This window comes from Streptomyces sp. MP131-18, from assembly GCF_001984575.1.
Classification (GTDB): domain Bacteria; phylum Actinomycetota; class Actinomycetes; order Streptomycetales; family Streptomycetaceae; genus Streptomyces; species Streptomyces johnsoniae.
Map to the genome: position 1 here is coordinate 5029882 of NZ_LZNS01000001.1, position 49174 is coordinate 5079055.

Sequence of the window (49174 nt, forward strand, 5' to 3'; positions counted from 1 at the left end):
CGCGCTACGGGAGATTCCGGGCCATCACGATGCGCTGGACCTGGTTCGTGCCCTCGTAGATCTGCGTGATCTTCGCGTCCCGCATCATCCGCTCCACCGGGTAGTCCCGCGTGTAGCCGTAGCCGCCGAGGAGTTGGACCGCGTCGGTGGTGATCTCCATCGCCGCGTCCGAGGCGTAGCACTTCGCCGCCGCGCCGAAGAACGTCAGGTCGCCGTCGTTCCGCTGGGACTTGGCCGCCGCCGTGTAGGTCAGCTCGCGGGCCGCCGCGAGTTTCATCGCCATGTCGGCCAGCATGAACTGCACGCCCTGGAAGTCGCCCACCGGCTTGCCGAACTGCTTGCGCTCCCGCACGTACTCCTTGGCGTAGTCGAGCGCGCCCTGCGCGATGCCGAGGGCCTGGGCGGCGATGGTGATGCGCGTGTGGTCCAGGGTGCGCATCGCCGTGGCGAAGCCGGTGCCTTCCTCGCCGAGCATGCGGCCGGCCGGGATGCGCACGTTGTCGAGGTACACCTCGCGCGTCGGGGAGCCCTTGATGCCGAGCTTCTTCTCCGGCGCCCCGAACGACACGCCCTCGTCGTCCTTTTCCACCACGAACGCCGAGATCCCGCCGCGCGTCCGCTTCTCGGGGTCGGTGACGGCCATCACCGTGTAGTACTGGCTGACGCCCGCGTTGGTGATCCACCGTTTCACGCCGTTGAGCACGTAGTGGTCGCCGTCCCGTACCGCGCGCGTCTTCATGCCACCGGCGTCGGAGCCCGCGTCCGGCTCGGACAGGCAGTACGAGAACATCGCGTCGCCCTTGGCCAGCGGCGTCAGGTACGTGGCCTGCAACTCCGGTGAGCCGGACAGCATCACGGGCAGCGAGCCGAGCTTGTTGACCGCGGGGATGAGCGAGGAGGAGGCGCACACCCGGGCGACCTCCTCGATCACGATGACCGTCGCCAGCGCGTCCGCGCCCGCCCCGCCGTACTCCTCGGGGACGTGAACGGCGTGCAGGTCGTTGCCGACCAGTGCGTCCAGGGCCTCCTGCGGGAAACGGCCCTCCTCGTCCACCTCGGCCGCGTGCGGGGCGATCTTCGCCTCGGCCAGTGCGCGGACCGATGCGCGGAGCATGTCGTGCTCCTCCGCCGGGCGGTAGAGGTCGAAGTCTGCGGCTCCTGCCACGTGTCTCACTCCCTGCAAGCGACGCTGCTAACGACTGTTAAGTAACATGTAATCCTAGGGCCGCGGTACGGGGACGGGTACGGGCACGGGTACGTGAGCTTCCCGACAGCCTTCGGACTATGCTCGTCCACATGTCCCCGAAGATCACCGTGATCGGTCTCGGATATCTCGGCGCGACCCACGCCGCCGCCATGGCGGAGCTGGGATTCGAGGTGCTGGGCCTCGACATCGTCCCCGAGAAGACGCAGGCGCTCGCCCGTGGCGAGACGCCGATCTACGAGCCGGGGCTTGAGGACCTGCTCCGCCGGCACGTCGCCGGTCTGCCCGGCTCCTCCGGGCGCCTGTCGTTCACCACCTCCTTCGCCGAGATCGCCGAGTTCGGCGACGTGCACTTCATCTGCGTCAATACCCCGCAGAAGCCAGGCGAGTACGCCTGCGACATGAGTTACGTCGACAGCGCCGTGGACGCGCTCGCGCCGCATCTGACCCGGCCGGCGCTCGTCGTCGGCAAGTCCACCGTGCCGGTGGGCAGCGCCGCCCGGCTCGCGCGGCGGGTCGCCGAGCTCGCCCCGGCGGGCGAGGCGGCCGAGCTGGCGTGGAACCCGGAGTTCCTGCGCGAGGGTTTCGCCGTCGAGGACACGCTGCGGCCGGACCGCATCGTCGCCGGAGTGCACGGCGCGCAGGGAATGCACGGCGGAACGGGGACCGGGGCCGGAACGGGGACCGGGGCCGGTGAGCGGGCCGAGGCGCTGCTGCGCGAGATCTACGCGCGGCCGCTCGCCGAGGGCACCCCGTTCATCCTCACCGACCTGCCGACCGCCGAGCTGGTGAAGACGGCGGCGAACGCGTTCCTCTCGACGAAGATCTCGTTCATCAACGCCATGGCGGAGGTCTGCGAGACCGCCGGTGGCGACGTGGTGAAACTGGCGGAGGCGCTGGGGCACGACGACCGTATCGGGCGGAAGTTCCTGCGGGCCGGGATCGGCTTCGGCGGCGGCTGCCTGCCCAAGGACATCCGCGCCTTCATGGCCCGCGCCGGCGAGCTGGGGGCCGCGGAGGCGTTGTCGTTCCTGCGGGAGATCGACGCGATCAACATGCGGCGCCGCGTGTTCATGGTCGAGCTGACCCGGGAGACGCTGGGCGGCTCCCTGCTCGGCAAGCGCATCGCCGTCCTCGGGGCCGCGTTCAAGCCGGACTCCGACGACGTCCGTGACTCGCCGGCGCTCAATATCGCCGGGCAGCTCCACCTCCAGGGCGCCGAGGTCACCGTGTACGACCCGAAGGCCATGGACAATGCGCGGCGGATCTTCCCGACCCTCCGCTACGCCGCGGACGTGGTCGACGCGGCGCAGGGGGCGCACGCCGTGCTGCACCTGACCGAGTGGCGCGAGTTCCGCGAGATCGACCCGGCGGCCCTGGCGGAGGTCGTGTCCGAACGGCACGTTCTGGACGGCCGCAACACGCTCGACCCGGCGCTGTGGCGCAAGGCGAACTGGACGTACCGCGCGCTGGGCCGCCCGACGGCATAGGCGGCCACTTCGGTTTGGTCCGGTCGGTTCCGGCAATCGTTCTCCCATGCCGGACAGCTCAGGAACCGAAGGCAAACGGACCGCGGCGGGCACGGGCGACGCCGAAGGCGGCACCGAACTCAAGCGGGTGATCGGCCCCGGGCTGCTCCTGCTGTTCATCGTCGGCGACATCCTCGGGACCGGCGTCTACGCGCTCACCGGCAAGGTGGCCGCCGAGGTCGGCGGCGCCGTGTGGCTGCCGTTCCTGCTGGCCTTCGTCGTGGCCATGCTGACCGCGACCAGCTATCTGGAACTGGTCACCAAGTACCCCAGGGCGGGCGGTGCCGCCGCATACACCAACCGGGCGTTCGGCATCCACTTCCTGACGTTCATCGTCACCTTCGCGGTCATGTGCTCAGGGCTGACGTCCGCGTCGAGCGCGTCGAAGGCGTTCGCCGCGAACCTGCTGTCCGCCCTCGACGTCGACGGCGACCACGCCCGCGCCACCATGATCATCGCGCTCGCGTTCATGGCGGGCATCAGCCTGATCAACCTCCGCGGCGTCGGCGAGAGCGTCAAGACGAACGTCGTTCTCACCATCGTCGAGGTGACCGGTCTCATGATCGTCATCGCGATCGGCGCGTGGGCGGTCCTCCAGGGCGACGGCGAGTTCTCGCGGGTCGGGGAGTTCGACACCACCGGCGGCGAAACGGCCTTCGGCGCCGTCACCGCGGCGACCGCGCTGGCGTTCTTCGCCATGGTCGGCTTCGAGGACTCGGTGAACATGGCCGAGGAGACCAAGGACCCGGTGCGCATCTTCCCGCGCATGATGCTCATCGGCCTCACCATCACCGGCGTGGTCTACGTGCTCGTCGCCATCGCGAGCGTCACCCTGGTGGCGCCGAGCGACCTGGGCGAGGGCGAGACGCCGCTGCTGAAGGTCGTCGAGGCGGGCGCGCCCGGCTTCCCGCTCGACCTCTTCGCGTGGATCACCATGTTCGCGGTGTCGAACTCCGCCCTGATCAACATGCTGATGGCCAGCCGCCTGCTGTACGGCATGTCCAGGGAACGCGCCCTGCCCGCGCCGCTCGGCCGCATCCTCCCGCGCCGCAGGACGCCGTGGGTCGCCATCACGTTCACCACGCTGCTCGCGTTCCTCCTCATCGGCTACGCCGACCTCGGTGCGCTGGGCGGCACCACCTCGCTCCTGCTGCTCTGCGTGTTCGCAGTCGTCAACGTTGCGGTGCTCGTGCTGCGGCGTGACCGGGTCGAGCACCGGCACTTCCGCGCCCCGACCGCGCTGCCCGTCATCGGCGCGGTGCTGTGCGTCTATCTCGCGGGCCCGCTGGCCGGGCGGCCGGCCGACGACTACCGGATCGCGGGCTGGCTCATGCTCATCGGGCTCGCGCTGTGGGCCTGCGTCTGGCTGGCGAACCGGATGCTCGGGCGCCGCCGGAATGCGGACCGGAGTGCGGACTGAGGCCCGCCGAGATCTGTCCGTGACCTTGCCAGCGGAACGGTTTCCCCCCTAGAGTCCGCCGGTGTAACAGCCTTGGGAGCGCTCCCCTCACTGTTTCGCACCATGGGAGGAGCAGCATGACATCGCGTATGCGCGCCGGAGCGACCGCGCTGGCCGTCGCCGCCGGAACCCTGACCGCCGTGGCCACCGCCACCCCCGCCGCACAGGCGGACGTTCAAATCTGCGAACCATTCGGCACCTCGGTCGTCGGCCAGTACGTGGCGCAGAACAACCGCTGGGGCAGCAGCGCGACCCAGTGCATCAACGTGACCGGCTCCGGCTTCCAGATCACGCAGGCGGACGGCAGCGCCCCGACCAATGGCGCGCCCAAGTCCTACCCCTCGATGTTCAACGGCTGTCACTACACGAACTGCTCGCCGAACACGAACCTGCCCGCCCAGATCAACTCGATCAACAGCGCGCAGAGCAGCATCGCGTACAACTACGGCGCGAGCAACGCGGTGTACAACGCCTCGTACGACATCTGGCTCGACCCGACGCCGAAGACGGACGGCGTGAACCAGACCGAGATCATGATCTGGTTCAACCGCGTCGGACCGATCCAGCCCATCGGCTCGCAGGTCGGGACGGCCGATGTCGGCGGGCGCAACTGGGAGGTGTGGACGGGCAGCAACGGCTCGAACGACGTCATCTCGTTCGTCGCGCCCTCGGCGATCAGCAGCTGGAGCTTCGACGTGAAGGACTTCATCGACGAGACCGTCAGCCGCGGGATGGCGGGCAACGACTGGTACCTGACCAGCATCCAGGCCGGGTTCGAGCCGTGGGAGGGCGGCGCGGGGCTCGGCGTCGACTCGTTCTCGGCGACCGTGAACTGAGGCCCCGCCGGACGGGCGGCGCGCGGCCACGGAAAACGGGATGCCCGTGGTCGCGCGTCCGCCCCACAATGACGCATGCTGATCGACCACTGGCCGCTTCTCGGACTCCGTGTGACCACTCCGCGCCTGGAACTGCGCCTGCCCGATCCCGAGGAACTGGCCGCGCTCGCCGACCTCGCGGCGGAGGGACTGCACCCGCCGGAGGAGATGCCGTTCCTGGTGCCGTGGACGGATCAGCCCCCGGCCGAACGGGCCCGCTCCGTCCTCCAGCACCACTGGCTGCGCCGGGCCGACTGGACTCCGGAGAACTGGGCGCTGCACCTGGCCGTCTTCGCCGAGGGCCGCGCGGTCGGCCTCCAGGACGTGTCCGCGGAGCACTTCGCGGTGCTGCGGCAGGTCGGCACCGGTTCGTGGCTGGGCCGGCGGTATCAGGGGCTCGGCATCGGCACGGAGATGCGGGCCGCGGTGCTGCACCTGGCGTTCGCCGGGCTCGGCGCGGTCGAGGCGGTCTCGGGGGCGTTCGACCACAACGCGGCGTCGCTCCGGGTCTCGGAGAAGCTCGGGTACGAGCGGGACGGGGTGCAGCGCTTCGCGATCCGCGGCCGTCCGGCGACGGAGATCCGCCTGCGCCTGCCGCGCGAGCGGTGGGCGGCGGCGGCCCGCGCGCTGGAGGTGCCCGTGACGGTCAGCGGCCTCGAACCCTGCCTGCCCCTCTTCGGCGCGGCGGCCGGGCCGACGGCCGGGCCGGCGGCTTGACGGGCGCGGCCTGACCGCCGGGGTACTCCGTGCGGGGTAGCGGCCGACTCCGCCGGGCGGATGCCGTGCGCCGCGGCGCTCCGTAGCGTCCAACCGGTCGTGGCCACGGGGGCCGCGGCGAGGACCGAAGAAGCGGAGCCGCCATGCCCGACCGCCCCTTGTCCCGTTCACGCCCTCTGCCCGCGGTGCGCCGCCGCACGCTGCTGGCCGCCGGCCTCCCGGCCGCCGCGGCGGCCCTCCTCGCCCCCGCCGGCCCGGCCCGCGGCGCCCCGCCGGGGTCCGTCATCGGCGAGGAACGGGTCGGCGAGCGCCTGCTCGACCTCACCCTCGACTCCCCGGCCCTCGGCTTCCCCGCGAAGGTCCGCCTGCTCACCCCCGACGGCTGGTGGGACAGGGGAACGCACCGCCGCTGGCCCGTTCTGTACGTGCTGCACGGCGGGTTCGAGCCGTTGACCTACCGCATGTGGACCCTGGAGACCGATATCCAGGAGATCCAGGAGCTGCGCGACGTCCTCGTGGTGATGCCCGAGGCAGGCCGCGTCGGCTTCTACACCGACTGGTGGAACGGCGGGGCCGGCGGCCCGCCCGCGTGGGAGACGTTCCACCTGGACGAGCTGCGCCCGCTGCTCGAACGGGACTACGGCGCCGGCCGGGCCCGCGCCGCCGCCGGCCTTTCGATGGGCGGATTCGGCGCCGTGTCCTACGCGGCGCGGCGGCCCGGCATGTTCCGGGCGGCGGCGAGCTTCAGCGGCCCCGTTCACCTGCTGCACCCGGACTTCGTCGAGTCGACGTGGCCGCAGCTGGAGGAGGGCCACGGCGGCAGCCTGGCGGCGCTGTGGGGCGACCCGCGGGAGCAGGGCGACGTGTGGCGCGCGCACGATCCGTTCGCGCTCGCGCCGCGGCTGCGGCACACGGCCGTGTTCCTCTCCAGCGGCGACGGGCACCCGGGGGCGCTCGATCCGGACAGCCCGTTCGACCCCGCGGAGGTCGTCATCCGCACGCTGAACCGTTCCCTGCACGACCGGCTGCGCGCCCTCGGCGTGCCGGTCACCGCCGACTTCCACCCCGGCACGCACCACCCGGCGTACGGCGAACGGGGTCTGCACACCGCCCTGCCACTGCTGCTCAGCGGGCTGCGCTGACGACTACGCGATCGCGGGTTGGTGCGGCCGGCCGGTGATCACGGCGGTGACGCGGGTGCCGCGCGGCAGCGCGGGCGCGGTGTCGTAGATGCAGTGCAGCATCTTGGCCACGTAGCGCGGCTCGACGGCCAGGCCGTGGCGTTCCTCGAAGGCGCGGGCGAACGCGGTGAGCGCGGCCGGCAGCCGGGCGTAGCCGCCGGCGTGGTGCGTGTGACTGATGTGCCAGTTGGGGAACGTCCGGCCCCAGCCGGAACGGTGCAGGCGCGTGACCTCGTCCTCCAGGTACCCGGCGGCGCCCTTCAGGACCGCGACGCCCCAGGCCCGCGCGCCCGCCGGGAGCGCCGCGGCTATCCCGGCGAGCGTGCCGCCGGTGCCGACCGGGCAGCAGACGAGGTCGCGCGGCCCGAGGCCGGGCAGCTCCGCGACCAGCGCCGCGGTGCCGTGCGCGGCCAGGGCGTTGGAGCCGCCCTCGGGAAGCACGTAAGCGCGCCCCCAGCGCCGTTCGAGGCGGCGGCGGGTCGCCGGATCGTCCAGCGTGCGGAGCGTGTCGCGGTAGGCACGGCGGTCGGTGAACGCCAGCTCCATGCCGTTCCGTTCGGCCTCGGCCAGTGACCAGTTCCGCGGGGCGTCGGCCAGCTCGTCCCCCCGGATGACGCCGACGCTGGCCACCCCGCAGGCCGCCGCTGCGGCGGCGACCGCATGGACGTGGTGCGACCAGGCGCCGCCGAACGTCAGCAGGCGCGTATGACCCCCGTCGAGGGCTGCCTTCAGATTGGGCACCAGCTTGCGCCACTTGTTCCCGGAGACGCGCGGGTCGATGAGGTCGTCCCGCTTCAGCCGCAGCTCGACACCGGCCCGGGCCAGCTCCGGGTCGGACACCGGCACGAGCGGGGACGGGAGCGCCGCGGGAAGCACCATCGGTACGAGTGTACGAACGGCTCCGGGCGGGCGCGGCGTGGCGCGGTAGGCGCCGCACCTCCGCTGGGGCGCCGCACCCTCGCACTGCCGGCCCCCTGTTCCGCCGGTGCGCCTGCGGACGCTCGCCCGGGCGGTCAGCAGACCGCCGCTTCCGGGAAGGTCTGGCAGTAGGTGAGCGGATTGGCGTACTCGTTCACCGCGACCACACTGCCGTGCCGGTCGAACGTGAAGTGCAGCACGTAGACGTTCCGGTACGCGTCCCCTTCGCGGGTGGTGAAGTCCCCGTTCGCCTGCACGAAGGACGAGCCGCCCCCGGCGGCGACGGTGATCTGCTCGTCGACGAAGTCGATCGTCTCCATCATCCCGAACAGGCCGGTGAGGTAGCCGGTGACCGCCTCCTTGCCCTCGAAGACCGCGTCCGGCTCCTGGTTTCCGGAGAAGGTGATCGGCTGCGTCACCGTGACGTCCGCCCTCATCCGGTCGCCGAGTGCTGCCAGGTCCTGCCGTTCCAGTGCGTCGAGATACTGCCGCGTCCACCGTTCGGTCAGCCGTTCCGACGCCTTCCCGCCGAGCGCCTGGGCGGCCTGTGACATCGCGGGCATCCCGGGATCGGACGGGCCGGTGTCGGCGGTGGCCGCCGCGGTCAGGGAAAACGTCGCGGCCACCGCCGCCAGCGCGGCGATGACTCAGGTGCGGTTCCTGCGCATGGATGCCCCTCGGGAATCGGATCGTGGGTTGACCGGTTGACGGGTTGACGATGTCAACCAGTGATTGGGGCCACCCTAGGCCGAGGGGTTGACAGCGTCAACTCGGGCTCACGATTGCCCCCTTCCGCACTACGCTGAAGCCGGTGAGCACCACGCGAGAGAGACTGATCCACGCGGCCACCCAGCTCGTCGACGAGGGCGGCCCGGCCGCGGTCACGCTCCGCGAGGTGGGGCGGCGTGCCGATGTGTCCCACAACGCCCCGTACAAGCACTTCGCCGACAAGCAGGACCTGCTCGCCTCGGTGGCCGCCGCCGAGCTGCACGAACTGGCGGCCCAACTCGGGGCCGCGGCCCGCGGCTGTGACTCGGGCAGGTCCGCCGTGGAGGCCATGGCCGTCGCCTACCTGGTGTGGGCCCAGCGCCATCCCGCGCGTTTCAAGCTCATCTTCGGCCCGTGGAACCACCCCCACGACGAGCTCGGCCGCGCCGCCGCCGCGGCCACCGCCGCGATGAACGCACCCGTCGTCGCGGCGCACCGCGAGGGCGCCTTCGCGGGCACCCCCCAACAGACCGCCGCCCTGCTGCGCGCCCTGTGCCACGGCGCGGTCGACCTGTCCCTCTCCGGTCATCTCCGGAAGGACCCGGAGACGCCGACCCCGCGCGAGCTCGTCACGCTCCTGGTGCGCTCCCTCGCCCGGCACCCGACGTGACGGCTTCCGGCCACTCCACCGCGCACGCTGATCAGGCCGTGACCAGTACGCGGGCGGGGCGGCCGGTGGCTCGCCGCCGATGAACCGGGCTCAGGCCGCGTACTGGTGGGTGGGGTAGGTCAGGTAGCCCGCGTCGCCGCCCTCGTAGTACGTGGCCTCGTCGGCGGGGGCGATCGGGAGTCCGCCGCGCAGCCGTTCGACCAGGTCGGGGTTGGCGAGGAAGGCGCGGCCGAAGCTGATGAGGTCGGCGCCGAGACCGAGCCAGTGGTCCGCGTCGTCCCGCCCGGTCTGCTTGGGCCCCATCGGCAGCGTCGGGTTCATGACGAGGGTGCCCGGCCACGTCCGCCGCAGGGCGACCAGCAGGTCTTCGTCGGCGGTGCCTTCGAGGTGAACGTAGGCCAGGTCGAGGGCGGCCAGCTCGGTCAGCAGCGCGGTGTAGAGCTGGGGAACGTCGGTCTCGCGGACGCCCCAGAACTCGCCGCCCGGGGAGAGCCGGATGCCGGTCCTGGCCCCGCCGACGGCTTCGACGACGGCGGCGGTGGCCTCGACGGCGAACCTGATCCGGTTGGCGACCTGGCCGCCGTAGCGGTCCGTGCGCAGGTTGGCGTTGGAGGAGAGGAACTGGGAGATCAGGTAGCCGTTCGCGCCGTGCAGTTCCACGCCGTCGAACCCGGCGTCGATGGCGCGGCGCGCGGCCTCGGCGTACGACCGCGCGTGCTCGGGCACTTCGGCGGTGTCCAGGGCGCGCGGCATCGGGGCCGGCTGGGGCCCGGTCGGGGTGAACACGTCGCCGACGGCGGGGACGGCCGAAGGCCCGACAGGCTGCCGGCCGGTGGTGTCGGGGTGCGAGACCCGGCCGCCGTGCATGATCTGGGCGAAGATCCGTCCGCCGTTGGCGTGCACGGCCTCGGTCACGGGCCGCCACGCGGCGACCTGCTCGTCGGTGTGCAGTCCGGGCGTGCCTGGGTTGGACTGCCCGATCTCGCTCGGCTGCACGCCCTCGCTCACGATCAGCCCGGCCGTGGCCCGCTGGGCGTAGTAGGCCGCCATGGACGGCGTCGCCAGACCGCCGGCGGCGGCCCTGACCCGGGTCATCGGGGCCATGACCACCCGGTTGGGCAGCGTCAGGCCGCCGAACCGGTAGCTGGTGAAAAGGGTCGTCACGAGGGGCTCCTTCGCGGTCCGCGGCGCCCGGATGTCGGGCACGCCGCTAAGCTAAAACCTCACATTGACGTCAGAGGCAAGTTGCTGTGGCGCAGGACACAACCGGGAGGTCTCGTGCGGATCGGCGAGCTCGCGTCACGGGCCGGAGTCAGCGTCCGGTCCGTGCGCTACTACGAGGAGCAGGGGCTGCTCAGCAGCACCCGCAGCCCCAGCGGGCAGCGGCACTACACGGACAGCGCGGTCGAACGGGTCGCGTTCATCCAGCGGATGTACGCCGCGGGCCTGTCCAGCCGCACCATCATCGAGCTGCTGCCCTGCGTCGACGCGCCCAGCGCGGAGAACTCCGACTCCGCGCTGGAGCGGATGGCGCAGGAGCGCGACCGGCTCACCGCACACATCGCCGAGCTCGTGCGGACCAGAGACGCGCTCGACGGGCTGATGGCCACCGCCCTCGCGTACCGGGAGCACCTGGGAAAGCCCTGCCCGGTCGGCCGATGAGGCCCGCGCGGAGCCCGGTCGGCCCCGGCCGGGGACTCATCGGCCGACCGGGCCGTTCAGTCGGGCCCGCCTGACCTCCCATTTCGTGATGATCCGCTTGTAGTCTTCCCGGCAGGCGCAATGGCCGTTGCGCGCAGAACGAAGTGGGGAAAGCGTGGAGTCTCTTCGCCCGGGTGATCCGTCCCGCGTCGGCCCGTACCGTGTCCTGGGCCGCCTCGGGGCCGGCGGCATGGGCCAGGTCTTCCTTGGGCGATCGCCCAACGGCCGCACCGCCGCGGTCAAGCTCATCCACGCCGAACTGGCGGAAGACCCGGAATTCCGGCGCCGTTTCCGGCGCGAGGTCGCCACCGCGGAACGGGTCAGCGGGAGTTGGACCGCCCCGGTCCTCGGCAGCGACACCGAGTCCGCGGTGCCCTGGATCGCCACCGGTTACATCCCCGGGCCCTCGCTCCACGAGGTGGTCGCCGCCGCCCACGGCCCGCTGCCGGAGGAGTCGCTGTGGACCCTGGCCGCCGGACTCGCCCAGGCGCTCCGGGACATCCACCGCGTCGGCCTGGTGCACCGCGACCTCAAACCGTCGAACGTGCTGATCACCCTGGAGGGCCCGAAGGTCATCGACTTCGGCATCGCCCGCGCGGTGGACGCCAGCCTGGTCACGCGCACCGGTTCGATGATCGGTTCGCCGGGCTACATGCCGCCCGAGCAGATCCGGGGCGAGGAAGTCACCGGCGCGGTCGACGTGTTCGCCCTGGGCGCCGTGCTCGCCTTCGCCGCCACCGGCACCTCACCGTTCGTCGCCGGAGAGCCCGCGGTGCACACCGTGCTGTACCGCGTGCTGCACGAAGATCCCGAACTCGGGCCGGACGCCGGTCCTCTGGCCGGGTCCCTGCGCTCACTCGTCCTGCGGTGCCTCGCGAAGGACCCGGCCGCGCGGCCCACCGTCGAGGAGCTGGCCGAGGCCGCCACCGCCCGGTCGGCGGGCACGGCCGGGCCGGACGGCGAACTGTGGCTGCCGCCCGCGCTGACCGCGCGACTCGGGCGGCAGGCGGCGAGCCTCCTCGATCTGGACGGCCCGGTCCCCACCCAGGTGGGCGGGGCCGCGGCACCGCCGCCGCCCGCCTCCCCGCCGCCCGCCGGACTCCCCACCGTCACCGCGGTCCCGCCCCCGCCGCCGAGTCAGGCCCCGGCCCCGGCCCCGGCCCAGGCCCCGGGCGCCGCGGCCAGGCGGGCCCTCGCGGTGGGCGCCGTGGCGGTGGCCGTCGCGCTCGTCGCCTCCCTGGTCGTGCTGCTGACCCGGGAATCGGGTACGGAGAACGATCCGGAGGCCGGCGAGGCGCCGACGGACGGGACCTCCGCGCCGCGGGACACGGCACCCGATGACGGCGAACAGACCCCCGCCGACGACCAGGGCGGGGCCGACGCGCAGGCACCCCTGTACGACCTGCTGCCACCCGAGATCCAGGAATCGGGCGAGGTCACGGTGCGTTCGGGAACGTACTCCCTGCCCCTCATGTCCCCGGAGTCCGCCGACGAGTTGACCGGATTCGAACCGGACCTCACCGCCGCCCTCGGCGAACGGCTCGGCATCGAATTCCGCTTCCAGCGCGTCGACTACGGCACCCTTCTCGGCTACCTGGCCAACAGCCCCGACCCCAGCGGCATCATCGCCATGACCGCGATGCCCAGCGACGCCACCTCGCAGACAGAATCCGCGAACCTCGAATTCATCCCCTACTTCGAGGAGAGCCACGTTCTGATGGTTCCCGCCGGAGCCGCGGGCGGCGTCGGCGGTTTCGACGATCTGTGCGGCCGGACGGTCGCCACGTGGAGTTCGCTTGAGGCCGAGGACGCGATAGCCCGGCACAGCGCCGACTGCACCACCCCCGTCGACGTCTCCCGGCACGGGACGGCCGAGGCCCTGGCGGAAGCCGTCCGCACCGGCGAGGCCGACGCCCTGTACGTCAGCCACTCCGCCGCGATCGGCCCCCTCCAGGACGCCGCCGGCGACGAACTGGTCATCACCGGCGACCGGTTGGACCCCGAGCCGGTCGGCTTCGCGGTGACCCTCGCCGACCCGCCCCTGCGCGACGCCCTCCGGCAGGCGCTCCAGGAAATGATCGACGACGGCACGTACGGCGCGCTCCTCGACCAGTGGGGCATGGCCGGCATGGCCGTCGAAACGGCGGAGGTCACCACCGGCGGAGCGTGAGCGGGCCGGAAAAACAATCAGGGCAACCGCGCGGCGCACGTAGGCTTTCGCACGCGCGCGGTCGACGGGGAGCGCGTCGCGCCCGTGCTCGACGAGGGGCTTGATGAACGGAGCGTAGTGCCGTGTCGCAAGGTCATGAGGAAGAAGTCCTGGCCCGCATCAGCAAAGGGCTCGTCTACACCGAATCGGAAGCAGCCTTCCAGGCCCCTCGACGCCGCACCGAGCAGATCTTCGAGTACAACCACACACCACCGGGCGAAACGGAAAAGCGGCGGTCGCTGCTCGTTGCCATATTCGGCGCGGTCGGCGAACGCACGGTGCTGCTGCCTCCGTTTCACGCCGGGTTCGGAAGCAATGTCCACATCGGTGACGACTTCTTCGGGAACGTGAACCTCACATTCGTCGATGACGTGGACATCCGCATAGGCAATGGCGTCATGATCGCGCCCAGCGTGACCCTCACCACGACCGGACACCCGGTGCACCCCGCGCGGCGCGTGGACTTCGGGCGGTTCTCGGAACCCATCGTGATCGAGGACAAGGTCTGGATCGGCAGCAACGTGGTCGTTCTCCCCGGCGTCCGCATCGGCTACGGATCGGTCATCGGCGCCGGCAGCGTCGTCAGCCGCGATATTCCCCCCATGACCGTCGCGGTCGGAGTCCCGTGCCGCCCGGTCCGCCCCATCACGGACGAGGACCTGGCTGAACGGTGAGACCGCTGCACCTGCTGGACCGGGCGGCGTTCACACCCCGGCCGCACGCGCCTTCTCGTACACTCCGGCGGCGACGTCCTTCAACTCCTCGGCGTCGCGCGTGCCCTGCTGGAGGTCGATGAGGATTTCCTCGAAGCCGATCCCGGCGTGCGCGACCAGGTCTTCGACGATCTGCTCGGCGTCGCCCTGGAAAAGGGCGCGGTCGCGGCCCTCGTACGGCTTGGGGGTGTACCTGGCGTTCGCCCGCAGCACCGTCCGGATCGGCCTGGTGCGCCCGCGTTCGGCCGCCAGTTCCCGAAGTTCGCGCCACTGTGCGGCAGTCTGCTCGGCGCCCATGGCCAGCGGCAGCCAGCCGTCGGCGTGGTCGACGAGCCTGCGCTGGGCCTGCTTGTTCCCCGCGGCCAGCAGGATCGGGACCGGCCGGGCGGGCTTGGGGCCGACCACGGCCGACGCGATCCGGGTTATCTCGCCCTCGAAGGTCACCGGGTCCGGCCCCCACACCGCCCGGCATACCTTGATCACCTCGTCCAGCACCTTGCCGCGCTCCTCGAAGGGCCGGACGCCCGCGGCCGCGTACTCGTCGAGGGACCACCCCGAGCCGAAGCCCGCGACCACCCGGCCGCCGCTCGCCGCGTCCAGCGTGGCGAGGGACCTGGCGAGCTGGAACGGCCCATGCAGCGGCGCCACCAGGACGGACGTGCCCAGCCGGACCCGCTCGGTGACCGCGGCCGCCAGGGACAGCGTGACCAGCGGCTCGGCCACGGAACGGTAGTCGTCGGGCCAGGGCACATCGGGAATGCCGAACAGGCCCTGGGTCGCGGGTTCGGGGAAGAGGGCCCGTTCGTAGGCCCACAGGCTCTCGTATCCGATCCGCTCGGCAGCGCGTGCCACGTCGGGCACGTCCCTGCCGACGTCGTACTGATGGTTCTGCGGGAGGCCGAGTCCGAGTGCGGTTGTCATGACGTGAGCTCCTCGAAGAGGGGGGCGAATGTGGTGGCGCGGGTACGTCGGGCGGGTCGCCTGCCGGGCACAGGGCCGGGCGGAACGGTTGCCGGTCTTGCCCTTCCGTGAGCGCTATCGCTGTCCGACCGGGCGGATGACGAGTTCGTTGACGTCGACGTCGGGCGGTTGTCCGATGGCGTAGGAGACGGCTGCTGCGATCGCGTCGGCGGAGATGGGCGATTCCCGGAAGGCGTGTATGGCTTCTCGGGTGTCCGGGTCGGTGATCGAGTCGGCGATCTCGGACTCGACGATCCCCGGAGAGACCGTGGTGACGCGGATGCCGGGGTCGAGTTCCAGGCGCAGGCCCTCGGTGATGGCCCAGGCGGCGTACTTGGTGGCGCAGTAGACGGCGCCCGTGGGCATGACCTCATGGGCTCCGACGGAGGCGATGGTGACGAAGTGGCCGGCGCCGTGGCGCTGGAAGTGGGGCAATGCCGCAGCGATGCCGTGCAGCAGGCCGCGGATGTTGACGTCGATCGTGTGATTCCACTCGTCGGTCAGTAACGAGTCCAGCCGCGACAGGGGGCCGACCCCGGCGTTGTTGATGAGGACGTCGATCCGGCTGTGCCGTTCCACAGCGCTGTCGACGAAGGTGGTGACATTTTTCGGGTCGGTGACGTCGAGGCGGTGCGTGTCAGCGCTGCCGCCCGTGTCCCGAATCGCTTCGGCCAGCGCGGTGAGGCGATCAGTACGGCGGGCGCCGAGGACGACGTGGTGCCCCTGGCCGGCGAGCCGCAGTGCGGTGGCATGCCCGATGCCACTGCTCGCTCCGGTGATGAGCACCACTTTCGAGTCGGCCATTGAGATCAACCCCTATAGGTGGTTTGTGCGTTGTCGGAACGTCGTGTCTCACGCCGCCCTCGGCGTCGAGGGCTGGAGGTGCCGCCATGTTTGTGACGCGTCACCTACATGACACGGACCATACATGACGTGTCACGTACCCTGCTAGACTGCCCGGGTGGCTATGACGAACGACGATCCGTGGCTGAGCGACGATGAGCAGTACATGTGGCGGCAATGGATGGGCCTCGACGCGGAGCTTCTGGCAACGCTCAACCGCGAGATGCAGGCCGACGCCGGGCTGTCCAGCCCGGACTACCAAGTGCTCGTCGTGCTGACCGACTCCGTCGAAGGGCGCATTCGGGTATCCGACCTGGCGGCAGCGTTGCAGTGGGAGCGCAGTCGGGTGTCCCACCACGTCGCGCGGATGGAGAAACGGGGTCTGGTGTCCCGACTTGGGTGCGTGGACGACGGCCGTGGCGCCTTCGTCCGCATCACCGAGACGGGGCGGACGGCCATCGAGCGTGCCGCGCCCGGCCACGTACGCGCCGTACGGCGCCTGGTGTTCGACGCGCTCACCGCGAATGAGGTGGCTCAGCTCGGCGAGATCTTCCACCGGCTACGGTCTCGCGCCGGTCTGTCAGCCGAATGAAGCACGGGCACGGCCGGTCTTTCTGACCTGATGACCCCGGGGCGGCCTTGGTGAGAGGTGACCTCCGCGGCAGCGGTCCCGGGGTGTGCCTGACGAGCGCCCCGGTGCGCGGCCCACGATGCGGCGGCCTCCGCCCAGGCCGCTCAGGTGGTGCGCCGTTTCGCGCGGTAGGCGCGCATCTTTGAACGTGCGCCGCACAGCTGCATCGAACACCAGCGGCGCCGCCCCGCCGGGCTGTGGTCGTAGTACGCCCAGCGGCAGTTCTCCGCCTCGCACGCCTTGAGCCGCCGCCAGGTGCCGTCGGCCTCGGCGGCGGCGATCGTCGCCGCGAGCCGGGCGGTCAGCGCCCGCGCACCGGTCAGCCCGGCCGCGGGGTGCAGCGTGGCGTTGCCCGTGGCGCCGTCGACGTGGAGCGTCAGCGGAGCGTCGGCGAGCAGGTCTGTCAGGTCGGCGGCCGAACGGGGCGGCATCGCGCGCCCGGTGTGCGCGGCGCACGCGGCGCGCAGCGCCTCGCGCAGGCGCACGACGGCGGGCATGTCGTCCGCGGTCAGCGCGACGTCCGCGGCGCGCATCAGCACTTCGAGCCCGTCCGGCGTGGCCAGCGCGTCGCGTCCGGCTGTCACGTCGAAGGTGTTGACCAGCGTCTCGACGAGGACGAGCCCGCTCGGCGTCGTTCGCTCTCCCACGCTTGCAACGTTACTGGCAAGCCGCCATCATGAGGTAACCGTTACCCGAAGGACTCGGATAGGGGTAACGCCGCTCGGAGGAAGAGGTGCGTCATGGCTGTCGCCACGATGGGAGTAACCGTTCTCGACTGTCGTAGTCCCCGGGAGCTGGCCGAGTTCTACGCGGCCGTGCTGGACTGGCGGATCGAGGGCGAGGGGGAGTGGATCGAGCTGATCGGGCCGCACGGGCGGCAGCTCGCGTTCCAGGAGTCCCCCGGCCACCGGCCGCCGCAGTGGCCGGGCACCGAGATGCCGCAGCAGTTCCACCTGGACCTCGATGTCCCGCGGGAGCGGCTGGACGCGGCGGAGGCCGAGGTGCTGCGTCTGGGCGCGAGGCTCCTCGAAGGCGACGACGGCGGCCGACGCGACTGGCGGGTCTACGCCGACCCGGCCGGGCACCCGTTCTGTCTCTGCGTCCACTGAAGCCCGCCCGCCGCACGCCCCGCCGGGGGTAAGGCGGGGCGAACGGCGAGCCTCCCGGTCCGTGCGCTCCGTCCCGCGTGGGCCCCTGCCGCATCGTGCGCCGACGCGGGCCCGGCGGAACGGGGGGCGCAAGACCCGGAATTCCTGCCCCGTTTCCGCCGGGAGGTCGCCGACGTCCGGTCGGCCGGGGCCGGTGATCGGCACGTTCAGGCGATGGGTGCCGCGCATGCGCCGGAACAGGCCGTGAAGGTCCGTCCCGGATGCCGGTGGTGCCGGTGCGGGACTCCAAGGTGCGGGGTGGGGCGATACTCGCGTTCGGGCCCCGGCCCGGGTCCGGCTTCGTGACGGCGGTCAAGGACGGTCGGCTGCCCGGCTGACCGGCCAGGTCAGACTTTGATGACGGTGACCCGCCCGCCGCACAGTGCGGTGAGATCCTCCGGGTCGGAGGTGAGTGCGGTGACGGGCCCCGGCGCCGCGAGGGCGGTGGCGCAAAGGATCGCGTCGATGGCGTACTTGTGACCGTGCAGCCCGGCGCCGGCGAGCAGGGCCGCGGCGTGGCGGGCGATGGGCTCGCTGACCGGCTCGACAATGATGCGCGACAGGGTCCATTCCAGGGCCGGTCGGTTGGTCCTGGGATGGACCACTTCCACCAGCGTGGCCGCGCTGGTGACCACGCGCATGTCGTCGGCCTGCGCCACAGCGAGCCACCCGGTCACCTCGCGATCGCGCAGGACCGCTTTGCTCAGTCCTTCGCTGTCGACGACGAGGGTGCCCCCCGAGGTGGGGAGGGAAGGCGTCACGCGGCGTTCGTCCCGGTCTGCGTCTGCTGTCGGCGGGCGTCCTGGAGCCGGTCCCTCAGGGACTGGATCTCCTCTTCCGTGATGGGGCCGTGCTCGGCCTCCGCGACGGAGATGAGCTCGTCGAGATTGTCGCGTTCGATCTGGCGGGCCACGGCTGCCGCAACGTAGGCGGACAGGCCGGAGGGGCCGCTGCGGGCGCGGGCGGCCTCCGCGATGTTGCGTGGCATGGTGATCGAGTACTTATTGGTGGGCTCATTCATGCCACTGACGCTACCTGAAATGCCACCAGTCCGGAACGGGCTCACTCGCGGCCGACCGTCACCTCTTCGTCGTTCTTCAGCTGTGCCATCAGCTGCTCCACCTGGCCGTCGTCCCACAGCACCGCCGAGCCCGCCGAGGTCTCGTAGCCGGGGTCGGCGACCGGAACGTTCATGCGTTCGGCGCCGCGCATGCCCCAGAAGAGGCCGCGCAGGTCCCACAGGCTCATATCCTCGTCCACGATGAGCGAGTCGAGGCTCGCGTTCATCGTCGGGAACAGCCGGAACGGGTTCAGCAGCGTGGACGGTGACGCGGCCTGGTCGGCGAGGGTCCCGAGGAACTCCTGCTGGTTCTGCGTGCGGCCGAGGTCGCCCATCGCCTCCTGATAGCGCTGCCGGTTGAACGCCAGGGACTCCGCGCCGTCGAGGCGCTGGCAGCCCGCCTCGAAGTCGGCACCGGAGTTGTCGTCCTGGATCGGCTCGTCGAAGCACATCTCGACGCCGCCGAGCGCGTCCACCACGTTCGCGAAGCCGCCGAAGCCGATCTCCGCGTAGTGGTCGATGCGCAGGCCGGTGTTGTGCTCGATGGTCCGCACCAGCAGTTCGGGGCCCTCGATCGAGTAGGCGGCGTTCAGCTTCTGCTCCTGGGCCGGGATGCGGTTGCCGGAGACGGAGCCGGTGAACTCCGGGATCGTCACCCAGGAGTCGCGCGGGAAGCTGACCATGGTGTTCCCGTTGTCGCCGACGTGCAGCAGCATGATCGTGTCCGTGCGCTGGCCCTCGGTGCTGCCGGTGTGCAGCTCCTGCTGCTCCTCCTCGCTCAGGCCCTCGCGGCTGTCGGAGCCGACTATGAGGTAGTTCGTCCCCTTGCCCGCCGTCGGGCGGTCCTCGACCGAGGCGAGGTCGACCTCGCGGCGCAGCTTGCTGTCGGCCCAGAAGTACGTGGCGACGGACGTGACCAGCAGCACGACCACCAGGCCGAGCGCGGTGAACCCGATGCGGCGGCGCCAGTTGCGCGTCCGCGGGGGACGCGGGTCGTCGCGGAAGCCGTCGTCGGCGTACGGGTCCCGCGGCGGGCCGGGCGGGGGCTGAGCGGTGCGGCTCGCGGCGCCTCGGTAGACCTGGCCGTCGCTGTACCCGGAGTCGTAGACCGGCCCCCGGGCCGGCTCCGCCTGCTGCGGATGGCGCGGCTGCGGCTGTCTCGGTACATGCGGCATCACGCGGGCGCTCTCGGGGCGCGCGCTGCCGCTGCCCCGTCCGTAGCGGTCCCGGGTTCGGGGCTGGTCGTCGTCGGTCCACCCGTCGGGCCAGTCGCTCATAACATGCCAGTCTGCCTGCCGCGCGTGATCGACTGGGTCGCGGGGCGGGGAATGTGGCAGACCTGATGCATTCCGGCGGCGCGCGTGACCGGCGCTTACGCTGTCTTTATGGCCGAACTTCCCGAACCGTCCGGACTTCCGGGCAAGCCCACCACCGCGTCGCGCACCACGCTGTCGCACATCATGACGCAGAACGAGGTGAACCTGCTCGGCACCGTGCACGGCGGCGTGATCATGAAGCTCGTCGACGACGCGGCGGGCGCCGTCGCGGGGCGGCACTCGGAGGGTCCGGCCGTCACCGCCTCCATGGACGAGATGGTCTTCCTGGAACCGGTCAACGTGGGCGACCTCGTCCACGTCCACGCCCAGGTCAACTGGACCGGCAGGACCTCCATGGAGATCGGGGTCAAGGTGCTCGCCGAGCGCTGGAACGAGTCGACGCCCGCGACCCGCGTCGCCACCGCGTACCTCGTCTTCGCCGCGGTCGACGAGAACGGCAAGCCGCGGCGCGTGCCGCCCGTCGTGCCCGGCAACGACCGCGACCGCCGGCGCTTCCAGGAGGCGCAGATCCGCCGCACGCACCGGCTGGCCAGGCGGCGGGAGATCACGGAGTCGCGGCAGCGGCCCCTGTGATCAGGCCGTTCTACCGGCGTGCCGGGCGCGCCACTCGCGGACGATGCGCTCGGTGTCGAAGGGCGCCATGTTCAGCGGGGGGCCGTCCGGCGGGTGCCGGATCGCCTCGCGGATCCTGTCGTTGACGTCCTCGATGATCCGCCGCGCCTCGTCCGCGCTGCGCGCCGACTTCGCCGCCGCGAGCGCCTCCTCGGCCTCCCTGCGCAGCGCCAGGCTGGGCGGCAGGAAGGACAGCTGCTCGCGGGCCATCTTCTCCCGCACCCACCACAGATCGTCGTAGGGCTGGTCGAGGCCGCTCAGCGGCTTGCCCGCGCCCGGCAGGTCCGCGAAGTCGCCGCGCTGCTCCGCTTCGCGGATCTGCCGGTCGACCCAGGACTCGGTGGAGATGCCGGGCGGCTTGCGTTCTGTCATGGCGGGACCCCCGTTCGGGCGGTGGCACGGCGGCGCGACGAGCGCCCCTCCATGGTATGCGGCGGCCCTTCGGGCCCCAGCGCCTCTTACAGCCGGGCGATGTTGGCGTGGCGCTGGCGTGGGGCGCGGCGTGCCGGGGCGATGCCGGTCAGCAGGACCAGCCGTGCCGCGCGGTGCCGTTGCCCGGTGTACGGGGCGAGCAGCTCCAGCATGCGCGCGTCGTCGGCGCCGTCCTCGCCGCCGAGCGCGAAGCCGATGATGCGCGGCAGGTGCAGGTCGCCGACGGTGATCGCGTCCGGGGCGCCGATGGCGCGTTGCAGTGCCTCGGCCGCCGTCCACGGGCCGATGCCGGGGATCGCCTGCAACCGGGCCATGGCGGCGGGGAGTTCCATGGTCGCCGCCTCCTCCATGCGGCGCGCCGCCCGCACCGCGCGCACCACGGCGGCGGACCGTTTGCCGTCCACGCCCGCGCGGTGCCAGTCCCAGGAGGGGATGCGGGCGAACGTCCGCGGGTCCGGCATGACGTACATGCCGAGACCGGCGCCGGGACCCGGCGCGGGCTCGCCGAACCACTTCAGCAGCCGCCGCCAGGAGCGGTAGGCGTCCTCCGTGGTGACCCGCTGCTCCAGCACGGACGGGATCAGCGATTCGAGCACGAGGCCGGTCCTGATCAGCCGCACCCCGCGGTGGCGCCGCAGCGCGGCGGCGACCAGCCGGTGGTGGGCCACGAACGCGCCGGGGTCGTCCTCGGCGCCCAGCAGCGCAGGCAGCCGACTCAGCAGCCAGTCGGCGCCGGGGCCCCAGGCCGTCGCCCCGACGCGTGCGCCCGGCACCAGCCGCAGCGTCGCCGGGCCGAGCGGGGTGCGGGTCGCGCGCCACACCGTTCCGTCGCGCTCCGCGCGGAACGCCGGGTCGTACGGCCCGCGCCGCAGCACGAGCAGGCTGCGGCGCAGGTCGTACGGCTCCGGCGGGGTCCACGTGCGGTCGGGCATGACGGGCAGGCTACGCGCAGGCCGGCCGGGCGGCCGTCACCCGCCCCCGCCGGACGCCTCAGCGCCCCTGGAGGCGGGCGGCGGTGCTGCGCACGGTGCCCAGGTCGCCGTACAGCTCGTCGCCCGGGCAGTCGGTGGCGTAGCCGTCGCGGTGGCCGGAGATGTTCTTCATCCTGACCGTCGTGCCCGCCGCGTACTTGCCGCCGCCCGAGGTGCGGTTGCGGGTGCCCTGCGGGTTGCCGTCGTGCAGCCCGAGCTTCCACGCCGTCAGCAGGGACAGCGCGTCGCGCACGTCGCGCCCCGGGTCCTTGGAGGAGTAGGTGCCGAGCACGGCCACGCCCATGCTGTTGTGGTTGAAGCCGTAGGTGTGGGCGCCCTGCACCGGCTCGGCGACGCCACCGGCCCTGCCCTCGTAGATCTTGCCGCACTTGTCGACGAAGAAGTTGTAGCCGACGTCCCGCCAGCCCTGGCTCTGCACGTGGTAGCGGTAGATGCCGCGCAGGACCGAGGGCACCTCGGAGCAGGTGTAGCTGTTGCTGCCGGCCGTGTGGTGCACGAACGCGGTCTTCACGCTGTTCGTGTACACGAACCCGCTTTCCCGCAGGCCCTCGTCCGCGCCCCAGCCGGAACGGATGGTGATGGGCGGGCGCGGGCCCTCGTGCTTCCCGGCCGCCGCCGCGCCGGAGCCGCCGGCGCGCGCCTCGGCGCCCGCGTCGGGGCCGGTGCCCGCGTCGGTGCCGGGGCCGGTCGCGGGCAGGGTTTCCCCGCTGCCCTCCCGCTGGCCCGGGTCGACGAGTTCGAGCCGCAGGCCCGCGGGCAGCGCGGGCGCCGGCTCGCCGTCGTGGGGCACGACGCGCACGCGCACCCCGTCGGAGGCGCCGACCCACAGCGGGGCGGTGCCGCCGCGCACCCCGGCGTCCCCGGCCTCGGCCGAGCCGGGGTCGGGCGCGTGCGCGGACTGCGGGTCCAGGTCGGTCCAGGCGGACCAGTCGCCGGTGTCCGCCGCGCGCGTGCGCACCTGCACCACGCCGGGCAGTCCGGCCGCCGGGTCGTCCCAGATGACGCCGAGCAGGGAGAACGGTTCGGTGTCCGTCGCGGGCAGGCCCTGGGTACCGGCCGGCTCCGCGGTCTCCGGCGTCCCGGCCGGGTCGCCCCCGGCGCGGGTTCCGACGTCGAGCGGCTGGAGCGCGAGTGACTGAACGCCGCCGGCCCGGGCCGCTGCCTGCGACCGGTGCCCGTCCTGCGGCGGGCTCGCCGTCAGGGCGGCGGCGCCGGCGGGGAACAGCAGAGGAACGACGAGTGCCGCGGCGCAGGCGGCGCCCAGCGTGGAAGCGGAAACGGATGCAATGACAGAAGAAGGGAGAAAAGAACGCATATCCGGATCTTGGGCATAGCACATCACATCTGTCTATTCGTGGAGTGACCGCATGGTGACTTCGGGTGACGTGCGCGCGGGTGGTGTCCGCCGAGGGCGGCGGCCGGGGCCGGGCCGCGCGGGCGTACGCTTTCGCGGATGAACATTCACGACCGCATCCCGGCTGACCTGCTGCGTTCCACGCTCGCCGCGGACGCCACGCGCCCGCTGGTCACGTTCTACGACGACGCCACCGGCGAACGCGTCGAGTTCTCCGCCGCGACCCTGGCCAACTGGGTGGCGAAGACGGCCAATCTCCTCCAGGACGAACTCGCGGCCCAGCCCGGCGACCGCGTCGCCCTGCTCCTGCCCGCGCACTGGCAGACGGCCGTGTGGGTGCTGGCCTGCTCCGCCGTGGGCGTGGTCGCCGACCTCGGCGGCGATCCGGCCGCCGCCGACGCCGTCGTCAGCGGCCCCGACCGGCTGGCCGAGGCGCGCGCCTGCGGCGGCGAGCGCGTCGCGCTGGCCCTGCGCCCCCTCGGCAGCCGATTCCCGCAGCCGCCCGAGGGGTTCACCGACTACGCGGTGGCCGTGCCCGGCCAGCCGGACACGTTCGCCGCCTACGACCCGCCGGGTCCCGCGCACCCCGCGCTGGCCGTCGACGACCTCGAACTCACCGGCGGGCAGGTCGTCGAACGCGCCCGCGCCGACGCGTCCCAGCGCGGGCTCGCGCCGGGCAGCCGCGTGATGTCGCTTGCCGGGTATGACAGTTGGCGCGGCGTCTCCGCCGGGCTGCTGGCCCCGCTCGCGGCCGGCGGCTCCGTGGTGCTGTGCCGGAACGCCGAAGGGCTCGACGCGGCGGCCCTCGCCGCGCGCCGCGAGAGTGAGCGCGTCACCCACTTCGCCGACTGACGGTGGCCGCTGCCGCCCTGCGCCCACAGGATCGTCACCATGAGGGTGCCGCGACAGCTCTCCCGCGTCGCCGACGGTCACCGGTTCGTCGACCCGCCGGGCAGCCGGCGGCCGCTTCCGGCGACGCCCGGCCGCCGCTGGCCGCGCCGGCTGGCGCTCGCCGCCGCCGCGCTGGTCCTGGTGGTGGCCGGGACCGGCTGGGCGATCCTGCACCGCGCGGGAGCGGACGCCCCCGCGCCCGCCGTCCCCGCGGACGGCTCGGCGGACGGCTCGGTGCGGGAGGGGCGGCCACATCCCGGTCCGGAATTGCGATAACGCGCGGGAAGAGCACGGCGGTCGGCGGTGCGAACGCCGTTCCCCGCGCGCGTCGCCCTGCTCCCACACCGCGGGGAAGCCCTCGGCGCATTACGGAGTTTGCTCGATAAGGCCATGTGAGAGTAAAGAGCAAGACGACAAAAAACCCCAAAAAGGGGAAGTAGCCGGAGGTTTGCCCTCGCTGTAAAGGGTGGAATGCGTCACCGCAAGCGCGGGCCGTGGAACCTGGCGGCTAGGGTGAGCCGTCTGATCCTCTAGTACGCACACGGAGGGCGCACGGTTACGTGGAAGCGCAGGGACGCGGGGGCGCGGGCGGTATCGATCCCGCGGATCAGTGGGTGTTCAATCCGGACACCGGCAACTACGAGCTGCGGCTGCCCGGCGCACGTCAAGCCGGGCAGGGCGAGCAGCCGGGACAGGCGTCGCCTGCTGCGGCCCGCCCGCAGTCCTCGCACGACGCAGCGTCACCACGCCGTCGCGCGCCGTCCACCAGACCCGGCGATCGCAGGCCGCCCGGCGAGGGTGACCGCGAGTCCGAGGGCGACCGTTCCGTGCCGCCGCAGCGCGACCGCCGCGCCAAGGCCCCGGCCACCGGCCGGGGCCGCCGCAAGGCCAAGAAGAAACGCAGCCGCGGCAAAAGGGTCCTTCTGTGGACCGGCGGCTCGCTCGCCCTGCTCCTCGTCGTCCTGAGCGGGACCGCCTGGTACCTCTACAACCGGCTGAACGGCAACATCAACAAGGTCGACACCGGTATCAGCAACGACTACAGCTCGGACGAGCCGATCAACGTCCTGTTCATCGGCACCGACACCCGCACCGGCTCGGGCAACGAAAGCTACGGCGGCGACGCCAGCGAGGGCGCGGACACCACGATCCTCATGCACTTCTCCGAGGACCGCACCCACGCCACCGGGCTGAGCATTCCGCGCGACCTGATCACCGACGTCCCCGACTGCGAGGTCCGCGGCGAGGACGGCTCGACGCGGGTCATCCCCGGCTCGCAGGGCGTCAGGTTCAACCAGAGCATGGGCACCGACGGCCGCGACCCGGGCTGCGTCTGGCGCACGGTCGAGCAGTTGACCGGCGTCGAGATCAACCACTTCATGATGGCCGACTTCAACGCCGTCAAGGACCTGTCCAGCGCCGTCGGCGGCGTGGAGGTCTGCGTCGCCGAGCCCATCGACGACCCGAAGTCCGGTCTTCAACTCGATGCCGGAACACATGAGTTGGAGGGCGAGGACGCACTTGCCTTCGTGCGCACCCGCTACTCGGTCGGCCAGGGCAGCGACTTGAGCAGGATCGAGCTGCAACAGCAGTTCATGGCCTCCATGGCGCGCGAGATCACCGAGAGCAATGTGCTTTCCAGCCTCAACAGCTTCTGGGACCTGGCGGACACCGCCACCAAGGCGCTGACCGTCGACACCGGCATCGGCAGCATCGACGACCTCTACGGCCTCGCCTCCGAGGTGCGCAAGGTCCCGATGTCCGACATGAGCTTCGTGACCCTGCCCGTCGTGGACAACCCCGACGAGCCCGAGGACGCCAAGGCCACGGTCGTCGTCGACGAGGCGCGCGCGGCGCCGATCTTCCAGATGCTCCAGCAGGACGTCTCCATGACCGAGGACGGGGAGCCGGAAGACGGCGGGAACGGGGACGACGGCGGGAACACCGAGCGCGAGCCGGAGATGGCCGCCCCCGAGGATGTCCGCGTCGACGTCTACAACGGCGGCGACGTGATCGGTGCGGCGCAGGAGACCCTGGACTGGCTCCAGACCGAGCAGGGCGTGCCGCTCGCCAGCAACGTGGGGAACGCGCCCGCCCCCCAGGAGACGACCACCCTGGAATACGGCCCCGACCAGGCAGGTCAGGCGGCGCGGCTCGCTGAGATGATGGGCCTTCCGGACTCCGCGCTCCTGGAGCAGGAAGCCGACGCCGGCGAGGAGCCCATGGTCCTCGTCCTCGGCAACGACTTCGACGGCGCCGGCCGGCCCATCGAGGTCCCGGCGGAGCGGCCCGAGGACGTTGACAGCATCACGGCGGATGACGAAGACGTCTGCGCCTCGTGACGGGGCCGCCCCCGCGGGCGGGGATGAGCGGAAGCGAAGAGTGGGGGATTTCCGTGCGGAGGAGCGGCATACGTGGTGAGGACGATGGCGGCTCCCTGAACCAGGGGCATGAGACCGCGGGGCGGCCGGGTCCTGACGCCGCCGCGCCCGTTCCCGGTCAGCGCCGCGCCCCGGACGCCGGGGCGCCCGCCCCGCCCGGCGGCGCCGGGTCCGACCCGGCGGGGGACCCGGGCCCAGGGCCCCGCCGCAAGGCGCAGCGCAAACGGAAGAAACCGAAGCCGCGGTGGCGCCGCATCCTCGTGTGGACCGCGGGCTCGCTCGCCGTCCTCATCGCCGCGGTCGCCGTCGCCGGCTACCTCTACCTGGAACACCTGAACGACAACATCACCAAACGGGACCGCAGCGCGGGCGGCAGCGACCTCGCGCCCCCCGAGCCCAACGCGAACGGCGAGACCCCGCTCAACATCCTCCTCCTCGGCTCCGACTCGCGCGACGGCGAGGAGAACTCGGAGCTCGGCGGCGCCTCCGACCTGGCCGGCGGCCCGGTCCGCGCCGACGTGCAGATGCTGCTGCACGCCTCCGCCGACCGCAGCAACATCAGCCTGATCTCCATCCCCCGCGACACCCAGGTGCCCATCCCCGAGTGCACCGACCCCGACACCGGCGAGGTGTACCCGGCGGACGAGTCGGCGTCCATCAACACCGCCCTCTCGCACGGCGGCCCCGGCTGCGTCGTCGACACCTGGCAGGACCTGACCGGCGTCTACATCCACCACTTCATGATGGTCGACTTCGCCGGCGTCGTGGACATGGCCGACGCGGTCGGCGGCGTGCCCGTCTGCGTGACCGACAATGTCGACGACCCCAAGTCCGGGCTGCGCCTCGAAGCGGGCGAGACCACCATCGAGGGCGAACAGGCCCTCCAGTGGCTGCGCACCAGGAAGGGCTTCGAGGACGGCAGCGACATAGGACGCACCCGGGCGCAGCAGATGTACCTCAGCAACATGGTGGAGGAACTGCAGTCCAGCACCTCGCTGACCAACACCACCGAATTGATGGGCCTGGCCGAGGCCGCCACCAGCGCCCTGACCGTCAACCACGAGATCGGCTCCGTTCAGGACCTGTACAACCTGGCCGGCGACCTGCGCGAGGTCCCGAACGACCGCATCAACATGGTCACGCTGCCCTGGCTGCCCGACCCGGCCGACCCGGACGTCACGATCATCCCGGACCCCGCGAAGTCCGAGGAGATCTTCACGATGCTCCGCGACGACATACCGCTGGACGACCCCGACGCACGCCCCGCCGACCCGGAGGAGTCGGGCGAGCCGGGCGGAGAGGGCTCCGAGTCGCCCGAGGCGACCCCGGACGCGCCCGCCGAGGTGGAGGTCGCCGTCCGCAACGGCACCGGAACGGCCCTCCAGGCCCCCGTGTCCGGCCGGGCCGGCGTCATCACCGGCGAATTGCAGCGCCTCGGCTGGACCGCCGCCGCCACCGACACCACCGCGGCCTCCGAGGAGACCACCGCGCTGCTCTACCCGGACATCGCCGACCAGGCCAACGCCGAGGCCGTCGCCGAGGCGCTCGGCGTTCCGCACGGCGCCGTCCGCGCCTCCACGGCCGTGGACCGCGTCACGCTGGTGATCGGCGCCGACTGGCGCGAGGGCGTCGCCTATCCCGCCTCGCCCGCCGACCCGACCGAGGACCCGGCGCGGGACGACGGCCCGGCCGTCGACGAGGAGGACATCACCTCGGGCAAGGACGGCCCGGACTGCATGGAGGTCAATCCCGCCTATACGTGGTGACCGGCTCCCGGCGGCTGGCGATGACCTTGCGTGCCAGCTTCTTCGGGCTCGTCAGGAAGCCCCAGCCCCACGACAGGTGCATCGTCGCGAGCGCCAGCGGAATCCGGGCGCGCGCACCCGGCGGCAGCCCCCGGCCCGCGGGCAGCGAGCCCAGCACGATCGCCGCCAGGTAGCCGCCGGGCACGATCAGCCCCCACGGCGTCAGAACCGCGCCCACCACGATCCCCGCCGCGATGGCGAGCAGCGCGACCGGCGGCGCGAGGTAGCGCGGGTTGATGGAGCCGGAGTGGTAACGGGCCACCACGTGCCGCCAACGCCCGTAGTTCCGGTACTGCTTGGCCAGCGCACGCACCGAGGGCCTGGGCCGGTAGGAGACCAGCAGCTCGGGCGAGAACCAGATCAGCCCGCCCGCCTGCCTGATCCGGAAGTTCAGCTCCCAGTCCTGTGCCCGGATGAACTCCTCGTTGTACCCGCCCTGCTGCTCCAGCACTTCGCGCCGGAAGACCCCGAGGTACACGGTCTCGGCCTCGCCCGCCGTGCCGCCGGTGTGGAACGCGGCGTTGCCCACGCCGATCTTCGACGTCATCGCGGCGGCGACGGCACGCTCCCAGTCGTTCTCGCCCTCGGCGTGCATGATGCCGCCGACGTTGGCCGCGCCCGTCTCGTGCAGCAGCCGCACCGCGGTGGCGATGTAGTCGGGGGAGAGCATGCCGTGCCCGTCGACGCGTACCACGACCGGGTGGCGGGACGCGGCGATCGCGGCGTTGAGCCCGGCCGGGGTGCGCCCCGTCGGATTCGGCACGGTCCTGACCCGGCCGTCCTCGGCTGCCAGCTCGGCGGCGATCTCGTCGGTCCTGTCCTCCGACGGGCCGAGGGCGATCACCACTTCGAGCTCGCCGGGGTAGTCCTGGTCCAGGATGTGCCGTACGGAGCTGCGCAGATGCCGTTCCTCGTTGAGCACCGGCATGATCACGGACACGGCGTCGGTCGGGATGCTGGTCACCGGGTCACGTTACCGCGATCGGGGGACCCCGGCGCGCGCCACCCCAGGGCCGTAGATCGTATGGCCATACGGTGACCGCGGGAGGTGCCCGCATGCATGCTCGACGCAACGGCCGCCGCTGGGGGTTGCGCATCGCAACCGCGCTGGCCGCACTGGTCCTGACCGCCAGCGGAGCCGGCCACGCGATGGTCACCTCGGCGGAGAACGAGGTGCGCCGGGTCGACCCGTTCCGCGGCCTGCGCGACCGCCCGGACGCCGGCGGCGGCCTCAACATCCTGCTGATCGGCACCGATTCGCGCGACGGGCTCAGCGCCGCGGAACGCACCAGGTACCACGTCGGCAACGCCTCCTGCCGCTGCGCGGACGCGGTGCTGCTGCTGCACGTGTCCGAGGCGCGCGACCGCGCCACCGTCGTCAGCCTGCCGCGCGACTCCTACGCCAGGCTCCCCGCGCACGACTTCGAGGCGGGCGGCGGACGGCACGCCGCGCACGCCGACAAGCTGAACGCCGCGCTGTCCCACGGCGGGCCCGCCCTGATGGTCGGCACGGTGGAGGGGCTGACCGGGCTGCGCGTGGACCACTACCTCGAAGTCAGCTTCGTCGGCTTCATGCGAGCGGTCGACGAGATCGGCGGCGTGCGGGTGTGCACCACCCGCCCGCTGAAAGACAGTTACTCGGGCCTCGACCTGCCGGCCGGTACCAGCACACTGGACGGCGCCGCGGCGCTCTCCTACGTCAGGGCCCGCCACCTCGACGGCACCTCGGACTTCAGCCGCATGGCACGCCAGCAGCGGTTCCTCGCCGCGTTCCTCGACGAGGCGATCAGCAGTGGCGTTCTGCTCAATCCGGCGAAGGCCGGCCGCACGGCCGGCGCGCTCCTCGACTCGGTCAGGGCCGACCCCGGCTTCGGCGCCGAGGAGATGCTGGCGCTGGCCGGCCTGCTGCGCCACTTCGAGACCTCGCAGGCCCGTTTCACCTCCGTCCCCGTCGCGGACACCGCCCGGCACGTGCCCGGGCTCGGCTCCACCGTGATGTGGGACGAGGCGGGGGCCGACCGCCTGTTCACGGCGCTGCGGGAGGACGGGCCGCTGCCCGAGCCGCCGAAGCGGCCCGCCGGCTCGGCGCCGGCGCCCGCGGCCACCGCGGACGCCGATGACATCACCTGCTGACCTGACCTGACCTGACCGGCGCGGCCCCGGGTCAGCGCACGGTGATGAACGCCGCCGCGTCGCGCGGCGGGCGGGCGCGGGGCGGCGCCGCGGCGTGGCCGACGGCCACCGTGCCCATCGGGTCCCAGCTCTCCGGCAGGCCGAGCCGCTCGCGGACCACGTCGCGGCAGAACATGGTGGAGGACACCCACGCCGAGCCCAGGCCCTCCCCGGCCAGGGCCACCAGCAGGTTCTGCACGCCGGCGCCCGCGGCCACCACGAACATCTCCCGTTCCGCCGCCGCCCGGCGCTCGTCCGGGTAGGCGTGTGCCCCGTCCGCGACCAGGCACGGGATCACCAGGTACGGCGCGGCCCGCAGCACGTCCCCGCGCCGCACACGGCGCGCGATGCTCTCCGCCGTTCTGCCGTCCCGCCGCAGGTCCGCGATCCACGCCTCGCGCATGGCGTCCAGCAGCCCGGTCCTCGACTCGGCGGACTCCAGCAGCACGAACCGCCAGGGCGTCGTGTGGTGCGGCGCGGGCGCGGTCACCGCGGCGGCCACCGCGCGCCGCACCGCCTCGGGGTCGACCGGGGCGTCCGTGAACTCCCGCACCGTGCGCCGCAGGGCGACGGCCTCGCGGACGGCCTCGGAGGTGCCCAGGCGGAACATGTCGTCGGCCGCGGCCCTGATCAGGTCGCGGGCCCCGCCGGTGCCGGGGCGCACGCGGTGGGCCAGGCCGCGGACGACGGCCACCGGCAGCCCGTCCGTCTTGCCCTTGACCAGCTCGCCCGCCGCGGCGATCTCGTCCGCCACGGCAGTGACGGTGACGCCCAGCGGATTGCCGTACGGGTCGGTGGTGCCGCGGAAGTCGTCGAGCACCTCGACGCCCGCGGCGCCGATCGCCACGTCCGTCTGGCCCTCGCGCCAGGGTCGCCCGAACGTGTCGGTGACGACCACCCCGACGTCGACCGACAGCAGGTCCCGCAGCCCGCCGCGGATGCGGGCGGCCGAGGCGTCGGGGTCCTCGGGCAGCAACAGGACGGTGCCCGGCGGGGTGTTGGAGGCATCGACCCCGGCCGCCGCCATCACGAACCCGTGCCTGGATTCCACGATGCGCGCCTGGCCGCGCCGCGCGACGATGCGGACGGTCTCCTCGTCGATCGCCTCCTGCCGGTCACCGGCCTGCCGGACCCGGCCCTCGGCCTTGCTCACGATCTTCGAGGTGACGACGAGGACGTCGCCGTCCGCGAGCCCCGGCAGGCCGGTCGCGGTCGCGGCCTCGGCGATCATCTTGGCCAGCTCGTCGCCCGGCTTCACCTCGGGAATGCCCGGCAGTGCCCACACCCGGTACGCGGGGGGCGCGGCGGCCGGCTCGTGCTCCGTCGTCATGCGGCCTTGACCTCCTCGGCCAGCGACAGTGCCTCCCGCGCCATCGCGGCGGTGGCGTCGATGTCGGTCATCAGCAGGGGAACGGCGCGGCAGCGGATGCCGTCGGCCTCCACGACGCCGACCGCGTCCGCGTCGGAGGTGTCCACCAGCCAGCCGTCCAGCAGCCCGGAGCCGTAGTGCTGGGCGACGGCCGCGGCGGTCGAGGGCACGCCGACGGCGGCCAGCACCTTGTCGGCCATGCCGCGCACGGGCGCGTCACCGATGATGGGCGACAGGCCGACGACCGGCACCCCGGCGTCGGCGATGCCCTCGCGCAACCCGGGCACGGCGAGGATGGTGCCGATGCTCACCACGGGGTTGGACGGCGGGAAGACGATGACGTCCGCCGTCGCGAGCGCGTCGAGCACGCCGGGGGCGGGCGCCGCCTGGTCCGCGCCGACCGGCAGTACCGCGTGCGCCGGTACGCCGGCGCGCAGCCGCACCCAGTACTCCTGGAAGTGGACCGCCTTGCGGCCGCCCTCGCCGTCGTCCACGACGACGTGCGTCTCGACGCGGTCGTCCGTCATCGGCAGCAGCGTGACCCCGGGCTCCCAGCGGCGGCACAGGGCCTCGGTGACGGCGCTGAGCGGATACCCGGCGCCGAGCATCTGGGTGCGGACGATATGGGTGGCGAAGTCCCGGTCGCCGAGGCCGAACCACTCGGGCCCGACGCCGTAGGCGGCCAGCTCCTCCTTGACGGTGAACGTCTCGTCGGCCCGGCCCCAGCCCTGTCCGTCGTGGATGCCGCCGCCCAGCGTGTACATCACCGTGTCGAGGTCGGGACAGACCTTCAGGCCGAACAGATGAATGTCGTCGCCGGTGTTGCCGATGACGGTGATGCCGGCGTCCGGGGCGGCGCGCCGCAGGCCGCGCAGGAAGCGGGCGCCGCCGATGCCGCCGGACAGAACCACGATGCGTTGCATGCGGCCCAGTCTGTCAGCAGGCGAGGACGTCCCGGGGAACGGGCTCCGCCTGCGAACGGGCGTGCATGTGCATCTCGGTGAGCCCGGGGAAGTAGATGTGCAGGCTGACGGCGGGCGTCAGCGCGGCGTTCACCACTTCGTGCACGTAGCCGGGCGCGAAGACCCGCAGTGAGCCGGGCGTCAGCACCCGGCTGCCGCGGCCGTCGGCGTGCTCGGTCAGCGCGCCCTGGAGCACCGTGTACACGCCGTTGGACGCGCCGTGGTCGTGCCGCCCGCTGCCCTGGCCCGGCACCCAGCTCAGCAGCCACACCTCGTACCCGGGACCGGTGCGCAGCCGGTGGTACCAGCGGCTGGCCGCGTCGTACCGCACCAGGGGCGCCCAACACGCGCGATCACCCGCGAGCGCGGCGGCCAGACCGGCGAACTGCGCGACGGTGGCCGGGTGCTCGGGAACGGGCGGGAGCAGGTGCGGGATCGCCAGCGGGTCACCGGCGATTTCGTTGTCGTTGTCCATGAGGTCGGTGGTGTCGCCATCGTTCGGGGTACGGATGGATGCCCTAGCGGAGCGGCAGACGCACGTGCCTGTCAACGGGGCTCGCGGCCGGGGTCATTGTTTCACCACTTCGGGTAAGGGTGCGCCGCGGAAAGGTTTATGCAGGCCGCTTTGCGGACAGACGGGCTTCCACCCGCGGCCTCGGGGGCGCCGTTGCCCATCCGTGATCCGGCTGTGATCCTGGTCGCTGTCGCCCGCGGGCTGCAACACATCCGGGCGCTCGTTCGTCTCTCAGGGTGCAGGCGGTCGATGGACCGGCGAAGTGAGAGGAGAACGACCGGATTACGCGACTGGCCGAGCGCTGGCTCGTGTGAGTTTGTGCCGATTTGAACACTTTCCGTGCGCTTGTGGTGCCACAGGGTGAATCATCGGGTGAATAACAGATCGTGGCTTGACTGCCAGTGAGCACCCCGCCTGTAATTTCACTCATGTCGTTCGAGCGGTATCGATAACAACGGCATCACGGGGAAGCAAAGAAGACGAGGGGCGCGCATATGACCGAGCTGTTCCAGCAACTGCTGGTCGATCAGGCGGAGGAGGAGCTGGGCTGGCAGGAACGCGCACTGTGCGCCCAGACCGACCCCGAGTCGTTCTTCCCCGAGAAGGGTGGTTCCACGCGTGAGGCGAAGAAAGTGTGCCTCGCCTGCGAGGTCCGCTCCGAATGTCTCGAATACGCCCTCGCCAACGACGAACGCTTCGGAATCTGGGGCGGTTTGTCCGAGCGTGAACGTCGGCGTCTGAAGAAGGCGGCTGTCTGAGCGGGGTTTGACCCCGGCCGACCGGTGGCTGACCGATGTTGCGTCGGTCCGGCGGGCTCCGGCGGGCCCAGCCGCTAGTGTGGTGCGCTGTCCGAGACGTCGCCGCACGGCGGCACCGTCCACACCGTCCAGCGAACCGGGGCCAGCACCTCGATGTCCGTGCACAGCCAGCCGGCGGCGCCCCAGCAGGCCGCCCACCCAGAATTCCCGCGGCACGTCGTCACCGCCGTACTCGTCTCGCACGACGGCGAACGCTGGCTACCCGAGGTCCTGCGCGGCCTGCTGGCGCAGGAGCGGCCGGTGCAGGACGTCATCGCCGCCGACACCGGAAGCGCCGACTCCTCCGCCACGCTGGTCACCGAGACACTCGGCGCCGAGCGCGTCCTGCACCTCGCCCGCCGCAGCGGCTTCGGCACCGCCGTCGCGGAGGCCGTCCGCACCGCGCCCGTCCTCACACCGGACGATCTGCCCTACCTGAAGCGCCCCAATGCCTGGGACCCCGTCACTCGTACGTGGGACACGAGTACCTACGACCTGCCGGAGCTGCCGTTCGGCGAGCCCGTCCACTGGCTGTGGCTGCTGCACGACGACGCCGCTCCCGAGCCGGACGCCCTCGCCGAGCTGCTCCGCCAGGCCGACGCCAGCCCCTCCGCCGCGATCGTCGGTGCCAAGCTCCGCGGCTGGTACGACAGGAAGCAGCTGCTGGAAGTCGGCGTCTCCATCGCCAACAGCGGCCGCCGCTGGACCGGCCTCGACCGCAGGGAGCAGGACCAGGGCCAGCACGACCAGGTCCGCCCCGTCCTCTCCGTCTCCACCGCGGGCATGCTCATCCGCCGCGACGTCTTCGAGCAGCTCGGCGGCTTCGACCGCAGACTTCCGCTGATGCGCGACGACGTCGACCTGTGCTGGCGCGCCCAGGCCGCGGGCCACCGCGTGCTCGTCGCGCCCGCCGCCGTCCTGCGGCACGCCGAGGCCGCATCGAGGGAACGCCGTTCCATCGACTGCGCCGGCCGCCTCGGCGGCAACCCGCACCGGGTCGACAAGGCCGCCGCCGCCTACGCCCTCCTCGTCAACGCCCGCGGACGCGTACTGCCCTGGGTGCTGTTCCGGCTGGTCTTCGGCACCCTGCTGCGCGTTCTGGCCTACCTCGTCGGCAAGCTGCCGGGCCGCGCCCTGGACGAGGCCGCCGGGCTGCTGGCCACCCTGCTGCGCCCCGGCCTCGTGCTCGGCGCCCGCCGCCGCCGCGACCGCGCGGTCGCCCCCGACAGCGACCCGGGCGAACTGCGCCCCCTCTTCCCGCCGCCGCTGGCCACCGTGCGCACCACCATCGAGCAGGTCGCGGGCAACCTCGGCGGCCGGACCGAGCCCGCCGCCGCCGGCGGCGGGCGGCACGGCGCCGTCGAATCGGGCCCGTCCGACGACGAGACGGACGCCCTCGACGTCGAGCAGTTCGCCCGCGTCCGGCGCCTCGCCCGCCGCCCAGGCCCCATGCTGGCCCTCGGCCTGCTGCTCGCCGCCCTGCTCGCCTGCCGCGACCTCATCGGCACCGGCGCGCTCACCGGCGGCGCCCTGCTGCCCGCCCCGGGCGACGCCGGCGACCTGTGGGACCGCTACCTGTCGACCTGGCAGCCCGTCGGCACCGGCGGCACCGAATCGGCGCCCCCCTATCTCGCCCTGCTCGCGCTCATGGCCACCGGCCTGCTCGGCAGCACGGGGCTCACGATGACGCTGCTGCTCGTCGCCTGCGTGCCCCTGGCGGGCGCAAGCGCCTACTTCACCTCGCGCCCGCTGGTCATGTCCCGCCTGCTGCGCGCCTGGGCGTCCATCGCCTACGCCTTCCTGCCCGCCCTCACCGGAGCCGTCGCGGGCGGCCACCTCGGCACCGCGGTCCTGGCCGTGCTCCTGCCGCCCCTGGCCCGCACCGCGATCCTCGCCGCCGGATACGCGGCGCCCGGCGGGCGCGGCTCCTGGCGCGCCGTGTGGGCCTGCGCCCTGCTGCTCGCCGTCGCCACGGCGTTCACGCCGGTGATCTGGCCGCTCGCCCTGGTGCTCGCGCTGTTCGCCGTCTTCCTGCCGCTCCCGTTCGACCCCGCGCTGGTCCGGGCCAGGGCGCTGCGCCTGGGCGCCGTGCTCCTCACCCCCTTCGTGCTGCTCGGCCCCTGGTCGTGGTCGGTCCTCCTGTCGCCCTCCGACTTCCTGCGGGAGGTCGGGCTGCCGTTCGAAACGGGCCGCGCCACCGCGTTCCAGCTGCTCAACGTGAACCCCGGCGGCCCGGGCACCCCCAGCACCTGGCTGCTCATCGGCATCGTGCTGGCCGCGCTCGGCGCGCTGCTGCGCCGCGAACGGCGGCTCGCCGTCACCACCGCGTGGGCCGTCGCCCTCGCCGGCCTCGTCTTCGCGGTCTGGTCCGACGGCGACGCCTGGGCCGGGCCCGCCACCCTGGTGTACGGCCTCGCCCTGCTCGCCGCCGCCGCGCTCGGCGCGGACGGCGCCAGGTACCGGGTCGCCGCGCAGAGCTTCGGCTGGCGGCAGCCCGTCGCCGTCGCCGTCGCGGGCGCCGCCGCGGCCGGGCCGCTGCTGGCCGCCGCCGGCTGGATCATCGGCGGCGCGAACGGCCCGCTGGAACGCACCGATCCGGTGCAGGTGCCCGCGTTCGTCGCCGAGGAGAGCACCACCCAGGACCAGGCCCGCACCCTCGTGCTCTCCGGCCGCGGCGCCGCGGAGGACGGCGCGCCCGGCGCCGTCGACTACAGCCTCGTCCGCGGCTCCGGCGCCCGGCTCGGCGATGCCGACCTGGCCGAACTGCTCGGTCCCGACGACGGCTTGAGCGAGGTCGTCGGCGATCTGGTGGCCGGTTCCGGCGCCGACCAGACCACCGCGCTCGCCGCCTACGCCGTGCGGTACGTGCTGGTGCAGGACGGTTCGCCGGCCGGACTCCACCGCGTGCTCGACACCACCCCAGGACTCCAGCGCCTCAGCCAGGAACAGGGCGCGCTGTGGCGGGTGAACAGCGACGTGTCCCGCGCCGTGATCCTGCCCGCCGAGGAGGAGGGCGCCGGGGCCGAGCCCCTCGCCGTCCCCGCCGGTGCGGTCGACATCCACACCGACGTGCCGGAAGGGCCGGCCGGGCGCGTGCTCCAGCTCGCCGACACCGCGGGCGACGGCTGGCAGGCCACCCTCGACGGGCAGTCCCTCACGCCCGTCACCATCGACGGCTGGGCCCAGGGCTTCGAACTGCCCGCGGGCGGCGGGCGGCTGGACGTCGTCCACGAGACCCCGGGCACGCACACGCTGTGGGTCTGGGCGCAGGGCTTCGCGCTGCTCGTGCTCACCGTGCTCGCGCTCCCCGGCCGCCGCCGCGAGCTGGACGACGACCTGCCCGAGGAGGCGGAGCCCGCGCCCGCCGCCCCCCAGGGCCGCCGCGCGCGCCGCCAGGCCGCCGCGGAGCCGCCGCCCGCGCCCGTTCCGGCGCAGGCCGGGCCCCCGGACGCGGCGGGTACGGACGGCGCGCCGCCGGTGCCGCCCGCGCCGCAGGCACCGCCCGCACAGGAGCCGTGGCCCGGCTACCAGGACCCCTGGCCCGGCACCTACCAGGACCAGGGCGCCGCCTACCCGGACGGCCCCGCCGTCCCGCCGCAGCCCTACCAGGACTGGGACGGGAACAGCTACGACAGCACCCGGCCGTACGACTACCCCGCCGACTACGGCGACGGGAGCAACCAGCGATGAACCGCGCGACCATGTCCCTCATCGCCGTCACCGCCGCCCTCGCCGCGGTGACCGGCGCCACCGCCCTGCGGTCCGACCCTTCCGAGACGGTCCGCACCTCGCAGCGCCTGCCCGTTCCCGTCGAGCGCACCGCGCTGACCTGCCCCCGGCCGACCGCCGCCGAGTCGGCCTCGACCTGGTACACGGCGTACACGCCGCCCGCGGGCGAGGAGCCCGGCCGCGCGGACGAGGGCGACGAGTCCGGCCGCGCCGAGCTGCTGGCCGCGCCCGAGCACGTTCCCGGCGGCGAGGAGGAGCAGGACGGGGAGGAACAGGACGGGCAGGACGGGCAGGAGGGGCAGGAGCAGGACGGCGGCCAGGACGCGGCGCCGGAGCCCGTCGTGCCGCTCACCGAGCCCGGCGTTCCCGTCTCCGCCCGCGTCGACGAGTCCGCCGCCGCCCTGGCCGGCACCGCCGAGCAGCGGTTGGCGCCCGGCTGGACGGTGCAGCAGACCACCGCCGTCACCGCGGGCGGCGTGCTGGGCACGTCCTGCCAGACCCCGGACACCGAGTTCTGGTTCGCGGGCGCCAGCACCGCGGAGAGCCGTTCCGACTACGTCCACATCACCAACCCGGACGAAGCCGCCACCGTCGTGGACATCGTGCTCCACGGCCCGGAGGGCGCCCTGGACTCCGAGGCCGGGCAGGGCATCACGGTGCCGGGCCGCAGCAGCGTTCCGGTCCGGCTCTCCACCGTCAGCCCCGAGCCGCAGACGAACGTCGCCGTCCAGGTCACCGCACGCACCGGGCGCGTGGGCGCCCAGGTCGAGGCCGTCGACCAGCAGCTGGGCGCCGACTGGCTGCCGCCGTCCGCGGCACCCGCGGGCGGCCCCGTCGTGCTGCCCGGCATCCCCGCGGACACCAGGTCCGTGCGGCTGGCCGTCTTCGCCCCGGGCGAGGAGGACATCACCCTGGACGTGGGCCTGGCCGGCCCCGGCGGCACCATCACCCCGGCCGGCTACGAGAGCATCTCCGTCCCCGCCGGCACGCTGACCGCCATCGACCTGGAGAACCTGACCCAGGGCGAGGCCGGTTCGCTCGTCCTCACCCCGGCCGCGGAAACGGGCGGCGGTCCTGTCGTCGCCGCCGCGCGCGTCACCCTCGGCGAGGACGACGAGCAGGAGATGGCGTTCATCCCCGCCACCGCCCCCGTCGGCACCCGCGCCTCCGCCGCGGGGAACACCGCCTCCGGCACCACGCTCTCCCTGCTGGCCCCCGACGAGGCCGTCGAGGTCGACGTCACCTGGTCCGCGGGCGCCGAGGGCGGCGAGAGCGTCACCGATACGTACACGGTCGACGGCCGGACCACCATGACCGTGACCCCGGAGATCCCCGACTCCACCGAGGGCCCGTTCGCGGTGACCCTGACGCCCCGCGGCGGCCCGCTGTACGCGGCCAGGACCCTCACCGTCGACAACGGGGGAACGCCCGGCTGGACCGTCCAGACGCTCCCCGACGACCACTCCACCGTCTCGGTGCCCGAAACGGAGCCCGACCTGTCGATCCTGATGGACTGACGGCCGGAAAAAGACGTTTCAGTCCCGTCAGTCCTGCCCGTACCTGGGATCGACCGACTCAGGGGCCAGCCCGAGCAACTCCGCCGCCTGCTCCACGACCACCTCGTGCACCAGCTGCGCGCGCTCGTCCCGGTCGCGGCTGCGCAGCTCCACCGGGCGGCGGTACACCACGATCCGGTCGGGCCGCCCGGGCCGGGCCCGCTGCACGCCGCCGAGCGGCACGCCGTCCGTGCCGGACCCCGGCTCGCCCTCGCGCGCCAGCCAGGGCACCTCCTGCACCTCGAAGTCCACGCCGGCCAGCTGCGGGAGCCTGCGCCGCAGCCGTTCCGCCGAATCGTGCACCAGGGAGTCGAACGTGTCGGCCCGGCTGATCGCGAGCGGCACCTGGGGCGGCGCCACGGGCCCGCGCATGCCGCGGCCGTGCCGGTCGCGATGCCGGTGACGGTCGGCCGGGCCGGGCGGGACGGGGGGGACGCCGCTGGAATTGTCCATCGCACTCGACCATAGAGGACCGGAAGCCGCGGGGTGAGAACACCGCTCGCCATCCCGCCGCCGTGGGACAACACCGAACCAACAGACGAATCCGTACAGCGCGGGCGCAGGTGGGACGACACGGTGGTGTGACGCCGGTCGGAGTCGTCGCGACCCGCTCAGGAGTGCGGTACGGTCCAACATCGTGAGCCCCGTACGTCGCTGTTCGCGCACCGCGTGCGCCCGACCCGCCGTCGCGACGCTTACGTATGTCTACGCGGACTCCACGGCCGTTCTCGGGCCCCTGGCCACCTACGCCGAGCCGCACTGCTACGACCTGTGCGCCCAGCACTCCGAGCGGCTGACCGCACCGCGCGGCTGGGAGGTCGTCCGGCTGGCCGTGGACCCCGCCGCCGCCCGGCACACCGCGGACGATCTGGAAGCGCTCGCCGACGCCGTGCGTGAGGCGGCGCGCACGCCGCAGCGCAAGGAGCCGCCGCCCACGCCCCCCGCGGGCGCCGACCCCATGGAGGTCGCCCGCCGCGGCCACCTGCGGATACTCCGGTCACCCGAGGCGTAACACCCGGCCGGTACATTGAGGAGCGAGCGCTCCCGACAGCACCGCCCATCCACCGACCCTCGAGACAAGGGGTTAGCCGTGCCGGATCTGTCCCAGATCGTGAAGGCCTACGACGTGCGCGGAGTCGTTCCCGACCAGTGGGACGAAGGTCTCGCCGAGCTGTTCGGCGCCGCCTTCGCCGAGATCACCGGGGCCAACGCCGTCGTCATCGGCCACGACATGCGCCCGTCGTCCCCCGGCCTTTCCCGCGCCTTCGGCCGCGGCGCCGCCGCCCGCGGTGCGGACGTCACCGAGATCGGCCTGTGCTCCACCGACCAGCTGTACTACGCGAGCGGCGCCCTCGACCTGCCGGGCGCCATGTTCACCGCCAGCCACAACCCGGCCCAGTACAACGGCATCAAGATGTGCCGGGCCGGGGCCGCGCCCATCGGCCAGGACAGCGGGCTCGCCGACATCCGCGCCCTCGTCGAACGGTGGGCCGAGGAGGGCGCACCCGCGCCCGTCGCCCGGCCGGGCACCCTCGGGCAGCGCGACACCCTCGGGGACTACGCCGCCTACCTGCGTTCCCTCGTCGGCCTCACCGGCATCCGCCCGCTCAGGGCCGTCGTCGACGCGGGCAACGGCATGGGTGGCCACACCGTCCCCACCGTGTTCGACGGGCTGCCGATCGAGGTCGACCCCCTGTACTTCGAGCTGGACGGCACCTTCCCCAACCACGAGGCCAACCCCCTCGATCCGGCCAACATCGTCGACCTCCAGGCCCGAGTGAAGGCGACCGGGGCCGACATCGGCCTCGCCTTCGACGGCGACGCCGACCGCTGCTTCGTCGTCGACGAGCGCGGCGAGCCCGTCCCGCCCTCCGCGATCACCGCCCTGGTCGCCGCCCGCGAGCTGGCCAAGGCCCCCGGCTCCGCCGTCATCCACAACCTCATCACCTCCTGGACCGTCGCCGAGGTCGTCAAGGAGAACGGCGGCACCCCCATCCGCACCCGCGTCGGCCACTCGTTCATCAAGGCCGAAATGGCCCGCACCGGCGCGATCTTCGGCGGCGAGCACTCCGCCCACTACTACTTCAGGGACTTCTGGAACGCCGACACCGGCATGCTCGCCGCCCTCCACGTCCTCGCCGCCCTCGGCGAACAGGACGGCCCCCTGTCCCAACTGGTCGCCGCCTACGACCGGTACGCCTCGTCCGGCGAGATCAACAGCCGCGTCGACGACCAGGCCGGCCGCACCGCCGCCGTCCGGGCCGCCTACGCCGACCGGCCCGGCGTCACCCTCGACGAGCTGGACGGCCTGACCGTCACCACCGACGACTGGTGGTTCAACCTCAGGCCCTCCAACACCGAGCCGCTGCTGCGCCTCAACATCGAAGCCCGCGACACCGCGACCGTCGACAAGGTCCGCGACGAGGTCCTGGCGCTCGTCCGCGCCTGACCGAAGGGCCGGCCGGCCGGTCGGCCACGGGCGCGCCGTGCCGCCGCGGCGTCCCTCCGGGTAGGGTGATCGCGACAGCCACTCACCGCAGGAGGGACGCCCATGCCGCTCGTCGAGGCCGCTCTGCTCGACATCCTCGCCTGCCCCGTCTGCCACGCCCCGCTGCGCGAAGAGGGCGACGAGCTGCTGTGCACGGGCGAGAGCTGCGCGCTGGCCTACCCGGTCCAGGACGGCATCCCCGTCCTCCTCGAGGACGAGGCCCGCAGGACCGGCTAGGTGTGTCGTCCCGGGCCACCGGAGTTCACATGATCGACGAAACGCTCCTCGACGACCCGGACGCCCTCGTCCGCGCCGACCCGCACGGGCTGCTGCGCGCCGTCGCCTCCGCCGGCGCCCACGTGCGCACCGCCGTGCGCGGCGCCGAGGAGTCCGCCCTCGGCCGCCTCACACCCGAGGGCCGCCCCGGCACCGTACTCGTGGCCGGCACCGGCCCCGAAGTACCGCTCGCCGCCGACCTGCTCGCCGCTCTCGCGGGCGACGGCACCCGCGTCACCCGGCTGGTCCCCACCGGCGCCCTCGCCGCACCCGGCGCTCTCACCTGGTCGCTGCCCCGCTGGGCCGGCCCCCTCGACCTGCTGGTCATCGCCTCGGCCGAGGGCACCGCGCCCGGACTCGCCCTGCTCGTCGAGAGCGCCTACCGGCGCGGCTGCGCCCTCGTCTCCGTCGCCTCCGCCGGCTCGCCGCTCGCCGAGGCCACCGCGCACCGCCGCAGCCTGGCCGTCCCGTTCAGCCCCGCCCCCTACGCGGAGCCGGCCGGTCATCCGGCCGCGCCCGGCCCGGCCTGGGCGCTGATCACGCCGCTGCTGCTGCTCGGCGACCGCCTCGGCCTCTTCGACGCGGACAGCGCCGCCCTGCACGCCATGGCCGACCGGCTCGACGCCGTGGCGGAACGCTGCGGCCCCGCCGTCAGTACCCACGGCAATGTCGCCAAGTCGCTCGCCGCGGAGTGCGCCGCCGCGCTTCCCCTGCTGTGGAGCGAGGGTCCCGCCGCCCGCGCCGCCGCCCGGCACGGCGCCGCCACCCTGACCGGTCTGGCCGGGCACCCCGCGCTCACCGCGGAGCTGCCGGAAGCGTTCACCGCGCACGGCGCACTCCTCGGCGGCGGGCCGGGCCGCGGCCCCGCCACCGACGACTTCTTCCGCGACCGCGTGGAGGAGCCCGCGCCGCTCCACCCCCGCGTCGTGCTGCTGCGCAGCCCGCTCGCGGACGGGGACGAGCGCCCGGCCGGTCCTGACGGGGCCGCGGCGGCGGCCCGGGAGCTGGCCTTCGCGCAGGGTGCGACGTTCAGCGAGCTGGAGACGGCCGGCGACGGCGGGCCGCTCGGCACCGCCGCCGAGCTGATCGCCCAGCTCGACTTCGCCGCCGTCTACCTGACGCTCGCCGCCGCGCGCGGCTAGCCGCCGCCCGTTCCCGTTCCCGTTCCCGCCCGCGTTTCTCCGACGCCCCCGACCCGTGTCCGCCACGACGCAGAAAGACCGCCGCGAGATGGACCTCCTGGACAACACCGTCAAGACCTACGCCTGGGGCTCGGCCACCGCCCTGCCCGAACTGCTGGGCACCGAGCCCACCGGCGGACCCCAGGCCGAGCTGTGGATGGGCGCCCACACCGGCGCCCCCTCCCGCGTCGACCGCGGCACAGGACCCGTATCCCTCGCCGACGTCATCGCCGCCGACCCGGCCGCCGAGCTGGGCCCGGCGGCCGTCGGGGCGTTCGGGCCGCGCCTGCCGTTCCTGCTCAAGCTCCTCGCCGCCGGGACACCCCTCTCCCTCCAGGTCCACCCCGACCGCGGGCAGGCGAAGGCCGGGTTCGCCGACGAGGAGGCGCGCGGCGTCCCGGTCGACGCCCCGCACCGCACCTACAAGGACGCCAACCACAAGCCCGAGCTGATCTGCGCCCTCACCCCGTTCGAAGGTCTGTGCGGCTTCCGCCCCGCCGCCGACACCGCCGACCTGCTCGAACAACTCGGCGTCGACCAGCTCAAGCCCTACGCCGACCTGCTGCGCGCCCGCCCCGAGGGCGACGCGCTGCGCGAGGTCTTCACCGCGGTGCTGACCGCCGACCCCGACGCCGTCGCCGACACCGTCCACCGCGCCGCGGAGGCCGCGGCCCGGCTCGGCGCCGACCACCCCGAACGGGCCACCGCCGCCGCCTTCACCGCCTACGCCGGGCTCGCCCGCCACTACCCGGGCGATCCGGGCGTCATCGCCGCCATGCTGCTCAACCACGTGCGCCTGGCCCCGGGCGAGGCGCTGTACCTCGGCGCCGGCGTCCCGCACGCCTACCTGCACGGCCTCGGCGTCGAGATCATGGCGAACTCCGACAACGTGCTGCGCTGCGGACTCACCCCGAAGCATGTCGACGTTCCCGAACTGCTGCGCATCGTGCGCTTCGAGGCGGGCGGCCCCGGCGTGCTGCGCCCCGCCCCCGCCGAGGACGGCAGCGGGGAAGAGGTGTACGCGACGCCCATCGACGAGTTCCGCCTGTCCCGGCACGTGTCGGCCGAGGGCTCCGCCGCGCGGCCGCTGCCCGCGCCCGCCGCGCAGATCCTGCTGTGCACCGCGGGGCATATCACGCTGCGCTCCGCGGACGGCCGCGAGCTGGCCCTGGCGCCGGGCCGTTCCGCCTACGTGCCCGCCGGCGAGCGGGTCACCATGGCCGGAACGGGCACCCTCTTCCGCGCCACCGTCGCCCTGTGAACCACCAGGCCGCGGCCCGGTGACGGCGGAAACCCGACCCCGGTGCCCCCGCGGCCTTGAGAGCCCCCCGGGGGCGCGGTGTAGATTCGGAGGAAGAAGTCGACGTCGCTGCTGATGGCAGTCGGGCGGCCCGAGGGGCCGGCCCGGCCGAGGGGTAAGAAGGCCCTCCGACGGACTGCGAAGCTCCGGACGCACCGCGCTCCCGCGGCGCGCCCGCAGTCACATCGTGTCCGCCAACGCATCGCCATCGAGGAGCAGTCGTCATGACAACGAGCGCCACCACCGCTCAGGACTTCAAGGTCGCCGATCTTTCCCTGGCCGCCTTCGGCCGCAAGGAGATCACTCTCGCCGAGCACGAGATGCCCGGCCTGATGGCCATTCGCGAGGAGTTCTCTGCCGCGCAGCCGCTGGCCGGCGCCCGGATCACCGGCTCGCTGCACATGACGGTGCAGACCGCTGTGCTGATCGAGACGCTGGTGGCCCTCGGCGCCCGCGTCCGCTGGGCCTCGTGCAACATCTTCTCCACCCAGGACCACGCCGCGGCAGCCATCGCCGAGGCCGGCATCCCCGTCTTCGCCTGGAAGGGGGAGACGCTGGAGGAGTACTGGTGGTGCACCGAGCAGGCCCTGGCCTGGCCGGACACCCCCACCGGCGGGCCCAACATGATCCTGGACGACGGCGGTGACGCCACGCTGCTGATCCACAAGGGCGTGGAGTACGAGAAGGACGGCAGCGTGCCCGACGTCTCCACCGCGGAGAGCGACGAGCACCGCGTCATCCTGGAGCTGCTGACCCGCACCCTTGCCGAGTCGCCGCAGAAGTGGACGCAGGCCGCATCCGAGATCCGCGGGGTCACCGAGGAGACCACCACCGGCGTGCACCGCCTGTACGAGATGTTCCGCGACGGGCAGCTCCTCTTCCCGGCGATCAATGTCAACGACGCCGTCACCAAGTCGAAGTTCGACAACAAGTACGGCTGCCGCCACTCCCTCATCGACGGCATCAACCGCGCGACGGACGTGCTGATCGGCGGCAAGGTCGCCGTCGTCTGCGGCTACGGCGACGTCGGCAAGGGCTGCGCCGAGTCGCTGCGCGGCCAGGGCGCCCGCGTGATCATCACCGAGATCGACCCGATCTGTGCCCTCCAGGCCGCGATGGACGGCTACCAGGTGGCCCGTCTCACGGACGTCGTGGAGATCGCCGACATCTTTGTCACGGCCACGGGCAACAAGGACATCATCATGGCCGCCGACATGGCGCGGATGAAGCACCAGGCGATCGTCGGCAATATCGGCCACTTCGACAACGAGATCGACATCGCCGGTCTCGCGCAGACCCCCGGCATCGTCAGGGACGAGGTCAAGCCCCAGGTCCACACCTGGACGTTCGCCGACGGCCACACCATCATCATGCTGTCCGAGGGCCGCCTGCTGAACCTGGGGAACGCCACGGGCCACCCGTCGTTCGTCATGTCCAACAGCTTCGCCAACCAGACGATCGCCCAGATCGAGCTGTTCACCAAGACCGGCGAGTACCCCACCGGCGTGTACACCATCCCGAAGCACCTGGACGAGAAGGTCGCGCGCCTCCACCTCGACGCCCTGGGCGCCCAGCTGACCGAGCTGACCCCGGACCAGGCCAGCTACATCGGCGTGCCGGTCGAGGGCCCCTACAAGTCCGAGCACTACCGGTACTGACGGCTCCCCCCTGCCCGGCCGCGCCCGCGCGGCCGGGCAGGCGGCACCGCACCCCCCCTCATGCCCCGCGGCACCTACAGCCTCCACGACCCGCACGACCGCGCGCCCCTCGGCGAGGAACGGTTCCACTGTGCGCCCGGCCCCACCGGCTGGCGTTACGTCTCCACGTCCACCGCGCCGGACGGCGCGGACGCCGGCTCAGTCGACCTCACGCTGGACGCGCTCGGCCGTCCGGTCCGCCTCGAACTGCGCGCCGGCGGCTGGCAGGTCCGCGGCGCGGCGCTCGACGGCGTGACCTGGGTCAGGATGGCCGCCGCCACCGGCGAGGACGGCCAGGAACGCAACGCGGCCGCCCGCGCGTTCACCGGCCACTCGCCCGCCTTCCTCATCGCGACCGCCCGCCTCCTGCGGCCGGCGGCCACCGGCGCGTCCGCCCGCGTCCGCCTGATCGCCTTCGCCCCACCGGTCCTCGCCCCGCGCACCCGCACCGAGCAGTGGACGCTGACGGGCCGGGACGTTCACACCGCGGACGGCGCCTCCCTGGCCGTGGACACCTACCGGATCGACGATCTGGACACCGGGGAGCGGCGCACCGTGCACCTGTCCGGCGACGTGGTGCTTGCCGCGCCCGGCGTCGAGCTGGAGGAACTGGACACGCCGCCCTCCGACTTCACGCCGGCGGGATGAACCCGGTCGCCCGGCCGGGCGGCTCGGGCTCCGGGCCCGGCCGCTCCGGCTCGGGCCGCTCGAGGTCCGGCTCCGGCTCCGGCGGAACGTCCGGTATCCGCGGGGCCTGCGGCGGCGGAGCCCCGGGGAGGGCCGCCCCGGAAGGCGGCGCGCCGCCCGGCGCGCCGAAGGTGCGCTCCGCCTCGCGCCGCTGCCGCTCGGCGGCCACCGCCCCCAGGTAGGCCGCCGGATGTATCCCGGGCGGCGCGGGGGCGCCCACCCGCGCTACCACGTCGTCCGCCAGCCGCACGCCCATCGACCAGGCGACCTCGCGATCCAGGTGGCCCATGCGCGCCAGGTACTGGCGGACCGCGAGCCACAGGGGGTCGGGCACCCGCGACAGGTCGAGCCGCGCGAACTGCGCCGCCACCGCGGGCGGCGGGGGCGGCAGGGGCGCCGACTTGGTGCGCGGCACGCGCTCCCGCACCACGAGCGTCCCGGCGAAGACGTCCCCGAGCCTGCGCCCTTCCGCCGAGACCAGCGACGCGATCATGGCGACGGAACCGGCGGTGAACAGGATCTCGACGAAGCCGATCGCCCCGCGCACGAGCGCGTGCCGGAAGCGGATCGGCCCTCCGTCGTTGCGCACCACGCGCAGCCCGAACGCCAGCTTCCCCAGCGAACGGCCGCGGCTCAGCGTCTCCACCGCGATCGGCGCCCCCACGAGCACCAGCAGCAGCAGCGCCACCTGCACGGCCTGCGCGGTGGCGGAGCCGAGCGGGAGCACCGTACTGAGCAGCACCACGGAAAGCAGCAGGTAGACGCCGATGACGAGCGCGAGGTCGAGCGCGACGGCCATGGCGCGCGTCGGCAGCCGCGCGGGCTGGAGCCCCAGCACGACCGCATCGCCCGTGACCAGCTGGCTCATCCGCCCTCCCCCTCTTCCCTGCTCTTCCCTGCCCGGGAAATCTCGCTGCCGTCGTCCAGTCTGTCACTGCTGTCTGACAAGCTCTGAACATGGACCTCGACGTGTTCGCCGCCGCCCACCGGGCGGAGTGGGACCGGCTGGAAGCCCTGCTGCGCCGCAGGCGGAGCAGGCTCACCGGGGCCGAGGCGGACGAGCTGGTCGTGCTCTACCAGCGGACGGCCACCCACCTCTCCGTCCTCCAGTCCTCCGCGCCGGACCCGGCACTCACCGGGCGGCTGACCACCCTGGTCGCACGCGCGCGCAGCGCCGTGGTCGGCACCCGGCGGGCCACGTGGCGGGACGCGGTGGCCTTCTTCGCGGCCGGCTTCCCGGCGGCCTGCTACCGGACGCGTCACTGGTGGGTCCCGACGGCCCTGGTGTTCACGGGCCTGGTGGCGGCGCTCGGCTGGTGGATCGCGGACAGCCCGGAGGTCCAGGCGTCGATCGCGGCTCCGGAGGAGCTGCGCGAGATGACGCGGCCGGGCGGCGCGTACGAGAGCTACTACTCCAGCAGCCCGGCGGCGGCCTTCTCGGCCCAGGTCTGGACGAACAACGCGCAGGTCGCCGGGATGTCCCTGGCCTTCGGCGCGCTGCTCGGCCTGCCGGTCCTGTGGGTCCTCCTACAGAACGCGGTGAACGTGGCGACCGGCGTGGGCCTGATGGCCGCGTCCGACCGGCTGGACGTGTTCCTCGGCCTGATCCTGCCGCACGGGCTGCTGGAGCTGACGGCCGTGTTCGTGGCGGCGGGCGTGGGGCTGCGGCTGGGCTGGACAGTGATCGACCCGGGGCCGCGCACGCGCCTGTCCGCCCTCGGCCAGGAGGGCCGGGCGGCGCTCGGCATGGCGATCGGCCTGGCGGTGGTGCTGCTGGTATCGGGCGCGATCGAGGGCTTCGTCACCCCTTCCGGCCTGCCGACCTGGGCGCGCATCGGCATCGGCGTCCTCGCCGAAGTGGCGTTCCTGGCCTACGTCTTCATCCTGGGCAAACGGGCGGTGGCGGCGGGCGAGACCGGCGACGTCGTGGCGTCGGACCGCCAGGCCGAGGTCCCGGTGGCGGCCTGACGCACCGGCCGAGTTGGTCTCGGCTTGACGCCGTGGCCACACGCCCGTAATGTTGCCCGGGTTGTCGCCGAGCCGATGGGTTTCATCTCATCCGGCGGGCGGGAGCAGCTTCTACCACACTTATGAGCTTGAGCCCGCGAGGGTCTAC

Annotated in this window: 46 protein-coding genes and 2 pseudogenes; 29 read left to right on the forward strand and 19 right to left on the reverse strand. The window is 73.1% G+C overall.

The window, feature by feature from the left end; all coding sequences use genetic code 11:
- Positions 1-4: 4 nt before the first annotated feature.
- Positions 5-1165 carry an acyl-CoA dehydrogenase family protein gene (locus tag STBA_RS22860; RefSeq protein WP_077061031.1) on the reverse strand — a complete coding sequence of 387 codons (1161 nt, stop codon included), beginning with the start codon at positions 1163-1165 and terminating at the stop codon, positions 5-7.
- Positions 1166-1296: 131 nt separating this feature from the next.
- Between STBA_RS22860 and STBA_RS22865 the strand changes: the two genes are divergently transcribed.
- The 5 genes and pseudogenes from STBA_RS22865 to STBA_RS22885 all read left to right on the forward strand — a co-directional run bounded on the left by STBA_RS22865 (position 1297) and on the right by STBA_RS22885 (position 6926).
- On the forward strand, positions 1297-2694 hold the full coding sequence (locus STBA_RS22865; RefSeq protein WP_077063523.1) for a UDP-glucose/GDP-mannose dehydrogenase family protein: 1398 nt from the start codon (positions 1297-1299) through the stop codon (positions 2692-2694).
- A gap of 46 nt (positions 2695-2740) precedes the next feature.
- Complete coding sequence (locus STBA_RS22870) at positions 2741-4153, forward strand: APC family permease (RefSeq protein ID WP_077061032.1); 1413 nt, start codon at positions 2741-2743, stop codon at positions 4151-4153.
- A 116-nt stretch (positions 4154-4269) separates the two neighbouring features.
- Positions 4270-5025, forward strand: a pseudogene (locus STBA_RS22875) (glycosyl hydrolase family 5); the annotation flags it as partial.
- Between the two features lie 114 nt (positions 5026-5139).
- The gene (locus STBA_RS22880) at positions 5140-5784 is read left to right on the forward strand and encodes a GNAT family protein (RefSeq protein WP_366510860.1); all 645 of its coding nucleotides are present in this window, start codon (positions 5140-5142) and stop codon (positions 5782-5784) included.
- Between the two features lie 143 nt (positions 5785-5927).
- On the forward strand, positions 5928-6926 hold the full coding sequence (locus STBA_RS22885) for an alpha/beta hydrolase family protein (protein ID WP_077061034.1): 999 nt from the start codon (positions 5928-5930) through the stop codon (positions 6924-6926).
- A 3-nt stretch (positions 6927-6929) separates the two neighbouring features.
- Here STBA_RS22885 and STBA_RS22890 read toward each other — a convergent pair whose 3' ends face one another.
- Positions 6930-7844, reverse strand: a complete 915-nt coding sequence (locus tag STBA_RS22890) for a pyridoxal-phosphate dependent enzyme (RefSeq protein WP_077061035.1) — start codon at positions 7842-7844, stop codon at positions 6930-6932.
- Positions 7845-7978: 134 nt separating this feature from the next.
- A complete protein-coding gene (locus tag STBA_RS22895) occupies positions 7979-8509 on the reverse strand; it encodes a nuclear transport factor 2 family protein (RefSeq protein ID WP_077061036.1) in 531 nt (176 codons plus the stop codon).
- Positions 8510-8694: 185 nt separating this feature from the next.
- Here STBA_RS22895 and STBA_RS22900 point away from each other — a divergent pair, with 185 nt between their 5' ends.
- Entirely contained in the window at positions 8695-9261 is a 567-nt protein-coding gene (locus STBA_RS22900) for a TetR/AcrR family transcriptional regulator (protein ID WP_077061037.1), read from the forward strand.
- A gap of 90 nt (positions 9262-9351) precedes the next feature.
- On the opposite strand, the gene STBA_RS22905 is transcribed toward STBA_RS22900, so the two are convergent.
- Positions 9352-10425 (reverse strand): alkene reductase, encoded by a 1074-nt coding sequence (locus tag STBA_RS22905; RefSeq protein ID WP_077063524.1) that lies wholly within the window; start codon positions 10423-10425, stop codon positions 9352-9354.
- 114 nt (positions 10426-10539) lie between these two features.
- Here STBA_RS22905 and STBA_RS22910 point away from each other — a divergent pair, with 114 nt between their 5' ends.
- The 3 genes from STBA_RS22910 to STBA_RS22920 all read left to right on the forward strand — a co-directional run bounded on the left by STBA_RS22910 (position 10540) and on the right by STBA_RS22920 (position 13845).
- Positions 10540-10923, forward strand: coding sequence for a MerR family transcriptional regulator (locus STBA_RS22910; protein WP_077061038.1), 384 nt, complete (start codon positions 10540-10542; stop codon positions 10921-10923).
- Positions 10924-11077: 154 nt separating this feature from the next.
- The gene (locus STBA_RS22915) at positions 11078-13132 is read left to right on the forward strand and encodes a serine/threonine-protein kinase (RefSeq protein ID WP_077061039.1); all 2055 of its coding nucleotides are present in this window, start codon (positions 11078-11080) and stop codon (positions 13130-13132) included.
- A 122-nt stretch (positions 13133-13254) separates the two neighbouring features.
- Complete coding sequence (locus tag STBA_RS22920; protein ID WP_077061040.1) at positions 13255-13845, forward strand: sugar O-acetyltransferase; 591 nt, start codon at positions 13255-13257, stop codon at positions 13843-13845.
- A 30-nt stretch (positions 13846-13875) separates the two neighbouring features.
- Here the strand turns inward: STBA_RS22920 and STBA_RS22925 are convergent, their stop codons facing one another.
- Both STBA_RS22925 and STBA_RS22930 read right to left on the reverse strand, forming a co-directional pair.
- On the reverse strand, positions 13876-14805 hold the full coding sequence (locus STBA_RS22925; RefSeq protein WP_077061041.1) for an LLM class F420-dependent oxidoreductase: 930 nt from the start codon (positions 14803-14805) through the stop codon (positions 13876-13878).
- Positions 14806-14919: 114 nt separating this feature from the next.
- The gene (locus STBA_RS22930) at positions 14920-15648 is read right to left on the reverse strand and encodes an SDR family oxidoreductase (protein WP_077061042.1); all 729 of its coding nucleotides are present in this window, start codon (positions 15646-15648) and stop codon (positions 14920-14922) included.
- A gap of 163 nt (positions 15649-15811) precedes the next feature.
- Between STBA_RS22930 and STBA_RS22935 the strand changes: the two genes are divergently transcribed.
- Complete coding sequence (locus tag STBA_RS22935; RefSeq protein ID WP_077061043.1) at positions 15812-16279, forward strand: MarR family transcriptional regulator; 468 nt, start codon at positions 15812-15814, stop codon at positions 16277-16279.
- Positions 16280-16422: 143 nt separating this feature from the next.
- On the opposite strand, the gene STBA_RS22940 is transcribed toward STBA_RS22935, so the two are convergent.
- The gene (locus tag STBA_RS22940; RefSeq protein ID WP_077061044.1) at positions 16423-16965 is read right to left on the reverse strand and encodes a CGNR zinc finger domain-containing protein; all 543 of its coding nucleotides are present in this window, start codon (positions 16963-16965) and stop codon (positions 16423-16425) included.
- 93 nt (positions 16966-17058) lie between these two features.
- On the opposite strand from STBA_RS22940, the gene STBA_RS22945 reads away from it, so the two are divergent.
- A complete protein-coding gene (locus STBA_RS22945; RefSeq protein WP_077061045.1) occupies positions 17059-17427 on the forward strand; it encodes a VOC family protein in 369 nt (122 codons plus the stop codon).
- A gap of 209 nt (positions 17428-17636) precedes the next feature.
- Positions 17637-17804, forward strand: a pseudogene (locus tag STBA_RS37950) (DUF397 domain-containing protein); the annotation flags it as partial.
- A 9-nt stretch (positions 17805-17813) separates the two neighbouring features.
- Here the strand turns inward: STBA_RS37950 and STBA_RS22955 are convergent.
- Genes STBA_RS22955 through STBA_RS22965 form a run of 3 tightly spaced genes read right to left on the reverse strand, consistent with a single transcriptional unit; the run spans position 17814 to position 19803 of the window.
- On the reverse strand, positions 17814-18227 hold the full coding sequence (locus STBA_RS22955; protein ID WP_077061046.1) for a PIN domain-containing protein: 414 nt from the start codon (positions 18225-18227) through the stop codon (positions 17814-17816).
- Positions 18224-18487, reverse strand: a complete 264-nt coding sequence (locus tag STBA_RS22960) for a CopG family transcriptional regulator (protein WP_077061047.1) — start codon at positions 18485-18487, stop codon at positions 18224-18226. The genes STBA_RS22955 and STBA_RS22960 overlap by 4 nt, the downstream gene beginning before the upstream one ends.
- Before the next feature lie 41 nt (positions 18488-18528).
- Entirely contained in the window at positions 18529-19803 is a 1275-nt protein-coding gene (locus STBA_RS22965) for an LCP family protein (RefSeq protein WP_077061048.1), read from the reverse strand.
- A 108-nt stretch (positions 19804-19911) separates the two neighbouring features.
- On the opposite strand from STBA_RS22965, the gene STBA_RS22970 reads away from it, so the two are divergent.
- Positions 19912-20436 carry an acyl-CoA thioesterase gene (locus STBA_RS22970; protein ID WP_077061049.1) on the forward strand — a complete coding sequence of 175 codons (525 nt, stop codon included), beginning with the start codon at positions 19912-19914 and terminating at the stop codon, positions 20434-20436.
- On the opposite strand, the gene STBA_RS22975 is transcribed toward STBA_RS22970, so the two are convergent.
- The 3 genes from STBA_RS22975 to STBA_RS22985 form a co-directional block, all read right to left on the reverse strand.
- Positions 20437-20847 (reverse strand): DUF1992 domain-containing protein, encoded by a 411-nt coding sequence (locus tag STBA_RS22975; protein ID WP_077061050.1) that lies wholly within the window; start codon positions 20845-20847, stop codon positions 20437-20439. It lies immediately after the preceding gene.
- Positions 20848-20933: 86 nt separating this feature from the next.
- Positions 20934-21839, reverse strand: coding sequence for a DNA-3-methyladenine glycosylase (locus tag STBA_RS22980; protein ID WP_077061051.1), 906 nt, complete (start codon positions 21837-21839; stop codon positions 20934-20936).
- A gap of 58 nt (positions 21840-21897) precedes the next feature.
- Positions 21898-23214 (reverse strand): N-acetylmuramoyl-L-alanine amidase, encoded by a 1317-nt coding sequence (locus STBA_RS22985; protein ID WP_079252112.1) that lies wholly within the window; start codon positions 23212-23214, stop codon positions 21898-21900.
- A 138-nt stretch (positions 23215-23352) separates the two neighbouring features.
- Here STBA_RS22985 and STBA_RS22990 point away from each other — a divergent pair, with 138 nt between their 5' ends.
- The 4 genes from STBA_RS22990 (at position 23353) to STBA_RS23005 (ending at position 28291) form a co-directional block, all read left to right on the forward strand.
- Positions 23353-24105: a TIGR03089 family protein gene (locus tag STBA_RS22990; protein ID WP_077061052.1), complete on the forward strand. Its 753-nt coding sequence runs from the start codon at positions 23353-23355 to the stop codon at positions 24103-24105.
- 39 nt (positions 24106-24144) lie between these two features.
- On the forward strand, positions 24145-24420 hold the full coding sequence (locus STBA_RS22995; RefSeq protein ID WP_077061053.1) for a hypothetical protein: 276 nt from the start codon (positions 24145-24147) through the stop codon (positions 24418-24420).
- 284 nt (positions 24421-24704) lie between these two features.
- Complete coding sequence (locus STBA_RS23000) at positions 24705-26486, forward strand: LCP family protein (RefSeq protein WP_077061054.1); 1782 nt, start codon at positions 24705-24707, stop codon at positions 26484-26486.
- Between the two features lie 53 nt (positions 26487-26539).
- Positions 26540-28291: an LCP family protein gene (locus tag STBA_RS23005; protein WP_253194929.1), complete on the forward strand. Its 1752-nt coding sequence runs from the start codon at positions 26540-26542 to the stop codon at positions 28289-28291.
- Here the strand turns inward: STBA_RS23005 and STBA_RS23010 are convergent.
- A complete protein-coding gene (locus STBA_RS23010) occupies positions 28269-29294 on the reverse strand; it encodes a glycosyltransferase family 2 protein (RefSeq protein ID WP_290443904.1) in 1026 nt (341 codons plus the stop codon). The genes STBA_RS23005 and STBA_RS23010 overlap by 23 nt on opposite strands.
- A 92-nt stretch (positions 29295-29386) precedes the next feature.
- Between STBA_RS23010 and STBA_RS23015 the strand changes: the two genes are divergently transcribed.
- Entirely contained in the window at positions 29387-30463 is a 1077-nt protein-coding gene (locus STBA_RS23015) for an LCP family protein (RefSeq protein ID WP_079252113.1), read from the forward strand.
- Positions 30464-30494: 31 nt separating this feature from the next.
- On the opposite strand, the gene STBA_RS23020 is transcribed toward STBA_RS23015, so the two are convergent.
- The 3 genes from STBA_RS23020 to STBA_RS23030 are packed head-to-tail and all read right to left on the reverse strand — an operon-like array spanning position 30495 to position 33308.
- Positions 30495-31832, reverse strand: a complete 1338-nt coding sequence (locus tag STBA_RS23020; RefSeq protein ID WP_077061056.1) for a coenzyme F420-0:L-glutamate ligase — start codon at positions 31830-31832, stop codon at positions 30495-30497.
- On the reverse strand, positions 31829-32794 hold the full coding sequence (gene cofD / locus STBA_RS23025) for a 2-phospho-L-lactate transferase (RefSeq protein ID WP_077061057.1): 966 nt from the start codon (positions 32792-32794) through the stop codon (positions 31829-31831). Before cofD ends, STBA_RS23020 begins: the two co-directional genes overlap by 4 nt.
- 13 nt (positions 32795-32807) lie before the next feature.
- Positions 32808-33308: a cysteine dioxygenase family protein gene (locus STBA_RS23030; RefSeq protein ID WP_077061058.1), complete on the reverse strand. Its 501-nt coding sequence runs from the start codon at positions 33306-33308 to the stop codon at positions 32808-32810.
- A 533-nt stretch (positions 33309-33841) separates the two neighbouring features.
- Here STBA_RS23030 and STBA_RS23035 point away from each other — a divergent pair.
- From STBA_RS23035 to STBA_RS23045, 3 genes are all read left to right on the forward strand, one after another.
- Positions 33842-34105, forward strand: a complete 264-nt coding sequence (locus tag STBA_RS23035) for a WhiB family transcriptional regulator (protein ID WP_077061059.1) — start codon at positions 33842-33844, stop codon at positions 34103-34105.
- Between the two features lie 153 nt (positions 34106-34258).
- On the forward strand, positions 34259-37834 hold the full coding sequence (locus tag STBA_RS23040; protein ID WP_077061060.1) for a glycosyltransferase: 3576 nt from the start codon (positions 34259-34261) through the stop codon (positions 37832-37834).
- A complete protein-coding gene (locus tag STBA_RS23045; protein ID WP_077061061.1) occupies positions 37831-39390 on the forward strand; it encodes a DUF5719 family protein in 1560 nt (519 codons plus the stop codon). Before STBA_RS23040 ends, STBA_RS23045 begins: the two co-directional genes overlap by 4 nt.
- A gap of 27 nt (positions 39391-39417) precedes the next feature.
- On the opposite strand, the gene STBA_RS23050 is transcribed toward STBA_RS23045, so the two are convergent.
- The gene (locus STBA_RS23050; protein WP_077061062.1) at positions 39418-39882 is read right to left on the reverse strand and encodes a metallopeptidase family protein; all 465 of its coding nucleotides are present in this window, start codon (positions 39880-39882) and stop codon (positions 39418-39420) included.
- Between the two features lie 184 nt (positions 39883-40066).
- On the opposite strand from STBA_RS23050, the gene STBA_RS23055 reads away from it, so the two are divergent.
- From STBA_RS23055 to STBA_RS23085, 7 genes are all read left to right on the forward strand, one after another.
- Positions 40067-40441, forward strand: a complete 375-nt coding sequence (locus tag STBA_RS23055) for a DUF3499 domain-containing protein (RefSeq protein ID WP_216355954.1) — start codon at positions 40067-40069, stop codon at positions 40439-40441.
- Between the two features lie 78 nt (positions 40442-40519).
- Complete coding sequence (locus STBA_RS23060; protein ID WP_077061064.1) at positions 40520-41878, forward strand: phosphomannomutase/phosphoglucomutase; 1359 nt, start codon at positions 40520-40522, stop codon at positions 41876-41878.
- 102 nt (positions 41879-41980) lie between these two features.
- On the forward strand, positions 41981-42154 hold the full coding sequence (locus STBA_RS23065; protein ID WP_077061065.1) for a Trm112 family protein: 174 nt from the start codon (positions 41981-41983) through the stop codon (positions 42152-42154).
- A 29-nt stretch (positions 42155-42183) separates the two neighbouring features.
- Entirely contained in the window at positions 42184-43335 is a 1152-nt protein-coding gene (locus STBA_RS23070; RefSeq protein ID WP_077061066.1) for an SIS domain-containing protein, read from the forward strand.
- 88 nt (positions 43336-43423) lie between these two features.
- Entirely contained in the window at positions 43424-44635 is a 1212-nt protein-coding gene (manA, locus tag STBA_RS23075) for a mannose-6-phosphate isomerase, class I (protein WP_077061067.1), read from the forward strand.
- Between the two features lie 263 nt (positions 44636-44898).
- Positions 44899-46332: an adenosylhomocysteinase gene (ahcY, locus tag STBA_RS23080; protein WP_077061068.1), complete on the forward strand. Its 1434-nt coding sequence runs from the start codon at positions 44899-44901 to the stop codon at positions 46330-46332.
- A 60-nt stretch (positions 46333-46392) separates the two neighbouring features.
- Positions 46393-47019 carry a hypothetical protein gene (locus tag STBA_RS23085; protein WP_077061069.1) on the forward strand — a complete coding sequence of 209 codons (627 nt, stop codon included), beginning with the start codon at positions 46393-46395 and terminating at the stop codon, positions 47017-47019.
- On the opposite strand, the gene STBA_RS23090 is transcribed toward STBA_RS23085, so the two are convergent.
- Positions 47003-47926: an RDD family protein gene (locus STBA_RS23090; RefSeq protein ID WP_077061070.1), complete on the reverse strand. Its 924-nt coding sequence runs from the start codon at positions 47924-47926 to the stop codon at positions 47003-47005. The two genes, STBA_RS23085 and STBA_RS23090, sit on opposite strands and share 17 nt — an antisense overlap.
- Before the next feature lie 89 nt (positions 47927-48015).
- Here STBA_RS23090 and STBA_RS23095 point away from each other — a divergent pair, with 89 nt between their 5' ends.
- The gene (locus tag STBA_RS23095) at positions 48016-49026 is read left to right on the forward strand and encodes a stage II sporulation protein M (protein WP_077061071.1); all 1011 of its coding nucleotides are present in this window, start codon (positions 48016-48018) and stop codon (positions 49024-49026) included.
- Positions 49027-49174 lie beyond the last annotated feature (148 nt).

Coding starts and splice junctions, on each gene's coding strand:
- STBA_RS22865 (WP_077063523.1), top strand. CDS start 1,297: ATGTCCCCGAAGATCACCGTGATCGGTCTCGGATATCTCGGCGCGACC.
- STBA_RS22870 (WP_077061032.1), top strand. CDS start 2,741: ATGCCGGACAGCTCAGGAACCGAAGGCAAACGGACCGCGGCGGGCACG.
- STBA_RS22885 (WP_077061034.1), top strand. CDS start 5,928: ATGCCCGACCGCCCCTTGTCCCGTTCACGCCCTCTGCCCGCGGTGCGC.
- STBA_RS22890 (WP_077061035.1), bottom strand. CDS start 7,844: ATGGTGCTTCCCGCGGCGCTCCCGTCCCCGCTCGTGCCGGTGTCCGAC.
- STBA_RS22925 (WP_077061041.1), bottom strand. CDS start 14,805: ATGACAACCGCACTCGGACTCGGCCTCCCGCAGAACCATCAGTACGAC.
- STBA_RS22930 (WP_077061042.1), bottom strand. CDS start 15,648: ATGGCCGACTCGAAAGTGGTGCTCATCACCGGAGCGAGCAGTGGCATC.
- STBA_RS22935 (WP_077061043.1), top strand. CDS start 15,812: ATGACGAACGACGATCCGTGGCTGAGCGACGATGAGCAGTACATGTGG.
- STBA_RS22945 (WP_077061045.1), top strand. CDS start 17,059: ATGGCTGTCGCCACGATGGGAGTAACCGTTCTCGACTGTCGTAGTCCC.
- STBA_RS22960 (WP_077061047.1), bottom strand. CDS start 18,487: ATGAATGAGCCCACCAATAAGTACTCGATCACCATGCCACGCAACATC.
- STBA_RS22965 (WP_077061048.1), bottom strand. CDS start 19,803: ATGAGCGACTGGCCCGACGGGTGGACCGACGACGACCAGCCCCGAACC.
- STBA_RS22970 (WP_077061049.1), top strand. CDS start 19,912: ATGGCCGAACTTCCCGAACCGTCCGGACTTCCGGGCAAGCCCACCACC.
- STBA_RS22975 (WP_077061050.1), bottom strand. CDS start 20,847: ATGACAGAACGCAAGCCGCCCGGCATCTCCACCGAGTCCTGGGTCGAC.
- STBA_RS22980 (WP_077061051.1), bottom strand. CDS start 21,839: ATGCCCGACCGCACGTGGACCCCGCCGGAGCCGTACGACCTGCGCCGC.
- STBA_RS22985 (WP_079252112.1), bottom strand. CDS start 23,214: ATGCGTTCTTTTCTCCCTTCTTCTGTCATTGCATCCGTTTCCGCTTCC.
- STBA_RS22990 (WP_077061052.1), top strand. CDS start 23,353: ATGAACATTCACGACCGCATCCCGGCTGACCTGCTGCGTTCCACGCTC.
- STBA_RS22995 (WP_077061053.1), top strand. CDS start 24,145: ATGAGGGTGCCGCGACAGCTCTCCCGCGTCGCCGACGGTCACCGGTTC.
- STBA_RS23015 (WP_079252113.1), top strand. CDS start 29,387: ATGCATGCTCGACGCAACGGCCGCCGCTGGGGGTTGCGCATCGCAACC.
- STBA_RS23020 (WP_077061056.1), bottom strand. CDS start 31,832: ATGACGACGGAGCACGAGCCGGCCGCCGCGCCCCCCGCGTACCGGGTG.
- cofD (WP_077061057.1), bottom strand. CDS start 32,794: ATGCAACGCATCGTGGTTCTGTCCGGCGGCATCGGCGGCGCCCGCTTC.
- STBA_RS23030 (WP_077061058.1), bottom strand. CDS start 33,308: ATGGACAACGACAACGAAATCGCCGGTGACCCGCTGGCGATCCCGCAC.
- STBA_RS23035 (WP_077061059.1), top strand. CDS start 33,842: ATGACCGAGCTGTTCCAGCAACTGCTGGTCGATCAGGCGGAGGAGGAG.
- STBA_RS23040 (WP_077061060.1), top strand. CDS start 34,259: ATGTCCGTGCACAGCCAGCCGGCGGCGCCCCAGCAGGCCGCCCACCCA.
- STBA_RS23045 (WP_077061061.1), top strand. CDS start 37,831: ATGAACCGCGCGACCATGTCCCTCATCGCCGTCACCGCCGCCCTCGCC.
- STBA_RS23050 (WP_077061062.1), bottom strand. CDS start 39,882: ATGGACAATTCCAGCGGCGTCCCCCCCGTCCCGCCCGGCCCGGCCGAC.
- STBA_RS23065 (WP_077061065.1), top strand. CDS start 41,981: ATGCCGCTCGTCGAGGCCGCTCTGCTCGACATCCTCGCCTGCCCCGTC.
- STBA_RS23070 (WP_077061066.1), top strand. CDS start 42,184: ATGATCGACGAAACGCTCCTCGACGACCCGGACGCCCTCGTCCGCGCC.
- manA (WP_077061067.1), top strand. CDS start 43,424: ATGGACCTCCTGGACAACACCGTCAAGACCTACGCCTGGGGCTCGGCC.
- ahcY (WP_077061068.1), top strand. CDS start 44,899: ATGACAACGAGCGCCACCACCGCTCAGGACTTCAAGGTCGCCGATCTT.
- STBA_RS23085 (WP_077061069.1), top strand. CDS start 46,393: ATGCCCCGCGGCACCTACAGCCTCCACGACCCGCACGACCGCGCGCCC.
- STBA_RS23090 (WP_077061070.1), bottom strand. CDS start 47,926: ATGAGCCAGCTGGTCACGGGCGATGCGGTCGTGCTGGGGCTCCAGCCC.
- STBA_RS23095 (WP_077061071.1), top strand. CDS start 48,016: ATGGACCTCGACGTGTTCGCCGCCGCCCACCGGGCGGAGTGGGACCGG.